The following is a 57671-nucleotide window of genomic DNA, read 5'->3' as shown; positions in this document are numbered from 1 at the left end:
GCCGGTACTCAGCCACGTCGACCGCTCTCGGTGGGAGTCATGACCCACCCGTCGCATACAGAACTCACGAGGGACAGGATACCGATCATCGCTGGTCGAGTCGGCCGACCGACCCGCTGTTTCGGGCCCCCGCACGTCGGGTACCGCGGTCGGCAAGCCGGTTCCACCCCATGCGAGCGGTCCGGCCCAGGCGCCTGGTTGAGTACCCAGCCGGGCGCCGTCCTGGGTATCACCCTTCCTGTTGCGCCTGCGACCGAACTCTGACAACATACGTTCTCAGTTTGATCGGAGGGATCAGTGGGCCATCGACGTCAGAGCACGACGGTTGTCGTCGCTGCCGGCGGAGTGCCTGACATGCAGCCCCCCTGTACCTCGAATCCGGACGCGTGGTTCCCGGAACAGGGCGCCGCCACTCGTAGCCTTGCCAACCGTCACGCTCTCGACGGTTGCGTCCGCTGTCCGATCCGTTCCAGCTGCGCGCGACTCGCGCTCGACGATCCGACTCACCTCACCGGGATCTGGGCGGGTGTCTACGTCCCGTTGCCCGGGAAACAGCACCAGGCCCGCACGCATGCGCTGAACCGCCTGCGGTCCATCGGCTTTCCCCACGCGAAACCGCACGAGGAGCGCCGTACGACGGCGTGAACTCGACGCGCGGTTGCCTCCTGCGGCTCACGACTACCTGAGAGGTAGTGGCTTCCACGATCTCCGACACTCAGTCTGGAATCGGTGACGATTCCCGGAGGAGGTGTCCGATGACCGCCCAACCGATCATTGCGAGCGCGAGGCCCGCTGCGCTCACCGCGCCCACGGACTCGAGTCCACGCTGGCTGACGGCGGTGATGCGGTGCGACCGCGCCCTGTCGTCCTGGTTCATCGGGGCCGGCTTGTTCTTCGCGCCGATCCTGCTGATCCTCGACCCGTGGCCGGTCGCCGTCGTGATCGCCTGGGTGGCGATCTCGGTGTCCGGTCTCTGGCTCGGCCTGCTCGGCGTGTTCATGGCCGCCGGTCTCGCACAGGTGCTGCGCGCCGGTGAGGAGATCCCCGACGAGTTCTGGTCCGGCCTGCTGGAGTACCGGACCCGGTGACCGGCCCGGCACCCAGAGGGGTCCGGCGCTAGGCCGGCACGGGTGCGTCGGCCTTCGGCGCACCGGTCCGGCCACGAACGAGTGCGGCCGCCCCGACGAGCACGAGCGACAGGCAGGCCGCGACGACGAACGCGAGGTGGATGCCATCGGCGCCCGCCTGCATCGGATTCACCCCGTCGTCGATGGCCGATTGCGTACCCCGGGACATCAGCGTGATGAACAGCGCGGTGCCCGCCGCGCCGGCGACCTGCTGAATCGTGCTGACCGTCGCGCTCCCGTGCGAGTAAAGCTCGGGACTCAGCGATCCCAGCGCCGAGGTCATCAGCGGAGTCAGACCGAAAGCTATACCGGCACTGAGGATCACATGCGCCGCGATCACCATGCCCAACGACGACCCGGCGTCGAGCGTGGTGAGCAGCCACGTACCGGCACTGACGGCCACCGTGCCGGGCAGGACGAGCGGTCGCGCGCCGACCTTGTCGAACAGTGCCCCCACGAACGGCGCCAGCAAACCCATCACCAGACCGCCGGGCAGCAGCACCAGTCCAGTGGTCAGGACCTCCTTGCCCATCACGTTCTGCAGATAGAGCGGCAACAGGATCAGAGCGCCGAAGAGGGTCAGCATGAAGCCCGCCATCAACACGACAGCAAGGCGGAACGGTGCGATGGCGAAGGTCCGCAGATCGAGCAGCGCCAGGCCGCGGCCGGCGAGCTTGAGCTGCCGCAGGACGAACAGGGCGAGCGCGACGACACCGATCACCAGTGGCACCCACGGCGGGATCGGTGCGTGCCCGCCCGCGGACTCCCCGATGCTGCTCAGGCCGTACACGACTCCGCCGAAACCCAACGCCGACAGGGGGACCGAGATGATGTCGAGCTGCGCAGGTCGCTGCTCGGTGACATTGCGGACGAACACCCCGCCGAGGATCAGTGCGCCGATCGCGATGGGCAGCACGATCCAGAACATGGCTCGCCAGCTGAGCGACTGCAGGATCAGACCCGACACCGTCGGTCCGACAGCCGGTGCGACAGCGATGACGATCGAGACCAGGCCCATCGTCCGGCCCCGATTCTGCTCGGGGACGACGTTGAGGATCGTGGTCATCAGCAACGGGACCATGAGGGCGGTGCCCGAGGCCTGCACCACGCGCGCCACGAGCAGGAGCTCGAAGCCCGGCGCGAGAGCGGCGACCAGCGTGCCGACGGTGAACAGGGTCATCGCGGCGATGTAGATCGACCGTAGGGTGAATCGCTGCATCAGAAAGCCGGTGGTCGGGATGACCACCGCCATGGTCAGCAGGAACCCACTGGTCAACCACTGCGCAGTGGCGGCGGTGATCTCGAGGTCGGTCATCAGCGTTGGCAGGGCGACGCTGAGGATCGTCTCGTTCAAGATCATCACGAAGGCCGCGACGAGCAGCACGCCGATGAGCAGCACCGCGCTGCGCTCGGTGCGGTTGTCGTCTCGGTTGTCGGTACCCGCGAGGGCGGCGTTCTCTGTCACTGTCGTTCTTCCATCAGGTCGGTCGTCCGGTCGATCACACGGCGACGCTACCGCAAACTGACAGTCACTGCCACTGTGGCAGTAGATGCCACATCTGACGGCACCGGCGCTAGTCTCGACGCATGTCAGATTCTTCCGAGGCCGGTGGGTTGCGGGCCCGCCGGCGGGATGCGACGCGCATGGAGATCCACGAAGCTGCAGTGGATCTGTTCGAGCGCAATGGATTCGACGAGACGACGGTCGACGAGATCGCCGTCGCCGCCGGGGTCTCGCCACGAACCTTCTTCCGGTACTTCCCGACCAAGGAAGAGTGCGTGCTCTTCGATCGGTTCGGCTTCGACCAGGCGCTCGACGAGCATCTTGCCGCCATCGATCCGGACACCCTGGCGCTCGCCGACATCGAGAGCGTCTACCGGGCCCTCCTGGACGGGTTCGGCGACCGCAGCGACGACGTGTCCGCACACTTCATGCGCGTGCAGAAACTGGTGCTCGCGACGCCCACCCTGAGCCGAGCCGCTCTCGGGCGGTACGCCGACAAGTCACGCCGGCGACCCGAAGCTCTCGGCGACCGCAGCTCGGCACGAACCCGGGGCCAGATCCGGATGATCCTGGAGATCGCCAACCTGGAGGTCCAATGCGCGTTCGAGGAGTGGGTGGAGATCAACGAAGCCGCCGGCGGGTCAGCGCGGACCCGGTCGCTGGTCGAGGTCTACGACGACGTGTGCCGTCGGATGCGGGAGCTGTAGTCAGTCCAGCCAATCCAGCACGGACGCCGCGGTCCAGCTCTGCTGCATACTGCCCAGCGGCTCACCGGTGAACGGCTCGTAGTACTCGGCGAAGGCGCCGTCGGTGGCTTGCCGGAGCCCTTCCGCGCGCAGGCGTGCCGACCGCTCGGTCCAGCCGCGTCGGGCGAAAGCCCAACTGAAGAGCCAGGTCATGACCGGCCAGACCGGCCCACGCCAGTATTCGCGGGGGCGGAAATCTGCCGAGATCGGCGACGTCGACGGCGGGACCGCGTAGCGCAGGTCCGGGTGGCCGCAGTACCGCGGACCGTCGAAGAGACGCAGCAGGGCGCGTTCCCGGTCCCTCGAGAGTCCGCCGCACAGCAGCGGCGCGAACACCGCGATCGTCTCGGTGTTGATCCACGAGTTGGCTCGGAGATCGAAATCCCTTGCCGCACCGTTGCGATCGTTGGCCGCCGACACCACCCCGGCCCGGAAGCGATCAGCCCAGGCGCGCAGGTCGCGCACATCCGATCGTGGCTTGGAATAGTCCTCGCCGATCGTCGCGAGCACGTCGCAGGCGACGGCGAAGATGGCGCTGACGAAGACGTCCTCGACCGCGAAGCTCATCGCCTTCGGAAGCACATCGTCGTCGTAGTTGGCGCGTTTCATCTGCTCGACGAGCCAGATGTACCGGTCGTACTCGAGGTCGGTGGGACGCATCGAGAAATCGTCGACGTGGTCGAGGTCAGCTCGTTGGTACGGCGGGAGGTCGACCCCGGGAATCACGTTGGCGTATGCGGAATCCCAGCGCGGTGAATTGTCCATCCCCGATTCCCAGCCGTGGAAGATCGTGATCCGGCCGCGCCCGTTCGGATCCCGCGCATGCGCCAGCCAGCGGTGCCAGCGGACGAGCGAACTCCAGCGCCGGTCGATGAACTCGTTGGCGACGGCGCGCGTGGTACGACCGTGGCGCCGGGAATGATCGAGGATGCGCTGCACCGCGATCGCATGGACCGGCGGCTGGGTGATGCCCGAGGTGTCGGGGAAATCCGGCGCGCATTCGGCCAGGCGGGCGCACTCCCAGCGAGACGGTCCGGGGAAATAGCCGTCGCGACCGTTCGCGAAGACGATGTGCGGGATCATGCCGTTGCGCCACTGCGCCGACAGCAGGGTGTCCATCTCGATGACGGCGCGCTCCACCGACAACGGCGCGAGACCGACCGTGACGAACGCCGCATCCCAACTCCACATGTGGGGGTACAACTTCGGCGCAGCACTTGTCATCGTGCCCAGGTCGTTGCCGCGGAGCAGGTACGCGGCACGTGCCGACAGCTGCGTTGGGGTGAATCCGTACCTGGCCACCTCGACGATTGTGCCCCGCGGCGCCACCGTCTGCTCACCGAGCCCGACGAGGCCTTCGACCGGGGATCCCCGGTTGTGGATTCCCAGTAGGGTCGAGGGGTGCCCACCGCGTTGATCACCGGGGCGAGCCGGGGCCTCGGAGCCGAGATCGCCCGCCAACTCGCGCCGACCCACGACCTCCTGCTCGGCGGACGGCCCTCCCCCGAACTGGACCGACTGGCCACCGAACTCGACGGCGCGAGCACCTTCGCCGTCGACCTCACCGACTACGACGAGGTCGAAGCCGCCGTGGAGGCGATCAGCGAACTCGACGTACTCGTCCACAACGCCGGGGTGGCCAGCAGTCTCGAACCCATCGGAGAGACCCCCGTCGAGGAATGGCACCACGTCCTCGAGGTGAACCTCGTCGCCGTCGCCGAACTGACGCGGTTACTCCTCCCCGCGTTGCGGACGGCCGGAGGTCACGTCGTCTTCATCAACTCGGGGGCGGGACGCCGGGTCAACCCCGGATGGACGCCGTACGCCGCGAGCAAGTTCGGGGTGCGCGCCCTTGCCGACGGATTGCGGGTCGAGGAACCGACCCTCCGGGTCACGTCCATCTTCCCCGGCCGCATCGACACCGACATGCAGCGCGACATCGTCGCCATCGAGGGAGACGACTACGACGGATCGCGGTTCCTGCGTCCCGCGACCGTGGCCCGCGCGGTGGCGCAGGCCGTCCACACCCCCGCCGACGCCCACCCCGAGGAGATCGTGCTGCGGCCGACCGGGCGGGGGTAGCAGAGGCGGCGGTCAGAGCTGCTTGAGGTCCGACTGCTGCCAAACCGCGCGCATCGTCGCGACCTTGCCCTCGGCGTCGAAGACCATGATGTCGACGGGGGTGATCTCGAAGGCCAGTCCCGCGGTCTTGGTGACCAAGGTGAACTCGAAGACCGCGGTGTCGCCGGCGATCTTCTTCCACTTCAGGGTTGCGGTGCGCTCATCCATACCCGTGATGACCGAGTAGAACTCGACGAGCTGCTCACGGGTGTCGCGGATGTCCGCACCGATGGGATCCTCGACGGTCGCATCGCCCGCATAGAGGTCGGCGATCTGCTCGGCGGTCCCCGAGTTGAGCAGTTCGATGTAGGCATCGACAGCCGCGTCGATCTTCTCGACGAGCCCGGCTTGTTCCACGGTCATAGAATCCTCCAAAAAGTAGAACGTGTTCTAGTTCGGCACGGTAGCACGGCGTCCGTCAACCGGTGGATGATTCCGGTGCACCGTGCCGGTTGTTTGATACGTTCGCCGCACAGTTCTCCCTGCGCGGAAAGGCCGGTGCACCTTCTCGATGTCCGAGCCGCCGCACGTGTCGCCACCGCCGTCCGGCGGACCTCCGTGGCAGCCACCGGGTGTCTCCGACGAGTGGAGCCCGGTCCCGGATGCCGAGTCGGCACCTCTACCGCTCGCGCCGCCGCCGGGATGGGTGCCGCACCACCCGACTTCGATCAGCGACCTCCTGCAGAGGGTCTTCTCGACCGCCTTCGCGGCACCGCGTGTGTTCCTCGGTCTCGTGGGGCTGACCTGGATCGTGGCGGCGGTGCCTCTCACGCTCGCGGCGTTCTGGATGGTGAGCACCGACCCGGCCCTCGACGATCCGGACCCCTGGACGTCGATCTTCGTTCCCGTGGCGGCGTTCTTTGCCCTCCTGGTCGTTCAATGGGTCGTGGTGGCGGGCACTCTCACCGGTGTCGCCGCCCACCCCGTGGCGCGTCTACGCGGCGGGTCGCGCCCTACCCTCACCGACACGTGGCGACGCACTCGTTACGCACTCGGCGCGCTGCTCGGTTGGACTTCACTCTTCGGATCGGCGGTCGCCGCGGCCTTCACACCGGCCATCGTCCTGTTCGGACTCGGTGCGCGCTCCGGCGGACTCGTCCTCATGGCGGGCAGCCTGCTCCTCACCCTCGTCGCGTTCATCCCGGTGACGTGGCTCGCCGTCCGCACCGTGTTCGTCGCCCCCGCGATCGTCATGGACGGACTCTCGGTCCGGGACGCCATCGGCTACTCCGGGGCACTGTCAGCAACCCGGTTCTGGCGCACCTGTGGAATTCTGGCGGTCCTGGGAGTACTGGCCTGGGCTGTGATGGCGGCGGTGATGTACCCCTTCGATTTCCTCGGGTCGGCAGCCGGCACGTTGTCCGGCGGGTGGCACACCGGCGCCGCGACCATCGCGGCGGTCGTCGGCACCGTCGTGGCGTCGATGGTCGTGCAACCGATCTTGACGGTCGTCCCGGCGGTCCTCTACGACGACGCCCGCGCCGGTGAGCCCCACGTCGGCCGGCGCCACCCAGGATCGAGCGGCCGGTGATCCGAGTCCTCGCGGCACCACTGGACCCCGACAACGACGAAGCACGCAGGTGGGCCGAGCAAGAGCTCTCCGAGTCCGACTACCAACCGCCAGAGCCGTCGTGGCTCGATCGTTTCGGTGACCGCCTCTGGGAGTGGATCGCCGACAACGTCTTCGGCTGGTTCGGTGGCTCCGACACCCTCCGGGTCATCGTGATCGTCCTGGCGATCGCACTCGTCCTCGGGCTCGTCATCGCGGTCGTCCGTCATCTCCGCCGCAACCCGCGTATCCCCCGATCCACAGGCACCGCGCCCTCCGGGCAGGTGCTGTCCGGCCCGGCCCGGTCGGCGGCCGATTTCCGGTCCGACGCCGACGCCGCGTTCACCGCGGGACACTACGACTCGTGCGTGCTCGCCGCCGTACGTGCCCTGGCACGCGGCGGCATCGAGCGCGGATTGCTGGCCGACGAGCCGTCACTCACCGCTCATGAGGTGTCGGTCGACCTCGGCCCACGCTTTCCCGAACACGACGCCGCGTTGCGCAGCGCGACCGATCTGTTCGACGCCATCGCCTATGGCGACCGGCACGCGTCCGCCGAATCCGCGCGCGCGATCCTCGAACTCGAGCGCTCGGTGTCGTCCGCACGACCATCCGAGACCGAACCATCGCGTCCACGCCGACTGGCGGTACCCCGATGACCGGAACCGCGCAGACGACCCCGCCGCCCCGTTCCGCCCTGTCGCCGCCGCTGCGACCCGCACCGGCCAAGAACAAGACGCCGGCGTGGATCTGGGTCGTCATCGTCCTGGTCATCGTCGTCGTGGTCGCCGGCATCGGTCTGCTCGGCATCGCCGCAGTCACCGGCGTGCAGGGCACGAGAGGGCCCGGCGTCAGCTACGACCCCGACAATGCCCAACCCACCGGGTCGCGCGCACTCGCACAGATCCTCGACGATCGCGGGGCCGATCTCCGGAAGGTGCGCGGACTCGAGGAATTCACCGACGCACCACGGCCCGACCGCGGGACCACCGTGGTGGTGAGCTCGACCTCGTCCTTCAATCCCGGTACCACGCAACAGTTCCGCGATCGCGTGCAGGACGCCGACCGCGTGATCCTGATCGCCCCGGACAACACCGTGCTCACCGCGCTCGGCCTGCCCGTCACATCCGGTTACGGCGCCGGCCCGTCCGCGGTCGCCGCGGGGTGCCGAACCCGCGGGATCGACGAGACCGACGTCGCCGGCTTCACCCCGTTCGGTTACGTCCCCACCTCGCCCTCGACGACTGCGTGCTTCACCTCCGACGGGACATCGAACCTGGTGGTCGTACCACGCACCGCCGAGCGCCCCGAGGTCGTCGTCCTCAGCGGCGAGATGCTCACCAACGACCAACTGGCACAGCAGGACAACGCAGGCGTAGTCGTGCGGGTCTTCGCGAGCTCCGACGAGATCCTCTGGTATGTACCGTTCATCACAGACCAGGTCGCATCCGAGGATGACGAGTCCGATATCCCGGCAGCTGTCGGGCCGCTGATCCTGTTGACCGTCTTCGCGGTTCTGGCCCTGATGCTGTGGCGCGGCAGGCGTTTCGGGTCGCTGGTCGCCGAACCACTGCCTGCCGTCGTCAAGGCGGTCGAGACCACCCGCGCCCGAGGCCGGATGTATCACCGCGCCGGCGCCGACGCTCGTGCCGCGGCGGCGCTGCGCATCCACACACTGGGTTCGCTGGCGTCGTATCTGGGGCTGCCGTTCGACGCGGCGCAGGCCACCGACGCACTCGCGCGGCCCGACTGGGAGGTAGCGGTCGCACCGATTGAGACCTCGGACCCGTCGGTGACGGCGATCGTCATCGCCGTGGCCGGCGCAACACGCCGTGACCTCGGTGAGGTCCGAGCGTTGCTCGCCGGTCCGCTGCCCGCCACCGACGCCCAACTCGTCCGTTTCACCGCCGAACTGACCAACCTCGAGAAGGAAGTCCGACAGACACCATGACCGTCGACCCGTCCCGCAACCCAGGCCCCGGTCCGTTCGTCCCAGACCCATATGCCCCAGACCCATACGCCCCGAATCCGCACACCCCGGACCCGCTTGCCAAGCCGAACCGCGCACGTGATGCGCTCGGGGCCGTCCGCGTCGAGGTCGCGAAAGCCGTCGTCGGTCAGGATCCCGCGGTGGCAGGCATCCTGATCGCGCTGCTCTGCCGCGGGCACATCCTGCTCGAAGGCGTTCCGGGAGTGGCCAAGACCCTGCTCGTCCGTTCGGTGGCCGCCGCTCTCGACGTGGAGACCAAGCGAGTGCAGTTCACGCCGGACCTCATGCCTGGCGACGTGACCGGTTCGCTCGTGTTCGACTCCGCCAGCTCGGAATTCACGTTCCGGGAGGGACCGGTCTTCACCAACCTCCTGTTGGCGGACGAGATCAACCGCACCCCGCCGAAGACACAGGCCTCGCTGCTGGAGGCTATGGAGGAACGGCAGGTCACCGTCGACGGCGACCCACGCCCGCTGCCGAGTCCGTTTCTCGTCGCGGCGACGCAGAACCCCGTCGAGTACGAGGGCACCTACCCGCTGCCCGAAGCGCAGCTCGATCGCTTCCTGCTGAAGGTCACGTTGCCGCTGCCACCTCGCGACGACGAGATCACCGTGCTGACGCGGCACGCGTCCGGCTTCGATCCGCGGAACCTGTCCGCGGCGGGACTCCGGCCGGTCGCATCTGCCACCGACGTCGAGGCCGGCGCCGAGCAGGTCCGTAGGGTCACAGTCGCTCCGCAGGTCACCGCCTACATCGTCGATATCGCCCGGGCCACCCGGTTCTCGCCCTCGCTGGCACTCGGCGTCAGCCCGCGAGGTGCCACCGCACTGCTGGGCACCAGCCGCGCGTGGGCGTGGCTGAACGGTCGCGACTTCGTCACCCCCGACGACGTGCAGGCGCTCGCCCAGTCGACGCTGGCGCACCGGTTGTCGTTGCGCCCGGAAGCCGAACTCGAAGGGGTGTCGGTGGGTTCGGTGCTCGACGCCGCGATCAACTCGGTGCCCGTCCCCCGCTGATGTTCCTCACCGGCCGCTTTCTGATCCTGGTGCTGCTCGGTGCGGTACCCATCTTGGTCTGGCCGAACTACGCGGTCCCCGTCCTGTGGACGCTGTTCTGCGTAGTGCTCATGTGCCTCGACATCGCGCTGGCCGGGACCACGAAGTCGATCGCCCTGGTGCGTTCGGTGCCGGGCCCGCTCCGGCTCGGCCAGAGCACCACGTGCTCGATCGCCGTCACCAACCACGGCACTCAGACCTTCCGTGGTGTCCTGCGCGACAGCTGGCAGCCCTCGGCCGGTGCGTCGGGGAACACCCATCGGGTGACCATCACCGGTGCGGAGACACGCTCGGTGACAACGTCTCTCACTCCTACTCGTCGCGGTGACCGGCTCGCGGTCCGAGTCGCCGTCCGACGTGTCGGCCCCCTCGGCGTGGCCGGTCGCCAACGGTCGGTCCCGCTGCCGGGCCGGGTCCGCGCACTCCCGCCGTTCGACTCCCGACGGCTTCTGCCGTCCCGGCTGGCCCATCTCCGTCAGCTCGACGGCCGGTCGGCGGTGCGCGTGCGCGGTCAAGGCACCGAATTCGACTCGCTTCGTGACTATGTCGAGGGTGACGACGTCCGCAGCATCGACTGGCGCGCCACCGCCCGGCGTCGGTCGACGGTGGTCCGTACCTGGCAACCGGAGAAGGATCGGCACATCGTCATCGTCCTGGACACCTCGCGGACTTCGGCCGGGCGCGTGGGCGACACCCCTCGACTCGACGCCGCGATGGACGCCGCGCTCCTACTGGCCGCGCTCGCGTCACACGCCGGCGACCGGGTGGATCTCATCGCCGGCGACCGGCGCGTGCACCGCCGGGTGGTCGGCGTGGGTCGCACGATGCTGCTCAACAGCCTGGTGACCGCCATGGCCGACCTCGAACCCGCTCTGCTCGAGGCAGATTGGCCGCTCCTCGGTGCCGAGGTCGCCAAGATCGGGCGCCAGCGGGCTTTGCTCGTCCTGCTGACACCGCTCGAACCGGCCGCCGTCGAGGAGTCGCTGCTCCCACCGCTGTCCGTACTGGCACAGCGGTACAAGGTCGTCATCGGCTCGGTCGCCGACCCCGCCCTCGACGACCTGCTCGCCGAACGCGGCGACGCCGCCCAGATCTACGACGCCGCGGCCGCGGCCCGCACGATCACACTCCGCAACCGGACGGCCACTGCGTTGAGCCGGCTCGGCGTCGACGTGGTGGATGCCGCCCCCGACAAGCTCCCGGCCAAGCTCGCCGATCACTATCTGCTTCTGAAGTCACGAGGATTGCTCTGACCGATCCGGTCCGTGCGCGCTGTCGGCGCGCCGGCGAATTGCCGATGATCCATCGTGAGGTCCCACGGCTGATCGGATGCCGCGCATAGACTTCGGCGGTGGCGACGGAACAAATGGCGCAGAGGTTTCGAACCGGTGGAGACGGCTACGTCCGGGAGTGGGACGGCCATGCGTGGCTCGGGACCCGAACCCCCGACCCAAGGGTCGGTGTTCTTCCCAGAAAGGGCGGCAAGATCCGTGGCCGCCATCGATGGATGGGTTTGGTGTTCGCCGGGATGGTCGTCGGAACTCTGCTCGTCGTTGTCGCCACCAGCGGTGACGAGGCGAACAAGTGGATGCTCGCGATCGCCGGATTCGTATCGAGCGGATCGGTCCTGATCGCCGGGGCATGGATCGCCTGGGATCGACTCGGCCTCAGTGCCATCGCCGACGTGAGGCGGGTACTCGCGCTGGGTGTGCTGTCCGGCCTCGTAGCACTGGGTGTTGCCTTCGCCGTGGAGAAGGCACAGCAACGCATCCCAGGGCCCATCGGCAGCCATGTGGGTGGTCTGTTCGGTGCCGGGCCGATCGAGGAGACCGCCAAGCTCCTGGTACCAGTCCTGTTGTACTTCTTCGTCGGTGGCGCCCTCCGAGACCCGCGTACCGGATTCTTCTTGGCGTTTGTGTCGGGCTCCGTGTTCGGTGCCGGGGAGGGCGCCGAGTACGTCGCCGGAGCGATCCACCTCGCGCACGATCATCACCTCCACGATCACATCGGTGCGATCTCGGAGGAGCGCAACGCGGCGATTGTTCTCGCATTGACCCGGCCGGCCATCGAGTTCGTACATCCGTTGACCACGGCGTCGGTGGCCGCCGTCGCTTGGCTGATCGCGTGGCGGGGCGGGAAGTTCTTCTCGCGACCCGCGATCGTGACCTTCGTGATCGCGATTCTGTATCACAGCGTGAACGACGGAGTGCTCGCCGGACTTCTCGGTGGTCACCTGAAACTTCTCGGCACCGCACTGGCGTTCGCGATGGCCCTGCTCCTGTTCCACTTCGTGTACCTTCCTCGGGCGAGGCAGCTTGCTCCGCCCGAGGTCGTGGAAACCAACCCACGACGATGGCGACCGGAATAGGCTCACCCATTCTGCGCCCTGAAAGAATCTGTCCGACAGTGATTCCCGGGTCCTCTGGATGGAGGGTCGGGATTGTCGGTGGGGTGGTTTACCTTGGTGGTCACAGGGTCGGGATGGGGACCGGTCCGTGACAGTCCGGGGTCATCGTGCGGGTGTGGACCGATCTACCGAGCGAGTTTCTCGCCGGGCTCGATCCTGCCTACGCCGACGAAGACGACATGGTCACCCTCATGAACAGCCTGGGCGCCGGCAGCCGCGGCCAGTCCTACCTCGCCTGGAGCCGCTACCAGACAATCGCGGTCCTCTACGACCGACTCGTCGCCGCCCGCGAACACGCCGACGCGTTCGTGATGGACGGTTACGCCGACTGCGCCGCACGCATCGCCCGCCAGTCTGCGATCTCCCGCCGGCGCGCCGAGATGCTGATCGATGAGGCGCTCGCGCTGCGTGATCGGTTACCCGAGGTCGCCACGACGCTACGCGACGGGATCATCAGCGAAGATCAGATCCGTCTCATCATCTCGCGTACCGAACTCATCCCCGCCGACGACCCGATCACCCCGACCATCGACGCCGAGATCGCGAAGATCATCCGAAACCGGCGCGGCTCCTGGGACCGCTCACGCCTACGGGACATGGTCGACCGTCTCGTCTTCCGCCACGACCCCGACTCGGTTCGCGAACGGCGCCGCGAAGCTCTCGAGTCCCGCGGTGTGTGGACCGACAACTTCCGCGACGGCGTCGGCGAGATCACCGCCGTCATGTCCGCCGAGAACATCCGGATCAGCGCCAAAGCAATTCGGATACTGGCTGATTCGGTGTGCGAGCACGACGGTCGCACCCGCGGTGTCCGAAGCTCCGACGCGATGTTCGCGTTGCTCACCCGAACGGTTTTCGAGTGTTCCTGCGCCCGTGACGACTGCACCGCCCACATCCCCGGTCCCGACGCGGTCATCGCCGCCGTCAGCACCGAGGTCGTCATCCACGTCGTCACCGACGCCGCCACTCTCGTCGGCGCGTCCGGGCCGGGTTTTCTGGACGGGTACGGCGTCATCTCCGACGATCACGTCCGCGACCTCGCCGCCCGGACAGACGCGACACTCAAGCCCGTCACACCGCAACGGACCCAACCGATACCCGGCCACACCGAACGACGCACAGCCAAACGCCAGGCACCGACCGAGCCATCAGGCCCCGAGGTGGTTGTCGTCTACCCGGGCGCGCAACCAGCCGACCCCTACCGCCCCACGTCAGCGTGTGCGGACTTTGTGCGTGTCCGGGACGGCTACTGCACCGAACCAGGCTGTGAGCGTTCGGCTTTCGACTGTGACCTCGACCATGTCACCGAGTACGACCACGAAAGCCCAGCGGAAGGTGGCGCGACGTCGAGCGACAACCTCAACGCGAAGTGCCGGGCAGGCCATCTCCTCAAGACGCACGGTGACTGGATCGACGAGCAGTACCGCGACGAGGACGGACGGCTGGTCACCGAGTACGTGACGCCTGAGGGGGTGACGATCCACGGCGACGCCGAAACCCTCGAGGATCTGTTTCCGAATCTGCGCCGTTTGCGGTTCGAACAGGCCGCGCAGGCACCACCCTCACCCCGCACGATCGCGTCGGAGGAGAACCCTCCGCGCACCACCAATCGACTCGCCGCCAAACTGGCGCGTCGGCGAGCCGAACGTGCCCGCAATCGGAAGCTGCGCGAAGCCGAAGAGGAAGCCGAACGTCGAGACTTCCTCGACAACCCGCCGCCGTTCTGATCCGAGGGTCTCCGCCGCGCCGTCAGTCGAGGATCGCAGTGGCCTCCACCTCGACGAGGACGTCGGGTTCGAAGAGGTAATCGACGCCGATCAAGGAGGCGGGGGGCATCGGAGACGGCAGGCCGATGTCCTCGGCAACTCGCTCGACACCGGCCATGAAATCGGCGATCTTCTCGGGCGCCCAGTCGGTCACGTAGAACGTCAACCGCAGGACGTCGCCGAAAGTGGCTCCCGCCCCTGCCAAGCCGGTCGCGGTGTTTCGCAGCGCCTGAGCGACCTGGCCTGCGAGGTCCCCCGGTGCCACAGGCGTTCCGTCGGCCGTTCGAGCGATCTGGCCACTGACGTGGACATGACGCGTCCCCGTGCCCACAGCAACGTGGTGGTACGGCGTCGGCTGGGTCATGCCCAGCGGGGTCGAGTAGTCAACGGTCATGATGTTCTCCTTCGAGCGGTGTTCCCATTAGGTATAGCTTTGATACCTGGTGGTTGCAGGACACTTCAAGGAGACGTGGTTTCATGACCGATACCGGTGAACAGTCCGTCGAACTGGCGATCAGCGCGCCGCATCGCGAGCTGCTGGATCAGGTGCTCGACAAGTGGTCGTTGGCGGTCCTGAACGAACTCTGCGAGCAGCCCTGCCGCTTCAACGGTTTGCGGCGCGCCATACCAACGGTCACGCAGAAGTCGCTCACCGCGACATTGCGCAAGCTCGAGCGGAACGGCATCGTCGAACGGGTCCTGCTGAGCTCGCGTCCGGTCGCGGTCGAGTACCGAATCACCCCGCTGGGCAAGACGCTTCGTCCACCGATCGACGTGATCCTCGAATGGGCGACGGCACACATGCCCGACATCGAACGTGCCCGGGATGCCTTCGACAAGGCCGAGGACGACTCGACGGCGCAGCGCTTTTCCACCCAGTGATCACACTCCGCGCCCGGACGGCCACCGCATGACGCCTGGCTGGTCATCGCGCCAGCTGCTCGTCGAGAATGCTGGGGATGACTCCGCCGCGTCGGAGAAGTCGGCGATCCAGGTCGGTTTCCGCGGCGACCCGGGCGTCGAAACGCACTTCGGTCCCGTCGACCCGATCGACCACGATCGCCACCGTCCCGCGCTCGACGGCATCGGTGGTGCCGACGATGTGCAGCCGGTCTCCTGACCGCAGGTCCTGCAGGCCGCCGTCAACGTCAGCGGGGATGAGCAACGGCAGGACGCCGACCCCGATCAGGTTGGACCGGTGGATACGTTCGAAACTGCGCGCGAGCACTGCCCGCACCCCGAGTAGACGCACCAGCTTCGCCGCCCAGTCGCGTGAGCTGCCCATGCCGTACCGCTCACCGGCCACGATCACCACCGAGTCGCCGTCGTCTGCGTACCTCCGGGCGGCCTCCGCGAGGGGCACAACCTCCCTGGTGGGTGCGTGAACGGTGTGCGCGGGAACCGCGTCCGGAGCGAGTGCGTTTCGTACGTTCTTGTTCTGGAATCCGCCCCGCAGCATGGCTTCCCAATTTCCGCGTCGGGACGCGTAGACGTTGAGGTCGCCCGGCTTCTCACCCCGCTCCACGAGATACTGCCCGGTCGGACTGTCGGCGTGGATGGCCCCGGCCGGGGATATGTGGTCGGTGGTGATGTCATCGGCGAGGACGAGTAGTGGGTGGGCGTCGTAGTCGCCCAGCATGCTGTGCGCGAAGTCGTCATCGGCGAAGGGCGGACGCCGCAGTGCCGTCGACGACGGGTCCCAGGGAAAGAGAGGTTCATTCGGCACGTCGAGTGCGTCCCATGCCGGATTGCGGGACGCCGAGACGAAGTCATCGACGACATCGCTCGGACGCCGCGCCGAATCCGTGACGGCGTCGATCTCCTCAGGGGCGGGCCACAGGTCGGCGAGCATCACACTCCGTCCGTCGGCGTCGACACCGACCGGTTCGGACGTGGGGTCGATGGCCGCATCACCCGCGAGCGCGAAGGCGATCACCATCGGCGGCGACATCAGCAGGCCCAGTTCGAGGTCCGGATGGACGCGCCCGGGGAAGTTGCGGTTGCCGCTGAGGACCGCCACCGGCTTCCGCGTACGCGCCTCGGCGACCGTTGCGATCTCCGCCGGCAGCGGGCCCGAGTTGCCGATGCAGGTGGCACAACCGAATCCGACGATGTCGAAGCCGACGGCGGACAGGTCGTCGACGAGCCCGGCTCTCTCGAGCACACTGGCAGCAGAGGGCGAACCCGGCGCGAGAGAGGTCTTCACATACGGTGGCACCCGCATCCCTCGTTCCCGCGCACGGCGCGCCACCAGACCCGCGGCGACCAGAAGGCGCGGATCGGAGGTGTTGGTACAGCTCGTGATCGACGCGATGGCGATGGGGAAGGCGGGCATCTCGGTGTCGTCGTCACACCGGGAAGGTCCCTCGGCGCGGAAGGTCGCCGGCAGTTCGGTCACCGGCACGAGATCCTGCGGACGACGCGGTCCGGCCACCGACGGGACCACGGCGTCCAGGTCGATCTCGATCGTGCGGGTGAAACGCGGCACGGCAGCGGGGTCGAACCACAGACCGAGACGTCGTGTCACCGACTCGACGAGATCGCAGTGTTGTCTCGTTCGTCCGGTGTCGGCCAGGTAGTCGACGGTCCGTGCGTCGACGGGGAAGAACCCGGTGGTGGCACCGTATTCCGGGGCCATGTTGGCGATCACCGCCCGCTGACCCACCGTCAGTGCCGATACGCCCGGACCGAAGAACTCGACGAACTCACCAGTGACCCCCATCTCGCGCAGACGGTGGGTGACCACCAGAGCCAGGTCCGTGGCCAGCACACCAGCCGACAGCGTCCCGGTCAGACGCACTCCGACCACCTCGGGGATCCGTAAGGTGGTCGGCATGCCGAACATGACCGTCTCGGCTTCCAAACCACCTATGCCCCATCCCAACACACCGAGTCCGTTGATCATGAGCGTGTGGCTGTCGGTGCCGAGCATCATGTCGGGTACCGCGTGATCGATGCCATCGACCGTCTCCACCGTCACCACAGTGGCGAGCTGCTCGAGATTGATCGTGTGCATGATCCCGGTGCCCGGCGGGTTGATGTGCACGGTGTCCATCGTCTTCGACGCCCAGGACAGAAAGCGATACCGTTCCGCGTTACGGCGCATGTCGTGTGCCAGATTCACGACCGCGGAGTCGCGACGACCAAACGACTCGACCGCTAGCGAGTGGTCCACCGAGACCTCGACCGGCAGTCGTGGACTCAGGGCCGTCGGATCCCCACCCCGCGCCGCGACCGCGTCACGCATCGCGGCAATGTCGACCAGGGCAGGTGTGCTGGTGGTGTCATGCATCAGCAATCGTCCCGGCACATAAGGGATCTCGGCATCGCTGGTGCCGGCACGAAGCCACTGCGCCATGTCTTCCAGTGCTTTGTCGCGCGTCGCGGCGTCGGAATTACGACTCACGTTCTCCGCGAGGAGACGGATGACCGTGGGCCATTGCCGGTACACGTCGGGTCCGACGCGCCGCTCGACGTCGACCACCGGCAGGTCCCACGCGTCGGGCAGTGCCGGCGGTCTACATCCACTCACGCACTACATCATAGGTTATAACCTATAACTTGCACCACCGATGCTACTATCTCCGGGTCCGGAAGGGTCCGGACCTATCCAGGAGAGCCGATCGCCCGGGAGGCCCGCCATGACGACATCCGGCGGGATGTTCACGAAGAACGACTACGCGTACGCCGAGCTCCAGCGGCGAATCCTGACCGGCGTCCTTCCGGCCGGGGCGGTAATTCCCCAGGCCAGACTCGCCGCTGAGATCGGCGTCAGCACCACACCTCTCCGCGAGGCGATCCGCCGACTGTCCGCAGAGGGCATGGTCGAACTCGAGGCCCACCGGGACGCGCGGGTGACGCCCGTGTCGGCCGACGAGGCGCGTCACCTCTATCAGGTTCGCGAGAATCTCGATCCGCTCGCCGCGGCACTCGCCGCGCGAACGCGGACAGCCGCCGACATCGCGGCCATCGGCGACGCCTTCGATCGCCTGTCGCCCATCGCCAGCGCATCCGATCTCGACGCCCTTGTCCGACACCGGGAGTTCCATCGCACGGTGTACCGCGCGTCGGGCAACCCCGTCCTCATCGACATCCTCGAGCGCCTCTGGGACAAGGCGGACCGCTACCGCGTCATCGGCCTCACTCACCGCGGCGACTCCCCCGCCGACCGGTCTCGGGTGACCGCCGAGCATCGGGCGATCATGGCGGCCGTCGCCGACGGCGACGCCGACCGCGCGGACGCAGTGATGCGCGAGCACATCGGCAACAGCTTGGGGCGTCGAGCGATCGATGCGCTCGACGAGGGCCCCGCCGCCGACTGACCAGCCTCAGGATCACCTCCGCTCCAACTGTGGTGTAGATCACTGCCATAGGTTATAATCTATAACGCCGTGTGGCTCGACCGGATCGAAAGCCGCATGACCGGCGCCGCGCGAAAAGCGCAAAACGATACTTATGCGCCTAACGGTGACTGTGATGCCCGTTACGCCAACACTGCTGATGTGACCACCGCTGTGGTCGTCCTCACATCCGCCTGCAGAACCGATTGAGAACGAGGACCGCATGACCGCACCACCGCCCAGTGCCGACGAGTCGGCCGCCGCGCCCCCGACACCTCGCCCGCCGAGGCGTTTCCCCCTGCTCGTCAAGGTGCTCGGCGCTCTGGTCGCCGCAGCGATCGTCGTTGTCGGGGTCGTGGATGCCGCCGGCAGTGAGGGCGGTGCCGACGCACGGGCCCAGCTCACCCTGATCGCACCCGCCGCTGCCGGCGGAGGTTGGGACGGTGCGGCGCGCGAAATGCAGCAGGCACTGCGGGCTCAGAACATCGTCAACAACTCACAGGTCGTCAACATCCCGGGCGCCGGAGGCACCATCGGACTCAGCCAGTTCGCCGGGATGTCTGGTGACCCGAGCACGATCATGATCATGGGCATCACGATGCTCGGCGCGATCAACATCAACGGCTCCGACGTGGATCTCGGAGATGTCACCCCGATCGCTCGCCTGGCCGATGACTACGACGTGGTCGTCGTACCGGCCGATTCCCCGATCACGACCGTCGAAGAGCTGATGGCCGCGTGGAAGAAGGACCCGAAAGGCTTCACATTCGGTGGCGGCTCGCTGGGCAGCGTCGATCAGATGATCATCAGTCAGATGGCCCGCGAGAACGGTGTGGACCCTGCTGCGGTCAATTACATCGCCTACTCCGGTGGAGGCGAGCTGGCCACCTCGCTCATGTCGGGGACCATCAAGGCCTCGGTCAGCGGTTACGAGGACTTCGTCGACCAGATCACCGCCGGAAACCTGCGTGCGCTGGCCATCTCGGCTCCTGCCCCGGTGCCGGCCATAGATCTGCCGACCTTGTCGGAGCTGGGTTACGACGTCACCCTCACCAACTGGCGCGGAGTGGTCGCACCACCGGGGATCACCGACGAACAGCGAACCGAACTCGAAGCGATCGTCACCGAGGTCGTCGAATCACCCGAGTGGCGAGATGCGTTGCAGCGCAACAACTGGTCCGACACATTCACGCCGGGGAACGGATTCACCGAGGTCATCGACCAGCAGTCGGAGTTCGTCCGCGGCATCTGGGCCGACCTCGGATACTGACCGGATTTCTCGCACGTCCAGCACAACCTCTCGCCCACACGACATCACGGAGACACCATGACCATCCTCGTCGCCTTCGCCCACACCCCGGAAGGTCTCGCGGCGCTCGAGCACGGCCGGCGCCTGGCAAGCAGCGAGAACTCACAACTGATCGTCTTCGACATGGACACCCCCGCTGTCGAAGACGGCGGCAGCATCACCGAGCCCGACTTCGCCCGGGTCGACAACGCGGTCAACGCCACCGAGGTCCGATGGATCGGCCATCGCCGCGAAGACTCCGACCCGGCCGCCGAACTCATCGACGTGTCCGAGGAACTCTCCGCCGAACTCATCGTCGTCGGCCTGCGCCGTCGATCCCGCGTCGGGAAACTCCTGCTCGGGTCGAACGCGCAGCGCATCCTCATCGATGCCGAGGTTCCGGTACTGGCAGTGAAGGCATCACATCATGACGACTGACAACGCGGCGGCCCAGCCGGCCGCACCGCTCGACGGCGACCGCAGACCAGAACGTGCGCGTGGCCCGCTCACCGGACGAAGCGGGCTGGTCGTCGCGGGTCTGATGCTCGCACTCGCCGTCTACCTGACCGTCGGCATCATCGGCATGGAGATCCCGGGTAGCGCCGCAACGCCCGGTCCGGCCTTCTTCCCGGTCATCCTGGCGATCTGCTCCTACGCCATCGCCGGCCTGCTGACAGTGCAGACCCTGCGTCATCCCGACGAGCCCGACCCCGACATCGTGCCACCTGAGACCGGACAGTGGCGAACGCAGAGCGACTGGCGTGCAATGGGTCTCGTCCTCGCTGGACTCATTGCCTTCACCGTGCTGCTGATCCCTCTGGGATGGATTCTGTCCGCCGCGCTACTCTTCTGGATCGTCGCCTATGCCATGGGCTCGAAGCGGCCGGGCCTCGACATCGCGGTGTCCCTCGTCGTCTCCTGCGCCGTGCAGGCGTTCTTCTCGGCCGGCCTCGGGCTGAACCTGCCCGCCGGAATTCTCGGAGGCCTGTTCTGATGGACAACATCTCGCTCTTGCTCGACGGCTTCTCCCAGGCGCTCACGCCGATGAACCTGCTCTGGGTCTTCATCGGTGCGCTGCTCGGCACCGCGGTGGGCGTGCTCCCGGGTCTCGGTTCGGCGATGGCCGTCGCGCTCCTGCTGCCGGTGACCTTCACCCTCGACCCCACCGCCGCGTTCATCATGTTCGCCGGCGTGTACTTCGGCGGTCTCTTCGGCGACTCCACCATGGGCATCCTGATGAATACACCCGGTGGGTCCACCGCCATCGCAACATCATTCGAGGGCCACCGGATGGCCAAGCGCGGCCGGGCCGCGCAGGCGCTCGCGACCGCCGCCATCGGCGCCTTCATCGGCGGCATGATCGCGACCACCATCGTCGTGTTCTTCGCACCCAAACTCGCCGAGCTCGCCATCCAGTTCGGTCCCGCCGAGTACTTCGCACTCGCCGTCTTCGCCTTCATCGCGATCGCCTCGGTGGTCTCCGACTCCGTCATCAAAGGTCTGACCGGACTCCTGATCGGTCTGATCCTCGCGGTCGTCGGTATCGACGGGATCTCAGGCACCCAGCGCTTCACCATGGGCGCACCTGAACTGTTCGACGGCATCAGCATCATCGTCATCACGGTCGGCACCCTTGCCCTGGGCGAGGTCATCTACGTCGCGTCTCGCATCCATCGCACGCGTGCCCCCGACGCCGACGCCGTCATCGGACGTCCCTTCCTCAAGCGCGCCGAGTTCCGTGAAGCCCTCCCAGCATGGTTGCGCGGCACCGGTTTCGGTGTTCCGTTCGGCGTCATCCCGGTCGGCGGCGCGGAGGTGCCCACATTCCTCGCCTACGGCGCCGAGCGGCGTCTGGACCGTAAGCGACCCGACCCCCAGTTCGGGCAAGGCGCCATCCGCGGCGTGGCCGGACCCGAGGCCGCGGGCAACGCGACGTCGGGCACCGCGATGGGTGCGCTTCTCGCCATGGGCTTGCCGACGTCCGCGACCGCGGCGATCATGCTGGCCGCGTTCCAGCAGTACGGCCTGCAGCCCGGTCCGCTGCTCTTCGAGCGCAATGCCGACCTCGTCTGGACACTCATCGCCAGCCTGTTCATCGGACTGGTCATGCTGCTGATCCTCAACATGCCGTTCGCCGCGATCTGGGCCAAACTGCTGCTGATCCCCAGGCACTACCTCTATGCAGGCATCGCGGTGTTCTGCGTCCTCGGTGTCTACGCGACCTCGGCCGCGATCACCGACCTCATCCTGGTCATCGCGATCGCCTTTGTCGGATATCTGCTGCGCCGCTACGGTTTCCCGCTCGCACCCGTCATGATCGGCGTCGTCCTCGGCCCCCTGGCCGAGACCAGCCTGCGCAACGCGATGATGTCGAGCGGCGGAGATCCGAGCGTGCTGGTGGGCAGCGCGATCACCTGGGTCCTCTACGGCGTCCTGGCCGTCGTCGTCCTGTTCACTGCGTTCCGCCGCGTGCGGATGCGCACACGCCAGGACACATGAGGCGCCTCGCACGCGAGAGCGGATGAGTGCGCGGACGACGGTGTCATCGTCAACCCCGCCGCGATCCGCAATGGCATGACCCTCGACGACGCGATGGCGGAGTTCGGACGGATCTGATTCCGTGCGGGCCGATTCGATCTCGAACGAACGGCTTACCCCGCCTCTGAGGAGCGAGCTTGCGAGCATCACGAGGGGTCCTGGTGAGATCCGTCGCGAGACCCTTCGAGGCTCGTCGCTATCGCTCCTCGCACCTCAGGGAGCGGAGGGGAGCGTCGCTATCGCTCCTCGCACCTCAGGGAGCGGAGGGGGGGCGTCGCTATCGCTCCTCGCACCTCAGGGAGCGGAGGGGGCGTCGCCACTGGCGTCACTTCTTCGCGAGCACAGCCCGGTAGCCGAGGAACCCTACGTACCCGGTGAGCCCCGCCAGACCCAGTCGTCGGGTGCGGGGCGACACCAGCGCAAGACCGATGGCGGTCTCGCAGGCACCGTTGCGGTAGGTCCACGTGGTGGTGTCGTCGGGGAACACCGGCGTGGTGATCGAGGCGAACGCCTGCGGCGCCACGAAGTGCGCCACTCCGGTAGCGGCCAGTCCGCCGCCCAGCAGCGAGACAGCGTCCAGTGATCCCTTACGAGTGGCCATCAGAGTGTTCCCCTTCGTCGTCGTCGACTCTCCCGGTGATCGTAGGCGTCGACCCATCGTGGCCGAACCCCGACAGGCGTTATCGCACCGTCGGCACGGTCAGCCCGCGGTCGGCCTCGTCGAGATCACCGGTGTCGCCGTAGTCGTGAGCGCGACGTCCGGCGACGAAGACGTACGCCATGAACAGCGACCACGCCGTCACACCGATGCCGATCCGGGCCCACGTCGGCAGCGAGGACGGGGTGACGAACGCTTCGATGACCCCGCACAGCAACAGCACGACCACCAGACCGAGTGCGACCCCGACCGCTGCCCGGCCCTCCTCCCCGAGGGCCGTTGTACGCGTTCGGTCTCCCGGGGACACCCACGCCCAGAAGATGCGCAGACCCACGCCCGCGGCGACGAACAGGCAGGTGAGTTCGAGCATCCCGTGCGGCAGGATCAGTCCGAAGAACAGGTCACCACGGCCGTGACGGATCATGATCGACGCGACGACCACCAGGTTCAGGATGTTCGTGTAGAGCATCCAGATGACCGGGAAGCCGAAGACGCCCAACGCGATACACAGTGCGGCGAGCCAGAAGTTGTTGGTCCACACGCGCGCGGCGAACGACGTCGCCTCGAATTCGCTGTAGTAGTTCTCGAAGTCGTTGGTGACGAGTCGTTCGATCTCTCCGGGTGATGCGAAAGAACTCTCGATACGCGGGTGCTCGAGCACCCACCACGTCATGACTGCAGCCGCACCCAGCGACCCACCCATCACCGAGAGCCACCACCAGCGCATTCGGTACAGGGCAGCCGGGAACGACCGGGTGAAGAACTCGATCACCATCACCGGCGTACTGACGCGGGTCCCGGTCGCGCGACCGCGGGCACGCGCCAGCAGAGCCGACAGGTACGCCACGAGCGACGCATCGGGCGCGGTCGAGCGGATGACCGACAGGTGGGTGGCCACCCGCTGGTAGGTGTCGATCATCTCGTCGGCCTCGGCACCGGTGAGTCGGCGGCGGCGGGAGAGCACGTCGAGCCGTTCCCACGTCGCGCGGTGCGCGGACACATAGGCGTCGAGATCCACTCGGCCAGCGTATCCGGCGTTCTCGCAACCGCGGCAGGTGTCATTCAGCGGACGTCGCGGCTGTGTGTTCCCACCGTCGCGGCGCGGCGGCGCGTCGTAGGGTGAGGCGTGCCGACTCACCCTGTGCCGCCTCGACCCCCCGCGGGCCCCGGTGCACCCGTCGCCGGTCGCCCCGGTCCGACGGCCTGGGGTGCCGGCGCCACGACCACGGTCGGCGTCGGACGAAACGACCTGGTCTCCGGCGAGGCCGTCGCCCTCGCACTCCCGCCGGCGAGCCTCGGCTACCGGATCCTCTCCGGCATCATCGACGTCCTGCTGGGCTTCGGGCTGTGGTTGTTCCTGTGGTGGCTGTCGTTCAAGGTCGCCGGCGAGGCGAGCGACGCCTGGCGGGGCACCATCAACACACTGATCCCGATTCTCGCCGTCGTCGCGCTGCCGACGCTGCTGGAGACGGTCACCCCGGGCAAGTCCGTCGGCCACCTGATCCTCGGCCTGCGAACGGTCCGAGATGATGCCGGCCCGACCGGCTTCCGGCACTCGCTGACCCGCGCCCTCATCGGCTTCGTCGAGCTCTACGCCTGCCTCGGACTCCCGGCGCTGATCTCGGCGGCCATCTCGCGCCGGAACAAGCGTCTGGGTGACCTCCTTGCCGGCACCTACGTGATCCGAGACCGCCACAAGCTCGTCGACCAGGCACCCATCGAGATGCCGCCGGGCCTCGTGTCGTGGGCCGTCTCGGCCGACATGGCCGCACTCCCCGACCCGCTCGCGGTGGTCGTCCGCCAGTTCCTCGACGGCCGGCACGGCATGAAACCCGAACCGCGGGCGCATGCCGCCCGTCGGATCGTGTTCGACGTCGCGCCGTTCGTCGCGCCCCCTCCCCCGCCCGGTGCCCCATTCGAGGACGTGTTGTCGGCGATCATGGCCGAGCGCCGGCGCCGCGACACCGAACGGCTGGCACGCGAAGCCGAACTGCGGGAACGTCTGCTGCGATGATCCGTGCCGCGGCCGTTTGACCTCGGCGCGCGACGCATTCATCGCGGCTACGCTGCTCGAGTGACGGTTCCGACCCTTCTTGCGACGGACACGAGACCAGGCGGTGGTCGACGGCTGTTCCGCGGCTTGCTCACCGCCGGGGTGGTGTGCGCCGCAGTTCTGACGGGTGCCGTCCCGTCGTGGGCCGCGCCGGCCGGCGGGTCGTCGACCGTCGAACGCGTGGTGCCTCGCATCGTCGACACCGAGGTGGTGACAGAACGGACTGTTGCTCTCCCCCATGCTGATTCGACGCTTCGCGTGCGGTACACCTCGACGTCGATCCGGGGAGTGCCCACGGTGATGTCGGGTACCGTCCTGACACCGCAGACACCGCCGCCCGCCGGGGGCTGGCCGCTGGCCGTCTGGAACCACATGACGGTCGGTGCCGCCGACGACTGCGCCCCCTCGACCGCGCACTCCGACCACACCGAGCTACCCCGGATGACCTCCGGTGACGCCATCGTCTCGCGTCTGCTCGACGCCGGATTCGCCGTGGCCCGGCCGGACTTCGAGGGCATCGGCGAGCCGGGTCCACACCCCTACCTCATCCGGGATTCGCTCGCGCGGTCGACGATCGACATGGCGCTCGCCGCGGCCGGGCACGATCCGCGGATCGGTCGTGACGTCGTCGTGGCCGGTCACTCCGAGGGTGCTGTCGCCGCTTTGTCGGCCGCTGCCCGGCCGTCGTCGGAGTGGGGAGATCTACGTCTGCGCGCGGTGTCGGCGCTGGCACCGCCGACGCAGATCGCCGCTCTTCTCGACGGCGCATCGAATGTCCCGATCGCCGGACCGGCCATCAACGAACTCATGGGGCTGGCCGCGTTGATCGGAAGCGGCGCGGCCGCAGCAGATCCCGCCTTCGACAAGCTGATGGACAACGGCGGTCTCAGTGTCGAAGCCCAGCAGCTCCGACCGCAGGTGGAGACCCGCTGCTACGCCGATCTGACCGCACCGGACTCGTTCGGCGGCCTCGCTCCCGCGCAGCTCCTCGGACCACGCGGCGCCGAGATGAAGGAGGCGCTGCTGACGATCCTCCGCGCCAACGACGTTGCCGCACTCCGCTTCCCGCGCGGAGTTCCGGTACGAATCGACTCGGGCACCGTGGACACAGTGTCCCCGGCACCCCTGGTGTCGGGACTGGTCGACACGTATCGACGCGCGGGCGTACCGGTGTCGTATGCCGACCGGTTCACCGGACACGCGGGAGTGGCAACCGATCGACAGAACGCCCACATCATCGCCGAGTGGCTGATCGCTCGGGTGTGAACGTCGGTCAGATACCTGGACCGAGCCACGTACGCGCGGCATGCACCAGCGCGCGAACCCCGATCGGCAAGGTCGGGTCGATGACCGGCGCGTAGTGCGGTGAATGGTTGGACGGCACCGTCAGCAGTGCCGGGTCGGTCATGTCACCGGTGGTGAACAACGACGGGTCCGCACCCCCGAGCAACCAATACGACAGTGGTGCACCGCAACTCGTTGCAAGGATGCCGACATCCTCACTGCCCGCACCGGCCCCGGGGTCGAGAATGTTGCCCTCCCCGAGCCACCCGGCGAATGTCTCGAGGGTCTTGCCCAGTGCGTCAGCGTCGTTCGTGACCACGGGGAACCGTTCGATCTCGGTGACCGTCGGTTCGTCGGGCGCTCCCGAGGCAGCGGCCTCCCCCCGGACGATGCGTTCGACACCGTCGAGAATCTTGCGGCGGACGCCCTCGTCGTAACTGCGGATGTTCAGCTGGATCTCGGCCGCACCGGGGATCACGTTCGCCGCGTCGCCGGCATGGATCGAGCCGACCGTCAGCACAGCGGTCGCGGTGCTCGGGATCTCCCTGGAGACAATGGTCTGCAGCCGCAGTACCGTAGACGCCGCCAGGACGATCGGGTCGACGGAGGCCTCGGGCATGGATCCGTGCGCTCCACGGCCGACGAGACGGACCCGCAACGAATCCGAGCCCGCATACGAGGCACCTGGGTGGCCCGCGATCTTGCCCGCGGGCAGCGGGGCCACGTGCTGGCCCATTACCACGTCGGGTCGCGCGAATCGGTCCCACAGGCCGTCGTCGACCATCGCCTGCGCGCCGGCACCGAGCTCTTCCGCAGGCTGGAAGACCAGGATCAGCGTGCCAGACCACCCTCGGGTGTTCGCAGCCAGGACCGCCGCAGCCCCGAGCAGGCACGTGGTGTGGAGGTCGTGGCCGCATGCATGCCCCACCGGGACCGACTTGCCGGCGTCGTCGGTGGCGGTCACCGTGCTGGCGTAGTCGAGACCGGTGTCCTCACGGACCGGGAGTGCGTCGATGTCGGCGCGCAGCGCGATCGTCGGTCCGTCCCCGTTTTGCAGGACGCCCACGACCCCGGTCTTCCCCACCCCCGTTGTGACCTCGACACCGGCGGCCTCCAGGCGATCGGCCACGATCGAAGCGGTCCGATGTTCTCGGAAACCGAGCTCGGGATGCCGGTGGAGATCCTTGTACACGTCCACGAGCGACGGATCGATCGTGATATTGGCGGGTGCGGTCATCCCACACCACCTCCGATGGATGGAGTCCTCGGTCAGGGCGCCGGTCTTGGCCCTCTTCCTCCCCCATCGTCACACTTGGGCATCCGAGATTTGTCGGGTCACCGCATTAGGTTTCGCGGATCCAGAACCACTACTTCAAATCCGCCGACGTCTTACCCAACACACGCCGCGCGATGATCAGCTGCTGGATCTGCTGCGTGCCTTCGAAGATGTCGAGGATCTTCGAGTCGCGCGCCCACTTCTCCACCAGCGAGGTCTCGGAATAGCTTGCGGTGGCGCCGATTTCGACCGTCTTGTTGGTGATGTCGGTGACGGTCCGGCCGGCCTTCGCCTTGGACATCGAGGCCTCGGTCGAGTTCGGCTGCTTGTTGTCCGCCATCCACGCCGCCCGCACCGTGTGCAACCACGATGCCTCCCAGTCGGATTCGAGTCGGATGAACTCGGCGACGGTCGCGTGCTGCGACGCGGCGGGACGGTCGTAGTCGATATCGTGGCCCGCCTCCTCCAGCATTCGACGCAGCTCCTCCAGGGAAGCGCGACCGAGTCCGATGGCCATAGCCGCGACGACCGGCCGCGTGTTGTCGAAGGTCTGCATGACCCCGCCGAAGGCCTTCTTGGTGTCGATCTCCGGCGAGCCCAGCAGGTTGTCGGCAGGAACCCGCGCGTTCTCGAACCGGATGACTGCCGTGTCGGAGGCCTTGATGCCCAGCTTGTGCTCGAGGCGGGCAACGGTCACGCCCTCGGTGGTCATGGGCACGACGAAGCTCTTGATGGCGGCGCGCCCGACGCTCTTGTCGATGGTCGCCCACACGACGACGTGGTCGGCGCGTGACCCAGCGGTCACGAAGATCTTCTCGCCGTTCAGGATGTAGTCGTCGCCGTCGAGGGTCGCAGTAGTGGACACCGCCGCCGAATCGGAGCCGAAGCTCGGCTCGGTGATGGCCATCGCCGCCCACACATCTCCGAACCGCTCGAGTTGCTCGGGGTTGGCCACCGCCGCGATCGCCGCGTTGCCGAGACCCTGACCCGGGATGGAGAGCAGTAGCCCGACATCGCCCCAGCTCATCTCCAGCGCGGAGAGCAGTCCACGCATGTTGGCGCCGTTCACCGACGGCGCGTCGGACGCCGACCCATCGGTATCAGCGGACTTCTCCGAGGATCGGCCCTGCTTGGCGAGCTTCGCCAGCTCGTCGAGCTCGACCGGGTACTCGTGTTCGGCCTGGTCGTACTTGCGCGAGATCGGCCGGAAGAGGTGCTCGGCAGCCATGTGGGTGCGCTCGACCGTCGAATCGAACTTCTTCGGGAGCTCCAGGTTGATCGCCATGTCAGCACCTTACTGCCCAGTAAGTTGGTTGCCAAGTCCCGGTTCGTGACCGAAGCCGAATAGCCTGGACCGGTGGCGTACGACGAGGAACTGGCCTACCGCATCCGCGCTCTGCTGGCGACCGAGTGCCGCCTCGACGAGAAGGCCATGTTCGGCGGGCTGGCCTTCCTGATCAACGGCAACATGGCCGTCGCCGCCAGCGGCAAGGGCGGGATCATGGTTCGAGTCGCACCCGAAGAGACGGCGAGCCTGCTCGAGTACCCGCACACCCGCCCGATGGTGATGTCCGAGCGCGAGCTCCGGGGATGGCTTCGCGTCGACGACGCAGGCATCGCCACCGACCGCCAACTCTCCCGCTGGATCGCCATCGGTTCCGACTACGCGCGCAAGCTCCCGCCGAAGTAGATCGGGGCGCGCCGCTGCCCGAGGAGCGAGCGCCAATCTCTTGCTCCCGGAGGAGGCCGGAGCCTGCGGGCCCGACCTCTGCTCCTGAGGAGGCCGGAGCCTGCGGAGGCCGTCTCGAAGGGTCATGGCGAGATACGTCGCCGACCTTTCGTGGCTCGCCGCTATCGCTCCTCGCACCTCAGTATCTGCGGCCTAGCGGCCGTCGTGGACCACGAAAGAACACTCGTGAGTGTTCGAAATCCATGCTCCCTGAGGTGCGAGCGAAGCGAGCCACGAAGGGTCTCGCAACGTGTCTCACCAGGCCCTTCGAGGCTCGTCGCTTGCGCTCCTCGCACCTCAGGGATCAGGGGTTATGCGGTTCTTTCGGATTAGGGAGCAGAGGTTATGCGGTTCTTTCGGATTAGGGACCAGGGGTTATGCGGTTCTTTCAGATCAGGGAGCAGGAGCGGAGGGGCGCCGTCAGGGGACGATGTTGACCATCCGGCCGGGCACCACGATGACCTTGCGGGGTTCGGCACCGTCGAGGATCGCGGCGATCTTCTCGTCGGCGAGCGCGGTGGCACGCAGGGTGTCCTCATCGGCGTCGGCGGCCACGGTGATGCGGCTGCGGACCTTGCCCTTGACCTGAACCGGGATCTCGACGGTGTCCTCGACAAGCCATGACTCGTCGGCCGCCGGGAACGGGGTCCGCACCACGAGGGTGGCGTGACCCAGTCGATGCCACAGCTCCTCGGCGATGTGCGGCGCCAGGGGAGCGAGCATGGTGACCAGCGATTCGACGGCTTCCCTCGGCGCGCCGGTCTTCTCGAAGTTCTTGGTGAGATGGTTGGTGAGCACCGTCAGCTTGGCGACCGCAGTGTTGTTGCGCAGCGCGTCGTAGTCCTCGCGGACCCCAGCGATCGTCTTGTGCAGCAACCGTTTCGTGTCGTCGTCGAGTTCGGCGTCGGCCACCCGTAGCGCACCGGACTCCTCATCGACGACGAGGCGCCAGATGCGTTGCAGGAAGCGCTGCGAGCCCACCACGTCCTTGGTTGCCCATGGCCGTGACTGGTCGAGCGGGCCCATGAACATCTCGTAGACACGCAGGGTGTCGGCACCGTAGTCGCGGCAGATGTCATCGGGGGTCACCGAGTTCTTCAGTGACTTGCCCATCTTGCCGTACTCCTGGCGGACCTTCTCACCGTTGTAGAAGAACTCGCCGTTCTCCTCGGTGACCTCTTCGGCGGGTACATAGACGCCGCGCGAATCGGTGTAGGCGTAGGCCTGGATCATGCCTTGGTTGAACAGCTTTCGGTACGGCTCCCGGCTGGTGACGTAACCCAGGTCGAACAGGACCTTGTGCCAGAAGCGCGAGTACAGCAGATGCAGGACCGCGTGCTCGACGCCACCGATGTAGAGGTCGAGGCCCCCCGGGTCGTTCTCGCCGTGCAGATCCGGACGGGGACCCATCCAGTACGCTTCGTTCTCCTTGGCGCACAGGGTTTCCGAGTTGGTCGGGTCGATGTAGCGCAACTGGTACCACGAACTGCCCGCCCACTGGGGCATGACGTTGGCGTCCCGGGTGTAGGTCTGCACGCCGTCACCCAGATCGAGTTCCACCGTCATCCACTCGGCCGCCTTGGCCAGCGGAGGCGACGGCTCACTGTCCGCGTCGTCGGGGTCGAAGGACACCGGCGCGTAATCCTCGACCTCCGGAAGCTCCACCGGCAACAACGTTTCGGGTAGCGCATGCGGCTGACCTGCCGCGTCGTAGACGATCGGGAAGGGCTCGCCCCAGTACCGCTGACGCGCGAACAGCCAGTCGCGCAGCTTGTACTGGATCCGGCCGGTACCCACACCGTCGGCCTCGAGACGCTCGACGATCGCCGCCTTCGCGTCTTCGACGTTGCGGCCGTCCAGGAATCCGGAGTTCACCAGGGGACCGTCGCCCACATAGGCCTCTGCGGTGATGTCTGTGTCGGAGCCGATCACCTCGCGGATCGGCAGTCCGAACACCGTCGCGAACTCGTGGTCACGGGCGTCGTGCGCCGGAACCGCCATGATCGCACCGGTACCGTAACCCATCAGGACGTAGTCGGCGACGAACACCGGAACCCGTTCGCCGTTCACAGGATTCACCGCGAAGCTGCCGGTGAAGACGCCCGTCTTCTCCTTGTTCTCCTGGCGCTCGAGATCGGACTTCGCAGCGATCGACGCGCGGTACTCGGCGATCGCGGTCGCAGGATCGGCCGCACCACGGGTCCAGCGGTCGTCGGTGCCCGACGGCCATTCGACTGCGGTCAGCTCGTCGACCAGGGGATGCTCTGGAGCGAGGACCATGTAGGTGGCGCCGAAGAGCGTGTCGGGACGGGTGGTGAACACCTCGATACCACCTACGCCGGGCACGTCGAAGCGCACCTGGGCGCCGCGCGAGCGCCCGATCCAGTTGCGCTGCATGGACTTGACCTTGTCGGGCCAGTCCAGCAGATCGAGATCGTCGAGCAACCGGTCGGAGTACGCGGTGATCCGCATCATCCACTGCCGCAGGTGTTTCCGGAACACGGGGAAGTTGCCGCGATCACTGCGTCCGTCGGCGGTGACCTCCTCGTTGGCCAGCACGGTGCCCAGTCCCGGGCACCAGTTGACAAGCGAATCGCTCAGGTACACCAGACGATGGTCGTCGAGGACCTCGGTGCGCTCGGCGGGGGAGAGGTCGGCCCAGTCGCGCCCCTCGTGCTTTCCGCCCAACGTTCGTGCGCCGGCTGCGAATTCGTCGACCAACTCGGAGATGCGCCGGGCCTTGCCCGGATCGGCGTCGTACCAGGAGTTGTAGATCTGCAGAAAGATCCACTGGGTCCAGCGGTAGAAGTCGACATCGGTGGTGGCCACCCGACGACGCTCGTCGTGGCCGAGGCCCAGGCGCCGGATCTGGCCGAGGTAGCGCTCGATGTTCTGATCGGTGGTGGTGCGTGGATGGGTGCCGGTCTGCACGGCGTACTGCTCGGCGGGCAGTCCGAAGGAGTCGAAGCCCATCGTGTGCAGCACGTTCTTGCCGGTCATCCGCTGGTAGCGGGCGAAGACGTCGCTGGCGATGAAGCCGAGTGGGTGTCCGACGTGCAGGCCCGCACCGGACGGGTAGGGGAACATGTCCTGCACGAAGAGCTTGTCGGCAGCGGTCGCGTCGCCGCCGCCGAACGCCGACAGGTCACCGGCCAGCGGCCCGACGGGATTCGGCGCCTCGTAGGCGTGCTCGTCGGACCAGGTCTGCTGCCAGCGCTGCTCGATCTCGCCGGCGACCGACGCCGTGTAGCGGTGTGCGGTCGTACCGGCGGTGTCGCCGCTCGTCTTCTCGGCTGAAGTCACGCGACCAGGGTAAATCCTGTCGGTCGTAGCTCCCCAACCCGGTCGCTCTCGCTGTGGTCGGCACCGCCTCGACCGATACCGATTCACCCCTGTACGACGCACGGTCGTATGCTGTGGGTCGTGAATGCCGTGTCCGTCGCCGTTGCCGTACTGCTCTTCGTGCTGGCCGGACTCTGGGCGGTGGTAGGAATCCGGGGACTCCGCGGCACCCTCCCGCGCAATCGTTGGATCGGCGTCCGCTCAGCGGAGACCATGCGATCCGACGAGGCGTTCCGCATCGCCAACCGCATCGCCGGACCGGGCACCCTCGGCGCAAGTCTTATCCTGGCGCTGGGCGGCATCGCGACCCTAGCCGTCCCGGGTGGGTGGGCACTGGCCTTCGGGCTCGTCGCGCTGGTGGTCGCGCTCGTGGTGATCGGACTGGTCAGCGGCATCGGCGTACGCGCCGCGGCAGCCGTACCCGCCGACGAGGACGGCTGTTCCTGCTGTTCGGGCGGCGACGCCCACGGTCACGCCGCCGATGAGGACTCCTCCGGCCCGGCTGATTGCGGCACCAGCAGCTGCGGTGCCTGCTCGTTGCGCGGCGTCTGCGCGAGCGACTCCGCCCAGGCCTGAGCCGGCCGGCGTCGCTTCACATCACTGATCTCGGGGCACATCCATGCGTACTCTCAAGAATCTCCTCGATCGTTCACCGATCGACGGTTTCATCCTGGCCATCATCATCGCCGTTGTCGTCGCCGCGTTCCTGCCCGTGCGCGGAGCAGCAGCGGAGGCACTCGACTGGGTGGTCATCTTCGCGATCGCCGCGCTGTTCTTCCTCTACGGCACCCGACTGCACCCGCGCGAGGCACTCGAAGGTCTCCGGCACTGGCGCCTCCACGTCACGATCCTCGCGTTCACGTTCATCGTGTTCCCGATCGTGGGGCTCGCGCTCGAGCCGGTCGTCGAGCCGCTGATCGGCGAGGATCTCTACGCCGGCCTGCTGTTCCTGTGCCTGGTCCCCTCGACGGTCCAGTCCTCCATCGCCTTCACCTCGATGGCCAGGGGCAACATCGCCGGTGCCATCGTCAGCGCGTCCACGTCGAACATCCTCGGTGTCTTCCTGACCCCGCTGCTGGTGGTCGCGCTGATGCAGAACGCCGGCGACATCAGCATCGACGCGACGTCCGTGCTCAAGATCGTCGCGCAGATCCTGGTGCCGTTCCTGCTCGGCCAGCTCGCCCGCAGATGGGTCGGCCCGTTCTTCACCCGGCACGCGAAGATCACCAAACTGGCCGACCGCGGCGCCATCGTGCTCGTGGTCTACGTCGCGTTCAGCGAGGGAGTCGTCCAAGGCATCTGGTCGACGGTCGGCGTGGGTCAGGTGATCGCCGTGACCGTCATCTCGCTACTGCTCGTCCTGGTGATGCTCGCGATCACCGGCTGGCTCCCGAAACGCCTCGGCTTCGACCGCGCCGACACGATCGCCATCCAGTTCTGCGGCACCAAGAAGAGCCTCGCCACCGGCCTGCCGATGGCGACCGTCCTCTTCGCCGGGACCACCGTCGGCCTCATCGTGCTGCCGCTGATGATCTTCCACCAGATCCAGCTCATGATCTGCTCGTGGCTGGCCACGCGGTATGGGCGCGAGGCCGACGACGCCGAAGCGGCCGGCGCGCCGACGCCGGCTCCCTGAGGAGCGAGCTTCACGAAGGGTCTTGGTGAGATGCGTGGCAGACCCTTCGTGACGCGGGGCGGTCGTCGCTTGCGCTCCTCGCACCTCAGTATCTGCGGCCTGGCGGCCGTCGTGGACCACGAAAGAACACTCTTGAGTGTCCGAAATCCATGCTCCCTGAGGTGCGAGCGAAGCGAGCCTCGAAGGGTGTAGCGACGTGTCTCACCAGGCCCTTCGAGGCTCGTCGCTTGCGCTCCTCGCACCTCAGGGAGCAGGGGTTATGCGGTGTTTTCGGATTAGGGACCAGGGGTTATGCGGTGTTTTCGGATTAGGGACCAGAGGGTGTGTGGCTCTTTCGGGCTAGGGAGCAGTGGGGACGGGCCGGCCCACCGGCGTCGACAACGGCAGGTTCACGAAGCTCGGCCGATTCGGGTCGAGTTGGATGTGCTGCGGGCGCAGGCCGGACTCGTTCAGCAGCGGACGCAGGGGCAGACCGCGCGGGAAGTTCATCGCGAACACGTCGATCCGCAAACGATGCCCCGGCTTGATGAGGGCCTCCGTCGGCAACAGACCGATGTCGACGCTGACCGGCCGGCCCGGCACCACGGGCTGCCGCGATGCCAGCGTCAGCTCGTAGAACGGGTCGATCACGTCACCGTTGGGCGCGAACTGCGATGCCGCCCTGTCGTACCCGCGCAGCGACGCCATCACCTGGCCAGAGGTGAGCACCTTCGACGTCCCGTCGGGGGCGACGTCGTTCAGGGTCGTGGTCCAGTACCCGTCCGTCGCGTCGAGCACGGTGTTCAACCGCACGTTGGCGTAACCGGACACGCTGCGCGTCGTGGTCAGCGGGGGAGTGGTGAACGACAATGCGGCGCGCTCGGAGATGCGTGCGTCGTCGGCGCAGAACGGGAAGATCGCGAGCGCACCGGCCAGCTGCTGTGCCGCGTCACGCGAACACATGGTGGCCAGTCCGGGAGCGATCGTCATGCGCGCACGGGACGTGGAGGGCGCCGGGGTCAGACTGCCGTCGCGGACCGCGTGCGCCGCCGTGCCGCTGCGGCGGTCGCCGAGGTACAACCGCTGCCGCTCCATCCCGGCACGGGGGAACTGCTTCGCGGTGATCCATGAGTCGCCGACCTGCTTGAGGTTGACGGGCCCGTAGGAGTCGACACCGTTGTCGATTCCCTTGAGCCACTTGTCGAACCACGCCTTCTGCAGGACGTCCAACCGGGGCGGGGTGTTCCGCCGGCCTTCTTGGCCGCCGCCGATCGTGAGGTGATAGCCGTCGCTCATGATCAGTTGCTTCTTGCCGGGCGGCAACGGGATCTTGTTGTACATCCGGACTTCACTGTTGGTGAACAGATCGAACCACCCGCCGTAGATGAGCGTCGGCGTGGTGATGCGATCCGCATGGTCGAGCCACGCAGTTCTTGGTTCGGAATTGTTGTCCAGCAATGCCTTCAGGTTCGGCGGCACGGACGGGATGTCGGGGGTCAGGAGCGCCGCGAACAGCTGGGGGTAGAAGGTGAACGGGTCGGAGATCCGGTCCGCCAGCCACTTCCAGTCGAAGGTCCCGTTCAGCATCGACGCGACGTTCGGGATCATCTTGGTGGTGTTGACCAACGTCAGCCACAGCGGCAGGAATCCGATGCCGAGAGCACCGCCCGGGGCGACGATGTCGCGGATCAGGTCGCCGCCGGGTTCGACCGGGAAGATCGCCTTGAGCGCTTCCGGGTTCTTGTTGGCGGCCTGGATCTGATTGATCGCCGAATACGACACACCCGACATGCCGACCTTGCCGTTGGACCACCGCTGCTTCGACGCCCAGTCGATCACCTCGATGGTGTCGCGCTGCTCCCGCGACTGGAACACGTCCCAGACACCCTGCGAGAAGCCCGTGCCCCGGACGTCCACCACGACCTGCGTGTATCCGCTGCGGACGAGGTCGAAGTCGACGAGGAAGGTCTTCGCGCCACCGTCGCGGATGGTGTGCGCGATGTCGGTGATGCCGTCGATCGGTGTGCCGGACAGGTTGATCGATCGCGCGAGCTGCAGCAGGTAGGGCTCGAGGACCGGGTTCTGCATCACCGCGGATCCGACTGTGGTGATCAGCTTGGTGTAGGGAGTCATGTTGACGATGACCGGCGTCTTCGTCGACGTCGGACGCTCGCGGATGTCGGCCGGGCGGTACACGTTCGCACGGAGCACCGTGCCGTCGCTCATCCGGATCGGTACGTCCCAGCTGACGTTGACGCCGGCGTACGGTTGCGGGCCGTCGTGGCTCGCCGCCCATCGCGCCGCGTCGGCTCCGCCGGTGGGTCCGACCGGCGCGGCTCCCGCGACAGCGATCGGCGCGACCAGCGCGACCACGGCCAGGACCACCCCGACGAGAACCCGGACACTCTTCGACCCGCTCATGCACACCCCCGCATGTCATGCGCTGGAGAAACCACGGTTGATCCAGCGAGCTTGTGATCAAGCGTCCACAACCTAACACCTCGCGGGTGACATGGATCACCGGGTATCTCAGGGAACGCTCAGCATCACCGATCGGTTGGCCGGCTCAGTTCAGGCTGAGATCGATCGGGTGGGTCGCGAGGAGCGGTCTGGGCCAGGCCTGCCTGCGCAGTACGTCGAACCACACATCCGACGCCGGCGGGGCGAGCAGATCGCGGGGGAGTGCCGAGGCGACCATCCAGCTGAACTGGTCGAGTTCGTCATCGAGCTGCCCGATTCCCCAGCCGCTGTACCCGGCGAAGATTCGGACGCCCTCGAGGACATCGGCGAGAAACTCGGGGTCGGTGTCGAGGTCGACGAGGACGACCCGACCGTCCACCGGACGCAGGGCCGGCACGTCGTCGATGTCGGTGCCGGGTTTCACCACACCCAGGCACAGCGCAGCTTCCTGGTTCACCGGTCCACCGACGTAGAGGGCGCGCGGCGACGCCGCGATGTCGGTCCACTGCGGCAGCAGATTGTGGATGGCGGTCTGGCTCATCCGATTGAGGATGACGCCCAGACTGCCCGACTCGTTGTGCTCGATGACGTAGATGACGGTGCGCGCGAAAGTGGGTTCGACGAGGTCGGTCGACGCGATCAGCGCGGTGCCCGGACGAACCCGCGGCGTGGGGTCGGCGTCCCACGGGACCCCGGGCATGCGGGCACCACCACCGCTACCCGCCGACTGTTCTCCGGGACGGGATTCCGGTGTGGGATCGTCTGCGTCTTCACCTCCGGCCACCCGACCATCATCGCACGTCCGTGGCCGACGAGACCCGGCGTCAGCTCGGTACCCTGGATCAGTGAGCAGCACCCAGACGACCCGTGACCAACGCGGGTGGTCGGTGTTCGTCCACTCCCTCCGTTCCTCGCCGGGCCTGGGCCGGTTGTTGTCGGTCCGACTGTCGAGCCAGATCACCGACGGGATCTTCCAGGCCGCGCTGGTCGGGAGCATTCTGTTCAACCCCGAGCGCCACGCCGATCCGCTCGCCGTGGCCGGTGGTCTGGCGGTGCTCCTGCTGCCGTACTCGCTCATCGGTCCGTTCGCAGGAGCGTTGCTCGACCACTGGGATCGCCGCAACGTCCTGCTGTACGCGAACCTCTTGCGCGGGCTGATCATCGGACTCGTCGCGCTCGCGGTCGCGTCCGGCGCACCCGACGTCGTGGTGCTGATCTCCGCCCTCGCCGCCACGGGTGCGAGCCGATTCGTGGCCGCCGGGTTGTCCGCCGGATTGCCGCACGTCGCGCGGCGCGAGGTCCTCGTGGCCACCAATGCGCTGTTCACGACGCTGGGCGGCGCGATGCTCACCGTCGGTCTCGGCGTCACGCTGGGTCTCCGCGCGATCTTCGGCGACGACAACACCGGCAGTGCACTTACGATGCTCGCCGGGATCGTACTGGCCATCGTGTCCGGCGGTCTGGCGCACGGATTCCGCCCCCTGCAGCTCGGACCCGACGAACCCGACGATCCGGGCCGCTCGGCGCTGCACGCGGTCTCCGTCGGACTGTGGCACGGCGCTCGCGCCGTCGTGCACCACAAGACCGTGGCCGCCGCTCTGTCGGCGATCGGAGCCCACCGGCTGGTCTTCGGAATGAACACCTTGATGATCCTGGTGCTGACGCGCCAGATGGGTCCCGGCGACGGCCTCGACCGGGTCAGCGTCGTCATCGGGTTCACCGGCGCCGGAGCGCTCCTCGCCGCGATCGTCACCCCGATCGCGGTGGCCCGCGTGGGCCGATACGCGACGCTGCTCGTCGCGTTGGGAGTCGGGGCGGTCGCGGAACTGTCCGTGCTGAGCTTCGAGTTCGCGGTCATCTGCGGTTCGGCGTTCGTGCTCGGACTCATCGGCCAGATCGCCAAGCTCTGTGGCGACGTGGCCATGCAGGTCGACGTCGACGACGCGGTGCGCGGGCAGGTCTTCTCGGTCCAGGACGCGGTGTTCAACATCGCCTACGTGGGGGCGGTGACCGTCGCGGCCCTCGCGATACCCGTCGACGGCCGGGCCGCCGGGCTCGTCGTACTCGGGGTGGTGCTGTACCTGCTCGGGATGCTCGCGGTGCGCGTCCTGCATCCGCGCGGACACGGGTCCGACGATCCGAAGAGTGTGCAGCCCACCGTCACCGGCCCGGCCGCGTGAACCGCGGATCCCGCTTGTCGTAGGCCGCGTCAGCGATCCCGTCCCCGTTCACATCCACCAGCACCGCATCGTGGCCGCCGTCCCCGTCGGAGTCGACGTACAGCCGTTCAGCGACGATCCGGCCGCCCCGGTCGGTTCCCAGGATCTCCGCGTCGGGGTCACCGTCGTCGTCGAGGTCGACCCGGGTGACATGCGCCGCCGGGGGTCGCGGATTCCGGTCGGGGACGTCGCGCCGCGGCAGCTCTTCGCCGGCGAGGTCGGTTCGCGCCGCAGGCCGGTCCCAGAGCCCCGCCCCCGAGTCGCGGTAGAAGGCATCCGGCTCGCCGTCGTCGTCGGTGTCGAGCGCGGCCACGTCGGCGACACCGTCCGCGTCGGTGTCCCACATCGCGTCGTCGCGACGTCCGTCGCCGTCGAAGTCGAGCCGGATGGCGTCGAGGGACCCCGAATGCGGGTCCCCGAGCGTGAGATCTGCGGTGCCAGACCAGCGCGTCGTCGGACCGTCGCCGGTCCCGAAGTAGTACTCGATCGCCGGGTCCATGGGGTCTTGGACGCAGCGGGGCCCGGTGCGGTTCCCCCGGGCGAGGCCATCGCGCGCCGTGCGTCGCCGACCGCACCCGCCGGATGACCACGCACCTACCCACCCGGTAGGTTGTGGCCCATGTATGTCAGCGATCTCGGCGAGCAGTGGCACGCGGCCCGGCTCGAACCAGCCCTGGCACATCTCGACTCTGCTTCGGCCGGCCGCTCGTCGTACGCATTGATCGGCGCGATGACCGCGCACCTGTGGCGGGAGACCGAGCGCGGTTCCTACGTCGCCGCCGATGATCGCGCCGACGAAATCGCCCGTGATACAAGGAATCTCGCTGCGCTCATCGGGCACACCGGCGACGAGGTCGTGTTCCGCGAGAGTGCCCGTGCCGCACTGCGCGCTCTTCTCACCAACTGGAGCCTGCCCGTCACCTCGAACGTGTGGGTGGCCAAGAACGAATTCGGGCCCAATCTCGAGGAGTTCGAGCGCCGCGGATACGCGGTCCGGACCATGCCCGACGGTGACGTCTACGGTCACGTCGACACCGACGCGCTCGAGAACATGCTGCAGTTCGAGCAGCCCGACTTCATCCACGTCTGCCACGTCGGCTCGATGTCCGGTGTGGTGCAGCCGGTCACGCGCATCGTCGAACTCGCGCACCGGGCCGGCGTGCCCGTGGTCGTCGACATGGCACAGTCCGTGGGCCATGTCCCCACCGTCACCGGAGCCGACGTCGTCTACGGCACCAGCCGCAAGTGGCTCACCGGCCCGCGCGGCGTCGGGTTCGTCGCGGTGCGTCGAGATTCGTTGCGGCCCGTGCAGATCGACGGTTCCGAGGCCTTCATCGCGGGACGACTCGGACTCGGTGTCGCGGTTCGCGAGCTGCTCGAGATCGGCCAGCAACGCGTCTTCCGCGAACTCGCGAAGATCGGCAAGGCCACACGCGAACGGCTCCACGGCATCGCGAGTTGGGAGGTTCTCGAACCGATCGACGAGCCGTCCGCGATCGTCACCCTCGCGCCGCCGCCCGGGTGGCAGTTCGACGACGTCGCGGCCGCGCGCGACAAGTTGCTCTCACTCGGTGTCCTGGTGACCGCCGCGGACACCTGGCGGGCACCACTGGCGACCGAGCAACCGGTCCTTCGGATCAGCCCGCACCTCGATGTGCGCAGGACCGAACTCGACCGCGTCGCCGACACGTTGCGCACAATGGGTTACTGACCCCCCGGGGTCCGAGGAGCGTCCTCACCCGAGAATCTCACCGACGATCCGCTCGATCTCCGGGCGTGCGGCGTCGGCGTCGCGCTCCACGAGTCCGATCCGGGTGCGCCGGTGCAGGATGTCGTCGGCGTCGAGAGCCCCTTCATGACTGATCGCGAACTCGATCTCGGCGCGCGTCACGTCGATGCCGGGGACGATCGGCTCCAGGGGACGGTCGAGGACGGCGGCGTCGACGACGGTGGGTGCCTCCCCGCCGAACCGCTGTACGAGCGACGCCGGTAGCCCCTGCTCGCGTGGGTTGCGCAGGGCCCCCACCAGCGGAGTCGTGCTCGTGACGCAGTCCCCGGCGGACAGATCGGTGGTCGCCAGCGCGGCGTCGACGGCGTCCTGCGCCATCCTCCGGTACGTGGTGAGCTTGCCGCCGAGGACACTGACGAGGCCGTCGCCGCGGACACCGACGTGATGCTGCCGCGAGACGTCGGCGAGCGCGTCGGCGTCGCGGCCACCTCCGCCGTCCCGGGTGTCGACCAGCGGTCGCAGACCTGCGAACGTGCCCACGATGTCCGACCGATCGAGTGGCCGCCCGAGCGCCGGGTTGATCGCGTCGAGCAGGAAGTCGATCTCCGACTCGTCCGGCGTCGGGACGTCCGGGATGGGTCCGGGCGCAGCGACATCGGTGAGACCGACGTAGACCCGTCCCAGTTGGGCGGGTATCGCGAAGACGAACCGTGACACCGAGGTGCCCAGCGGGCTCATCAGCGCGGCGTCGGGAAATCCCAGCCTCGCCGCGTCGACGACTAGATGCGTTCCGCGACTGGGGTGTACACCGATCGCCCCGTCGACGCCGCCGGACCAGACACCGGTGGCGTTGACCACCATCCGAGCGCCGACGTCGAAACTGTCACCCGTCTGCCGGTCGGTGAGGGTGGCCCCGCGGCCGTCCACCCGTTCGGCCCGCACCCGGGTGCAGATCGCTGCGCCGTAGCCTGCGGCCGTCCGCGCGAGGGCGACGACCAGTCGCGCGTCGTCGATAAGCTGGCCGTCGGTGGCGGAGATCCCGCCGCGTAGCCCGTCGGGCGACACGGCCGGACAGCGGCCGAGAGTCTCCAGCGCCGAGAGCCGAGACGGTGGGGGCAACAAGAGATCGGAGGTGCCGGCGTTGCGTCGGAGCACGTCTCCCGCTCGGAGTCCCAATCGGATGATCGAGCTCTGTCGGCCGCCGCGATCGGGGATGATCTGTCGGAGGGGGGCGATCAGATGTGGAGCAATGGCGGTCATCAGGTGGTGACGCTCGATCGCGCTCTCGCGCGCGATCCGGAGATCGCCCCTGGCCAGGTAGCGAAGGCCACCGTGGACGAGCTTGCTGCTCCACCGCGAGGTGCCCGAAGCCAGATCGTCCTTCTCGACGAGAGCCACCCGCAGACCCCGGGTCGCGGCGTCGAGCGCAACGCCCACGCCGGTGACACCGCCTCCGATGACCAGGAGGTCCAGCGGCTCACCGGTAGCCAGACGGCCGAGCGCGCGGCGACGGGTGTCGGCGGACAGGGTCGCCATCAGAGTCGCACCGCCGCTAAATCGGCGCTCACGCCGTCATCCGTCGACGCCCGTGCCGACCGGCCGCAGGTAGCCGGCCAACATCTCGTGCAGTTCGACGCTCCAGCCCTCGGCGAGGATGTCCGAGACCAGCGCCCCGGACTGCAGGAACGACTGCGCGATCAGCAGCACCATCGCTGCCATGCGCTTGGCGTCGCCCGCACGCACCTGGCGCCGTTCCTGACCCTGCGACAACATGTCCGCGAGAATCGCGAGGATGCCCTGCTGGCTCGTACCGAGACGCTCGAACACGTACGGCGACATGAACTCTCGCTGCTCGCGCCACAGCGACGCGATCAGTTCGTCGTCCCGGAGCGCGCCGACGACCGCCACGACCCGGGCGACGAGCGCGTCGAGATCCGCGGGGTCGGCGGTGCCGCCGATGGTCTCCTCGACCACACCGAGAACCTCGCGGGTCAACAGACCCCGGATGATCTCGGTGATGTCGGGCCAACGGCGGTACACCGTCGGGCGACTGACGCCTGCTTGTCGGGCCACCTCGGAGACAGTCACCTTGCGTCCGCCGCTACGCAGCAGGCAGCTCCGCGCTGCATCCAGAACGAGATCCCCGATCTCCTCGTTACGGATTGCCATGATGTGTAACACTGTAACGGATCACTTGAACGGCGGGGGGCCGACTCATATGACTATCGAACACGCCACACTTGTGGCCAGTCCGTACGCGCGTCACGGGACGGGACTGCGCGTCGCCCACGATGCCGCAGAACTCCTGCGCGCCCGGGACGTGGAGGTGGAGATCATCGTCGGCGAGGACATCGCCGACGCCGCCGATCTCGCGGGCAAGGCAGCTCGGGGAGACACCGACGTCATCGTCGTGGTGGGGGGCGACGGCACGGTGCGTCTGGCGGTCGAGGCCACCATCGGTTCCGGCAAACCACTGGCCGTCATCCCGGCCGGCAGCGGGAACGACTTCGCCCGCAACCTCGGCATCCCACTCGATCCGACCGAGGCCGTCGAGGTCATCCTCGCCGGTCATCGGCAGCCCATCGACCTCGGGCGGGTCAGCTTCCCCGACGGTCAGACCGCACTGTTCAGCACGGTCGCCGCCACCGGTTTCGACGCCGCGGTCACTGCCAGGGCCATCGACATGCGCCGGCCGCGCGGACAGTCCCGCTACACGATCGCGGCGCTGCTCGAACTACTCGCGCTCCGGTCACGGCACTACCAGGTCCGCGTCGACGACCATGCCGTCGAATCCGACCTCATCTTCGCCGCGATCGGCAACACCAAGTCGTACGGCGGCGGTATGAAGATCACACCGCAGGCATCGATCACCGACGGCCAGCTCGATGTGACGCTCGCGCTCACCCCACCGCGGTTGGCGCGCTGGACGATCGCGCGGGTCTTCCCGAAGGTGTTCTCGGGCAAGCATGTCGACAGTCCGAACGTACGGACCATGCGCGGCGCAGAGGTCGAGCTGTACTGCGATCCGCCGGCCCTGGTGTCGGTCGACGGGGACCTCGTCGGGCAGCTGCCGGCCGTCTTCGAGGCGGTACCCCACGCGATCGAGGTCTTCGCACCCGCAAGCTGAGCGCGCGGGGAGGCCGGCGGCTGCGTCACTTCCCGCCGCGGGACGCCCACCATTCCCGCAGTGCGTCCTCGGCCTCGTCGCGGCTCAGCGGCCCGCGGTCGAGTCGCAGTTCTTTGAGGTGACGCCACGCCTGGCCGACGATCGGACCGGGCGGCACGCCCAGCAGCTCCATGATGGCGTTGCCGTCGAGATCGGGACGGACCTTCTCCAGGTTCTCGGCCGCCTGGAGGGCGGCGATCCGCTGCTCGAGATCGTCATAGTTCTGCTGCAGACGCCGCGCGCGCCGCTTGTTGCGGGTGGTGCAGTCGGCTCGCACCAATTTGTTCAACCGGTCGAGCAGGGGACCGGCATCGGTGACGTAACGCCGGACGGCCGAGTCGGTCCACGCGCCGTCGCCGTATCCGTGGAACCTCAGATGCAGGAAGACCAGCTGCGCGACGTCGGCCACCACCGCCTTCGGGTACTTCAGCGCCCGCATCCGTTTACGCACCATCTTCGCGCCAACCACCTCGTGATGGTGGAAGCTGACGCCGCCCCCTGGCTCGTGGCGTCGCGTCGCGGGTTTGCCGATGTCGTGCAACAGGGCGGCCCAGCGCAGCACCAGGTCCGGATCGCCGTCCTCGAGGTCGATGGCCTGCCGGAGCACGGTCAGAGAGTGCTGATAGACGTCCTTGTGCTGGTGGTGTTCGTCGATGGTGAGCTTCATCCCGGGGACCTCGGGCAGGATCCGCTCGGCCAGACCGGTCTCGACCATGGCGTCGATCGCCTCGATCGGGAATTCTCCACAGATCAGTTTGTCCAGCTCGGCCTGGATGCGCTCGACGGTGATGCGGTCGATCTCGCCGTTCATCTCGGTGATAGCCCGCCACACCCGCGGCGCGAGCCGGAATCCCAGCTGGGAGACGAACCGCACCGCGCGCAGCATCCGCAGCGGGTCGTCCCCGAACGACTGCTCGGGGGTCGCCGGGGTGTCGATGAGCCCATCCAGCAATGCGGTCATCCCGTCGAGCGGATCGCGGAAGTCCTGGGCGCCCGAGGACCCGATCTGCACAGCCATCGCGTTGACGGTGAAGTCGCGTCGGACCAGATCGTCCTCGAGCGACGTGCCGAAGGTCACCTCGGGATTGCGGCTGACCTGGTCATACGAGTCCGCACGGAACGTGGTGATCTCGATCAGGTGGTCGCCCTTGCGGACCCCGACAGTGCCGAACTCGATGCCGACCTCCCAGAACGCGTCCGCCCAGCCCCGGAGCAGCTGTGACACCGCTTCCGGCCGCGCATCGGTCGTGAAATCGAGGTCGTTGCCGAGACGACCGAGAACCGCGTCGCGCACCGAGCCGCCCACCAGGTACAACTCGTGACCCGCTGACTCGAACAGTTTCCCCAACGGCGCGAGGACGTCGTCGAGTTCACGCAACGAGATCGCAGCCGCGGCGAGCAGACGGGTACGCCGTTCTGGATCCACCGCAGCCCCCGACGAGGATGTGTCGTTCACGGCTTGTCACCCTACCGTCGTGACCCGCGGCGACGACGCCGCACAGTTCGACGCCGACCACTCATACACGTGCGGCACACTCTCGACACTCCGAATCCACAACCTACGTCCCCTGGGAGGCGTCCGGACAAACTGCAGGTGACCAGCCGCTAGCATCGTGGAGTGTCCACCGATTCCTCGACCAACCCTTCAGACGTCAGTGGCGTCTCGTCGGGTGCACACGGCGAGGGCGGCGGACAGGTCGAGCAGAACCCCTCCGGCCAGGGCCGTCGCGCCCGACGCGGCCGGCGTCGCCGGGGCCGGCGCAAGTCCGAGACCCGGAGTGCCGCGGGCGCACACACCCCGGCGTCGCCCAAGCAGAGTGGTCATCCCCAGCCCAAGAACAACCAGCCCAAGAACAAACAGTCGAACTCCACTCAGGCGGGTTCCAGGCCGGGTCACAAGCCGGGTTCGCCCAATCCGGCCTCCGAACCGGCGCCCTCGACCCACCATCCGACGCCCAATGACCTCGCCCGAGCCCGCGCGGCCGATCCCACGTGCCCGGACCCGGTCGAGGCCGAACCCGTCGACAAACTGCCCGTCGATCCCGACCGCGCGCGTCCGCGCGTCACCCCGCCGAAGCCATCGGACATGGTCGCCGTCAGCGCCAAACTGACCAAGACCGGACTGGCCCAGACCGGACCGGGGCAATCGGGCGGCAAGGCATCGAAGGGACGACGACGCTCGTCGCGATCCGATCGCGGGTCCGAGCGCCCAGCCACTGAGCGCTCCCACACCGACCGCTCGGGCAACGAGAAGCTCCGCACCGTGCGCGAGACCTCCGCGGGCGGTCTCGTCATCTCCGACCTCGACCTTCCCGTCGACCAGTTGTCGGCTGCGCTCATCGGGCGCATCGACCGCCGCGGCCGCACCATGTGGTCGTTGCCCAAGGGCCACATCGAGACCGGTGAAACCGCCGAGCAGACCGCCATCCGTGAGGTCGAGGAGGAGACCGGGATCCAGGGCACGGTGGTGGCCCCGCTCGGCAAGATCGACTACTGGTTCGTCAGCGAAGGACGTCGAATCCACAAGACCGTGCACCATTACCTCCTGCGGTGCACCGGCGGCGAGCTCTCCGACGCCGACTACGAGGTGTCCGAGGTGGCCTGGGTGCCGTTGCACGAGCTCCCGCGTCGGCTCACGTACTCTGACGAGCGACGACTCGCCCGGATGGCCCGCGGCGTGATCGCCGAACTCGCAGCCGACCCCACCCGGCTGGCCCAGTCCGAGGCCGACAGCATTCGCACCGAACCCAACGCCTATGAGAAAGCCGCCGCCGCACGCAACCAGCGCCGCAACGAGCCGCCGCCCCCGGCTCGTCCTCGTCGGCGCCGACGCCGTCCACGACGGCCCGCGGCCGGCGATGGTTGAGCCGCGCCAGTCCTCCGCCGTGCCCCGTTCGTCCCGACCTCTCGCGCCGTCGCGCGTGACGCGGTCCGGCGCGCTCGCGGCACTGGCCGCAACCGTGGTCCTGGCCGTCCTGGGCATGACCGTCCTGTCCGGCGCGACGGGGCCGGCCTCGGCAGCTCCGGAGACGAGCACCAGCGGTTCCGACGCCGGGTCCGACACCTCGGACCAGCAGTCACCGAGCAGGTTCGCCCGCATCGTGATCGACTCGATGACGCCGAACATCATCACCACCACGAGCCGGCCGGTGGTGACCGTCAGCGGACGCGTCGACAACGTCGGCGACCGGTCGATCACCGATCTCACCATCCGGCTCGAGCGCGGAGACCCGGTGGCGTCCGCCTCGGGTCTGCGCACCGACCTCGCCGACGACGACCCCGCCGTCGCGGTGGCGGGTCCGTTCGAGGCCCTCACCGACTCGCTCGCCCCCGGCGAAAGCGTCGGATTCCGGATGTCGATGGCGTTGTCGGCCAACAACGGCCCCGACGGGCAGGGCCTCGCCATCTCTCGGACCGGCGTCTACCCGATGCAGGTCAACGTCAACGGCACCCCCGAGTACGGCAACACCGCGCAGGTCGCGGGATCACGAATGCTGTTGCCGGTGCTGTCGCTGCCGCCCGACGACACCCGTGCCGCCGGCTACGTCGACCCGACCACGGAGTACTCCGACGCCGATCCGGTCGCCGGGCTGGGGCCGGACGGATCGGTGTCGGCGAACCTGTCGAGCCCGGCACGCATGACCATGGTGTGGCCGTTGGCCGCCCCGCCGCAGCTCGCACCGGGCGTGCTCGGTGGCAGCACCGAACCGGTCCGGCTGATCAACGAGAACATGGCCCGTTCCCTCGCCGACGGTGGGCGCCTCGCCGAGCTGCTCGCCTCGCTGCAGAAGGTGGTCGGCGAGCCCCCACCCGCGCAGTCGGATTCGGCGGCGTCGGACACATCCCCGTCCGAGACCGCGGAGAGTCCGGAACCCGGCGCCCTGCCGGGTTCGGAGAAGCTCGCCGACAGCATGTGCCTGGCCATCGATCCCGACCTCATCATCACCGTGCGTGCGATGTCGCTGGGGTACGAGGTGTCCGACAATCCCGCCGATCCGAGGTCGTCGACCCGCCCCGGCAGCGGCGCCGAAGCAGCCGGGCGCTGGCTCGACACCCTGCGGTGGACCGCGCAGCGGATGTGCGTCGTGGCGCTGCCGTTCGCACAGGCTGATCTGACCTCGCTGACGCGGATCGGCAACGCCGGCCTCACCGACGCGGCGTTGCGCTCACCGGCCGACATCATCGACACCGTGCTCGGCGTCCGGAGCGTGCGCGGTCTCTCGATACCGGCGCTCGGGGCCATCGACGCCGACGGCGCCGCGGCGCTCACCGCGGCTCAGGTCGCCGCAACCGCGGTGGCGTCGAACTCCGTGGCACCGACCGGTCGCCGCGACGCCGCCGGCCGCTATCGGATCGGTGACCTCGCGGCGCAGACCTACGACGCACCTGTCACGGCCTCGCTCGCCGCCATCGGTACGGCGCCGTCCACCCCCGCACTGACGCCACCCGATCAGCGCGTCGACCTGTCCGGCGAGTCCGAGGGGAGTCGGCGGCAGAGCGCGATCGGCGCCCTGGCCTATCCGGCGATCGCCGCTCCCGAACCGGACCCGACCGCATCCGGCTCCCGGCCGTCCCCGCGCGACCCGGTCGTCGGCAGATCGGCGTTCCTCCTGCCGCCGACGTACTGGTCACCGACGTCCGCGGACGCCGAAGTGCTGTTCACCACCGCACGGCTGCTGCTCGAGTCCGGTGCCGCGACCCCGACCCCGCTGTCGACGCTTGCCGCCGAACTCGGGTCCGCGCCGGAGCAGGCGCGGTTGATCGACCCGCCCGGGGTGGGTCCGGTCGGCCGCGTCGGTTCGGTGCTGACGACCGACGCGACCGCATCCATCCGGCGCAATGTCGAGGACAGTTGGCAGTTCGAGGGCGCCCTGGTGCGCTCGGCCGACGTCGCCGCGACCCCCGAGCGCTACATGTCCCCGCTGCGCGAGGATCAGCTGCGGGCCATCCGCTCACCGGATGCACAGGGGTCGGCCGTCTACACCCACCTGCGGCGGACGCAGACCGAACGCATCGAAGCGGTGTCGTCGACCCTGCACCGGATGACCCGGTCGGTCACGATCCTCGACCCCGGCGGCCGGTACACGCTTGCCTCCGAGCGAAGTCCGCTGCTGCTGGTCGTGAAGAACGACCTCGCCCTGCCGGTGCGTGCCCGCATCACCACGTCCGAACCGGCGGACATCGAGATCGGCGACCTCGGGGTGATCGAGATCCCGGCTCGCGGCACCCGACAGATCCAGCTGCCCACCCGGGGCGAGACGTCCGAGGCGATCAGCGTCGAGATCCGGCTGTCGACGGTCACCGGCGTGCCACTCGGCGACTCGATCAGTCTGTCCGTGCACACCAACGCCTATGGCAAACCGCTCTTCTACATCACGATCATCGCCGCGGCAGCGCTCATCCTGCTCACCGCCCGCCGGCTGTGGCATCGTTTCCGCGGCCAGCCCGACCCCGCCGATGCCGACCGTCCCGAACCCGACGAACTCGAGCGGATGCTCGCCGGAAGCGGGTACCAGGAACGACGTCGTACCCTGCAGAGCGAGGGTCGGATCCATGGCGAGGAACCGGGCGATGACCCGACATGACCGACATCAGACGACCCGAGGACGGCGGCAGAAGCGACGTGACCTGGAACGATGAGCCGCGTGCACCGCGGTCGGGGAGACCCGGCCCGGTGCCGCCCCAGCGTCCCGAGCGCGCCGCACCCCAGCGGATTCCGCCGACCAGGGTCCCCGGTGACCGGGTCCCACCCGCGCGGAACCAGCCCGGATCCCCCGGCCCGCGATCAGCCGACCCGCGTCCCGGCCGGCCCACACCCTCCGCCGGCCGCCCACCGGCACCCCGCCCCACCGCACCTTCGGCGCCCCCGCCGACGCCCCGCCCACCCACATCAACGACGCCGCCCCGGCCCGGGGCATCACCCGCTCAGGGCAACACGCGTGTCATGACCGTGCCCGCCCCCGGACGGCCATCGGGAGGTGCGGCGGGCTCCGCCGCGGTGTCCGACGAGAAGGCGTCGTCGACGGGCCTGGCGCGGGACTCGGACTCGAGCATCCTGCGCACCAGCGGGTCCATCGCGATCGCCACCCTGTTCAGTCGCATCACCGGCTTCCTGCGCACCGTGCTCATCCTGGCGATGCTCGGACCCGCCATCGCGTCGGCGTTCCAGGCGGCCGACGTCCTGCCGAACATGATCGCCGAGGTCGTCCTCGGTGCCGTCCTGACCGCGATCGTGATCCCGCTGCTGGCCCGCGCCGAAGCCGAGGACAAAGACGGCGGGGAGGGGTTCATCAATCGGATCTTCACCATCACCGTCGTCGTCCTCGGTACGGCGACGGTACTGGCGGTGATCGCGGCGCCGCTGCTCACCTACCTCAATCTGGGCGACGGGCAGGTCGATCGCGAGCTGTCCACCGCGCTCGCCTACCTGCTGCTGCCGGAGATCCTGTTCTACGGCCTGTCGGCACTGTTCATCGCGATCCTCAATCTGCGCGGACATTTCAAGCCCGGTGCCTGGGCACCCGTCCTGAACAACGTCGTGCAGATCACCACGCTCGTGCTCTACGCCGTGATGCCGGGCGAGATCACGGTCAACCCCGTACGGATGTCCGACCCCCAACTCCTGGTCCTGGGCATCGGCTGCACGACCGGTGTCGTCCTGCAGGCGTTGATCCTGGTGCCGTTCCTACGGAAGTCGGGGATTCGACTCCGCCTGCAATGGGGCATCGATGCACGGTTGCGCCAGTTCGGGAACATGGCGGTCGCCATCGTCGCCTACGTCGCATTGCTGCAGGTGGGTCTGATCGTGACGTACCGGATCGCGTCGTCCGCCGACGCATCGGGCGTCAGCATCTACTTCACGCACTGGCAGTTGTTGCAGCTCCCGTACGGCGTCCTGGGCGTGACCATCCTGACCGCGATCATGCCGCGACTGTCCCGCAACGCGGCCGCGGACGACACCAAGGCCGTTGTCGACGACCTCTCGCTGGCGACCCGGCTCACGATGGTCGCGCTCGTCCCGGTCGTCTCCTTCATGACGTTCTTCGGACCGGCCATCGCGATCGCGGTGTTCAACTTCGGCAAGTTCGACGCCGCATCCGCGTCGCAGCTGGGCTCGGTGTTGTCCTGGGGCGCGTTCACGCTCATCCCGTACTCGATGACCCTCGTCCAGCTGCGGGTGTTCTATGCCCGTGAGGACGCGTGGACCCCGACGTTCATCGCGCTGGGCATCACCGTGGTCAAGGTCGCGTCGTCGTACCTGGGGCCGGTGCTCTTCGACGATCCGGAACTCATCGTGCGATGGCTCGCGCTGTCCAACGGGCTCGGATATCTGGTCGGTGCGGTCGTCGGACATTTCCTGCTCCGCGGCCGACTCCGCGGGGCCCGGCTGTCGAACGTCGCCCGCACCACGCTGGTCACCTTCGCGGTCTCGATCGGCGTCTCGGCGACGGTGTGGGCCGTCGCGAAGCTGACCGGGCTGGACGACATGATCGGGTGGCTGGGCAAGGTCGGGTCCGTCCTGTATCTCGGGCTGACCGCCGCCGTGGTGCTCGCGGTGACCTATGCCGGTCTCGCCGCGGCCCGCGTGCCGGACGTCGTGGCGATCGGTCTGGCGGTACGACGCCTCCTCGGCCGGTTCATCCCGTCGCTCGCCCCGCCCGCGCAGCCCGAACGTGAACAGTCACCGGCGATCACAGTTCAGTTTCCGCGGGTCACCGGGGACGAATCGCTCCCGTACTCTGGTCAGGTACAGGTGCTGCGCCGCTTCGACAGAGGTACCGCGACGTGGCAGTCGTACTCCGTACACTCCGGTGGCGCGATCGGCGCGACCCGGGATGTGCGCCCCATCCCCGAACGCGCGCCGGTACCGCGCGACATCAGATATCGCAGGAGAGGAGTCCGTCGCGTGAGTGACAGTGAGGTCGACACCACTGCTCCCAACGGGCCGCCCGCCGAGCCCGGCGCAGGCGACACACCCACTCCATCGATCCCCACTCCGTCCACCCCGAGCCCTTCCGGTACCGATGCCGCGACGGCCGGCACCACCGACGGTCCGGACAGCTCCCGCCGACGCGGGCCGCGGCTCATCCCCGGCGCAGCGGTCGCGGGCGGCCGGTACCGGTTGCTCGAGCAACACGGCGGGACGCGCGGACTCCAGTTCTGGCGGGCGCAGGACATCAATCTCGACCGCGAGGTCGCGTTGACCTTCGTCGACGCCGACCAGCTGGCGCCACCGCCCGAACGCGGCCAGGCCGCGAAGATGTCCGACCAGGGACCACAGGCGGTGCTGTCGCGCACGCTGCGCCTGGGCCAGATCAGCTCCGACGGCGTGACACGCGTCCTCGACGTCGTGCGCGGCTCGTCGGGCGGCATCGTCGTCGCCGAGTGGGTGCCCGGGTCGTCGCTGGCCGATGTGGCGAGGTCCGAGCCGTCACCGATCGGGGCGGCTCGCGCGGTGCGTTCGCTTGCCGCGGCCGCCGAGATCGCCCACCGCTCCGGCGGTGCGCTGTCCATCGATCATCCCGACCGCATCCGCATCAGTCACGACGGCAATGCCGTGCTCGCGTTCCCGGGAACCCTCGCCGGCGACGACAAGGCGTCCGACGTTCGGGGCCTGGGCGCCGTCCTCTACGCACTCCTGCTCAACCGCTGGGCGCTCGACCCCACAGACGGCTCCCGGCTGATCACCACTGCCGACGGCACCCAACCCGTCGGCGGCATCCCGGTCGCCGCGCCCGGCGAGGACGGGCAACCGGTGGAGCCGCGGATCACCAAACCCGACATCCCGTTCGAGATCTCGGCGGTCGCCGCGCGGGCACTGGACGGGTCCCGCGGGATCCGAACGGCCGCCACCGTGCAGCACGTTCTCGATCAGGCCACCGTCGTCGATCTGAACACCGACATGTTGCCGGCGATCACCGACGCCGACGCCCCGCCGCCGGTGACGGTCGCACCTCGACTGGGTGCCGGCGGCAGTGAGAAGCCACCCCGCCGCAACCTCGCGTTGCTCATCGGCGCCGGACTCCTCGCGCTGTTCATCGTGATCGCGCTCATCGTGGGTGCCACCAACGTCTTCGGCGGCAGCAGCGGATCGAGCGACATCGACTCGATCCTCACCACCACCGAGCCGGCGCCCACGCCCGGCGCCGACCCGCCGCCTGCACCGGTGGCTCCGGCCGCGCCGCAACCCATTGCACTGCAATCGGTCTCGGTCGTCGACTTCTCCGCACAGACGCCGGACAACTCGGCAAATGTACGCAACGTGATCACCGGGGCCGCCCCGCCGTGGCAGACCGACAACTACCGCGGGCGGCCGGACTTCGGCGGGCTCAAGCCGGGACTGGGTCTCATGTTCGACCTGGGCCAACAGCGAGCCGTCCGGTCGGTGACCATCGAGAGTCCCACCCCCGGCATCGCCGTCGAGATCCGTACCGCACCCTCGGCGCGTCCGGCCTTCGCGCGGACCACGACGGTGGCATCGGGCCAGGTCGACCAGGCCTCGACCACCATCCCGATCGCGCAACCGCCGACCACCCGTTACGTGATGGTCTGGCTGACGAGCCTGCCGAGTTCGGGAAGCGGCTACCAGGCGGAGATCTCTCGCGTCACGATGGCCGGCTGACACACCGATCGCCCTGCGGCGGAGCCGGATTCAGCCGTAGCAAGCGATCACGTCAGCTCATCGCCGGGTACTCAGACGCTCGCTGAGCAGCGCCACCGCTTGCCGCTGACGTTCGTTGAGGCGCCCCTCGACGAGCTCGCCGAGAAGACGGCCGGACGACCCCAGCTCGATCGGGGGGTCGGGATCCGGGACGTCGTCGAAGGCCTGTGCCACGATGGCCGAGAACCGGTCGACCAGATCGGCGATGCCCTCGCTGGTGTCACCGGCGTCCCCTGTTCCGAGCCTGCCGAACTCCTCGATGAGAGCGACGACCGAACTGATGATCGCAGGGTCGCTGAGCCGCTCGTAGAAGGTCGCGAGTTCGGCCATCCCGTCGGCGCCGACGAGGTGAGTCAGCAGAACCGACCCGTCGCGGTCCGCCCGTGCGACGTCAGCAGGCACACCGGCATCGGCGTATGCGGCGAAGTATCGGGCAAGCTCGGGCGGGATGTCGGGGGAGGAGCGATGAGTCCGCAGATGGGCGATCGCAGCTCGCTGTTCCCGAAGTCCCGCGATCTGGTCCGCGAGTTCCCGATCCAGGTCGTCGAGAATGGAGTCGGCGACACCGGAGTGGGTGTCCCCGGATCCATCAGGACCGTCGAGAAGACCGGTCATCCGTTCCAATGGGACACCCAGCGACGACAGGCGTTTGATGCGCAGTACCCGGACCAGGTCCTCGACGTCATAGGTCCGGTAGCCATTCGCGCGCCGTGCGGGTTCGGGCAGGATGCCCACCTGGTGGTAGTGCCTCAGCGCGCGAACGCTGACGCCGGCGAGGCCCGCGAGTTCACCGCTCTGCATCGACTGTCACCGCCTCATGCACGATCGGATGCTGTCCATTGGCCTCCACGTTACGGAGTACCGGTCGTGTGAACAGAGCGACCGCGACTAGCCAGACGAGCGGGACCACCAATGCTGCGGCCTGGACGCTCCGGTACTCGGTGACCAACGCGGCGATGACGATGCCGACGGTGGGCGCGGCGGTCATAATCGCGTTCTGCGTCCCCATGATCCGGCCCCGCATGGCTTCGGGGATCCGCTCGATCATCAGCACGCCGATGAGGCTGCCGAACACACCGTTCGCGAGCCCGACCAGAAGGGCGCCGCCGAAGACCGCGGCAATCGAGGCGAGCCCGGCGATCACCGCGAAACCAGCTGTCGTACCCACGAGTCCGACCAACAGCCAGATCGCCCTCCGCCCACGGGCACCGGCCGCCGCGAAGACACCACCGCCGAGCAGCGACCCGGCAGCCAGAGCCGTGAGGACGAAACCGAGCATCCCCGGCTCATCGACCATCGTGAAGTAGACCGGCAGCACCAGGCCCTGGTAGCCGGTCAGCACGACAACCGCGGCCACACCGAGCAAGGTCGTCGCCACCAGAAAGCGACTCCGCGCGAGGACCCGCCACCCGTCGCGGAGTTCGGCCCAGGCGCCACCTGTCGGGATCCCGGACGCGGCCATGTCGCCGACGCGACGGGGGATGAGAAGGGTGCACATCGCCGCCGCCGCGGATGTGCCGGCGGTGACCCAGAGCAGCGTCGAGCCGCCGAACACGGCCATGAGCGTCCCGGCCAGCGCCGGACCCAGGAGCAGGGCCACTGCCCCGAAACTCTCTCGGAGGCCCACGAGCCGTTCGGCGGAGAGCGCCCCGGAACGCACGATCGCAGGCAGCAGTGCGTCGCGAGCGGTCATTCCGGGAACGTCCCCCAGCGAACCGAGAATCCCGAAGAGAATGAACCAGCCGAGCTCCAGCCCCGAGACCATGTCGACGACCGGAAGCGCGCCGACGCATGCGGCGGATACGAGATCGGTCAGCACCGATGAGGTGCGCTTGTTGATCCGGTCGATGACGACACCCATGAACATGCCCGCGACGATCGCGGGAACCGCCGTCGACGCGGCGACGATCCCGGCGCCCAGCGCACTTCCGGTGACGTCGAGGACGATCAGCGGGAACGCTACTGCAGCAATAGAATTACCGAGAATCGAGAGTAGGTGGGAGACGAGGTAGGCGGCCGGTGTGCGCATGACCCCAGTCGAAACCATGACGTAGGGGCGGGGTCAACCCCGGGCGCCGGGAGTGACTGTCGAAACGTCGTTCCTGTCAGTGTCCCGTCGAAGGGGACCGGCGGGCAGCATTCTCTGCGGACGCCGGAACCGACGTCGCGGGGACGACCGTGGTGGGCGTCCATCCCGGTGGTCCGAAGACGTAGCCGAGCCGCGCACGCCACGACGACGCGGCGCGGACGTCACGCGCGATCGCAGCGTACTCGTGCGTCTGCAGCCTCAGGATGTTGTAGGTGTCCACTGGTTTGGTCAGTCCGTAGCGGGGTCGCCGGACCTCCGGGGCGAACGTGCCGAACATCCGGTCCCACACGATGAAGACGCCGCCGTAGTTACGGTCGAGGTACTCGGGGTCCCGCCCGTGGTGAACGCGATGGTGTGACGGGGTGTTGAACACGAATTCCACGGGCGCCCACAGAGTTCCGATCCGCTCGGTGTGAATCCAGAACTGGTAGATCAGGTTCAGTGAGTACGCGACGAAGACCAGTGCCGGCGGGACGCCGAGCAGCGGCAGCGGGATCCACATCAGCACCGCGGCGCTGATGTTCCACTTCTGGCGGAGGGCCGTCGCGAAGTTGAAGTACTCGCTGGAGTGATGCGCCTGGTGCGTTGCCCACACCAACCGGACCCGATGCGAGACCCGATGACTCCAATAGAAGAGGAAGTCGACTCCCACGAAGGCGATCACCCACGTGTACCACTCGCCCACGGGGAGTTGCCATGGCGCGACGTAGGCGAACAGTGCGCTGTACAGCAGTAGTCCGAGAAACTTCCAGAGAGCACTGGTCACGATCGACACCAGGCCCATCGACACGCTCGAGCGCGCGTCCCGCGAGTCGTAGGCGCCCGGCGGCGCCTGTGCAGGATATTCGTCACCGGACCGCGATTCGGTTGCCCCACTCGCATTCTGCGCGTGTTCCTCGTGTTCCAGTTTGGCCGCGGCAAACCATTCGATGGCCAGCAGGGTCACGAAGAACGGAATCGCGAGCACGGTCGGCTCGCGCATCGCCTCCGGCAAGAACTCCAGCATTGGTTACCCCCTCACGGCACCATCTGACACGAAGCCATGTCAGTTCGTTCTGACAAGGTAGCGTGTCAGAAGTAATGCTGTAAAGCCCTCGAAGGGAGATCGCGTGGCGTCCGTGCCGGACCCGACCGCATCGACGTCGGAGAATCCACCCGGGCGACGCTACGGCGGGGCCGACCCGGCGCAGCGGCGGGAGCGCCGTCGCAGCGCACTGATCGCCTCCGGACTCGACGTCTTCGGCACCGATGGGTACGCGAAGGTCTCGGTGAAGAGCATCTGCGACCACGCAGGCCTGACGCAGCGCTACTTCTACGAGTCGTTCGCCGACCGCGCCGCGCTGCTCGTCGCCGTGTATGACGACTGTGTGGCCTTCGTCCGAGCTGCGACCGTCCGGGCCGCCGCCGACATCGCCGACGCCGAACTGGTGGAGTCGACGGAAGGTGTTCCCGCCGAGCGTGTCCCGGATGTCACTCGTGCCGCCCTGGGTGCCTTCATGTCCTGCCTCGCCGACGATCCCCGGCGTGCTCGGGTGATGCTCGTCGAAGTGGTCGGCGTATCCCCGGAGATCGAGCGGGTCCGCATGCGCGCCATCCACGACTGGGCCGCGCTCATCCTGTCTCTGGCTCGCGGCTCGCGGCCGCCGTCGGACCGCGAGCGCCTCGCGTCGGTCGGTCTCGTGGGAGCAGTCACCCAACTGCTCGTCGACTGGTACGTCGCGGGTGCGGAGGAAGCGGACACCGAACGCTACGCACTCGACGAGATCCTCGACGTGTGTGTGGAACTGTTCGTCGCCGCCTACGGCCGGCTCTTGACCTGACCCTTCCCCTGCTCCCTAATCCGAAAGAACCGCATAACCCCTGGTCCCTAATCCGAAGAGTTAGGTGAGGTGGCTGCTCAGGCCGCTCCGTGGGGTGTGATGGTGACGTTGTATCCGAGTTGGTGGAGCTCGTTGAGGG

At 68.0% G+C, this 57671-nt stretch carries 49 protein-coding genes (1 of these 49 running past the window's edge); 29 read left to right on the top strand and 20 right to left on the bottom strand.

Annotated elements, in window-relative coordinates; all coding sequences use genetic code 11:
* Positions 1-16: the beginning of a MerR family transcriptional regulator gene (locus ACFW3F_RS15575; protein ID WP_388058824.1), read on the bottom strand. The gene continues 797 nt to the left of window position 1, outside the view; 16 of the gene's 813 nt are visible here — the first part of the coding sequence; the start codon lies at positions 14-16; its stop codon lies off the left edge, out of view.
* A gap of 338 nt (positions 17-354) precedes the next feature.
* Here ACFW3F_RS15575 and ACFW3F_RS15570 point away from each other — a divergent pair, with 338 nt between their 5' ends.
* On the top strand, positions 355-645 hold the full coding sequence (locus ACFW3F_RS15570; RefSeq protein WP_388058822.1) for a WhiB family transcriptional regulator: 291 nt from the start codon (positions 355-357) through the stop codon (positions 643-645).
* A gap of 110 nt (positions 646-755) precedes the next feature.
* Positions 756-1088, top strand: coding sequence for a hypothetical protein (locus tag ACFW3F_RS15565; RefSeq protein WP_388058820.1), 333 nt, complete (start codon positions 756-758; stop codon positions 1086-1088).
* A 28-nt stretch (positions 1089-1116) separates the two neighbouring features.
* Here the strand turns inward: ACFW3F_RS15565 and ACFW3F_RS15560 are convergent, their stop codons facing one another.
* Positions 1117-2592, bottom strand: coding sequence for an MDR family MFS transporter (locus tag ACFW3F_RS15560; RefSeq protein WP_388058819.1), 1476 nt, complete (start codon positions 2590-2592; stop codon positions 1117-1119).
* Positions 2593-2714: 122 nt separating this feature from the next.
* On the opposite strand from ACFW3F_RS15560, the gene ACFW3F_RS15555 reads away from it, so the two are divergent.
* On the top strand, positions 2715-3338 hold the full coding sequence (locus ACFW3F_RS15555) for a TetR family transcriptional regulator (RefSeq protein WP_388058817.1): 624 nt from the start codon (positions 2715-2717) through the stop codon (positions 3336-3338).
* Here ACFW3F_RS15555 and ACFW3F_RS15550 read toward each other — a convergent pair whose 3' ends face one another.
* Complete coding sequence (locus ACFW3F_RS15550; RefSeq protein ID WP_388058815.1) at positions 3339-4679, bottom strand: amylo-alpha-1,6-glucosidase; 1341 nt, start codon at positions 4677-4679, stop codon at positions 3339-3341.
* A gap of 99 nt (positions 4680-4778) precedes the next feature.
* On the opposite strand from ACFW3F_RS15550, the gene ACFW3F_RS15545 reads away from it, so the two are divergent.
* Positions 4779-5459, top strand: coding sequence for an SDR family oxidoreductase (locus tag ACFW3F_RS15545; protein ID WP_388058813.1), 681 nt, complete (start codon positions 4779-4781; stop codon positions 5457-5459).
* Between the two features lie 12 nt (positions 5460-5471).
* Here the strand turns inward: ACFW3F_RS15545 and ACFW3F_RS15540 are convergent, their stop codons facing one another.
* A complete protein-coding gene (locus ACFW3F_RS15540) occupies positions 5472-5861 on the bottom strand; it encodes a nuclear transport factor 2 family protein (protein WP_388058811.1) in 390 nt (129 codons plus the stop codon).
* 148 nt (positions 5862-6009) lie between these two features.
* Here ACFW3F_RS15540 and ACFW3F_RS15535 point away from each other — a divergent pair, with 148 nt between their 5' ends.
* The 7 genes from ACFW3F_RS15535 (at position 6010) to ACFW3F_RS15505 (ending at position 14226) form a co-directional block, all read left to right on the top strand.
* Positions 6010-7029, top strand: a complete 1020-nt coding sequence (locus tag ACFW3F_RS15535; RefSeq protein ID WP_388058809.1) for a glycerophosphoryl diester phosphodiesterase membrane domain-containing protein — start codon at positions 6010-6012, stop codon at positions 7027-7029.
* Complete coding sequence (locus ACFW3F_RS15530; protein WP_388058807.1) at positions 7026-7706, top strand: DUF4129 domain-containing protein; 681 nt, start codon at positions 7026-7028, stop codon at positions 7704-7706. The genes ACFW3F_RS15535 and ACFW3F_RS15530 overlap by 4 nt, the downstream gene beginning before the upstream one ends.
* Positions 7703-8998 carry a DUF4350 domain-containing protein gene (locus ACFW3F_RS15525; protein WP_388058805.1) on the top strand — a complete coding sequence of 432 codons (1296 nt, stop codon included), beginning with the start codon at positions 7703-7705 and terminating at the stop codon, positions 8996-8998. The genes ACFW3F_RS15530 and ACFW3F_RS15525 overlap by 4 nt, the downstream gene beginning before the upstream one ends.
* Positions 8995-10053, top strand: a complete 1059-nt coding sequence (locus ACFW3F_RS15520) for an AAA family ATPase (RefSeq protein WP_388058804.1) — start codon at positions 8995-8997, stop codon at positions 10051-10053. The genes ACFW3F_RS15525 and ACFW3F_RS15520 overlap by 4 nt, the downstream gene beginning before the upstream one ends.
* Positions 10053-11345: a DUF58 domain-containing protein gene (locus tag ACFW3F_RS15515; RefSeq protein ID WP_388058802.1), complete on the top strand. Its 1293-nt coding sequence runs from the start codon at positions 10053-10055 to the stop codon at positions 11343-11345. The genes ACFW3F_RS15520 and ACFW3F_RS15515 overlap by 1 nt, the downstream gene beginning before the upstream one ends.
* A gap of 98 nt (positions 11346-11443) precedes the next feature.
* Positions 11444-12460 carry a PrsW family glutamic-type intramembrane protease gene (locus ACFW3F_RS15510; RefSeq protein WP_388058800.1) on the top strand — a complete coding sequence of 339 codons (1017 nt, stop codon included), beginning with the start codon at positions 11444-11446 and terminating at the stop codon, positions 12458-12460.
* 152 nt (positions 12461-12612) lie between these two features.
* Positions 12613-14226 carry a DUF222 domain-containing protein gene (locus tag ACFW3F_RS15505; RefSeq protein WP_388058858.1) on the top strand — a complete coding sequence of 538 codons (1614 nt, stop codon included), beginning with the start codon at positions 12613-12615 and terminating at the stop codon, positions 14224-14226.
* A gap of 22 nt (positions 14227-14248) precedes the next feature.
* Here the strand turns inward: ACFW3F_RS15505 and ACFW3F_RS15500 are convergent, their stop codons facing one another.
* Positions 14249-14659 (bottom strand): RidA family protein, encoded by a 411-nt coding sequence (locus ACFW3F_RS15500; RefSeq protein WP_388058798.1) that lies wholly within the window; start codon positions 14657-14659, stop codon positions 14249-14251.
* Positions 14660-14742: 83 nt separating this feature from the next.
* Here ACFW3F_RS15500 and ACFW3F_RS15495 point away from each other — a divergent pair, with 83 nt between their 5' ends.
* The gene (locus ACFW3F_RS15495; protein WP_388058797.1) at positions 14743-15147 is read left to right on the top strand and encodes a winged helix-turn-helix transcriptional regulator; all 405 of its coding nucleotides are present in this window, start codon (positions 14743-14745) and stop codon (positions 15145-15147) included.
* 43 nt (positions 15148-15190) lie between these two features.
* On the opposite strand, the gene acnA is transcribed toward ACFW3F_RS15495, so the two are convergent.
* Entirely contained in the window at positions 15191-17797 is a 2607-nt protein-coding gene (gene acnA / locus ACFW3F_RS15490) for an aconitate hydratase AcnA (protein WP_388058795.1), read from the bottom strand.
* A gap of 109 nt (positions 17798-17906) precedes the next feature.
* Here acnA and ACFW3F_RS15485 point away from each other — a divergent pair, with 109 nt between their 5' ends.
* From ACFW3F_RS15485 to ACFW3F_RS15465, 5 genes are all read left to right on the top strand, one after another.
* On the top strand, positions 17907-18587 hold the full coding sequence (locus tag ACFW3F_RS15485; protein ID WP_388058794.1) for a GntR family transcriptional regulator: 681 nt from the start codon (positions 17907-17909) through the stop codon (positions 18585-18587).
* Between the two features lie 241 nt (positions 18588-18828).
* Positions 18829-19875: a Bug family tripartite tricarboxylate transporter substrate binding protein gene (locus tag ACFW3F_RS15480; RefSeq protein ID WP_388058792.1), complete on the top strand. Its 1047-nt coding sequence runs from the start codon at positions 18829-18831 to the stop codon at positions 19873-19875.
* A 57-nt stretch (positions 19876-19932) separates the two neighbouring features.
* Positions 19933-20331: a universal stress protein gene (locus ACFW3F_RS15475; RefSeq protein WP_388058790.1), complete on the top strand. Its 399-nt coding sequence runs from the start codon at positions 19933-19935 to the stop codon at positions 20329-20331.
* On the top strand, positions 20321-20887 hold the full coding sequence (locus tag ACFW3F_RS15470; RefSeq protein WP_388058788.1) for a tripartite tricarboxylate transporter TctB family protein: 567 nt from the start codon (positions 20321-20323) through the stop codon (positions 20885-20887). Before ACFW3F_RS15475 ends, ACFW3F_RS15470 begins: the two co-directional genes overlap by 11 nt.
* Positions 20887-22392, top strand: a complete 1506-nt coding sequence (locus ACFW3F_RS15465; RefSeq protein WP_388058786.1) for a tripartite tricarboxylate transporter permease — start codon at positions 20887-20889, stop codon at positions 22390-22392. The genes ACFW3F_RS15470 and ACFW3F_RS15465 overlap by 1 nt, the downstream gene beginning before the upstream one ends.
* 364 nt (positions 22393-22756) lie before the next feature.
* On the opposite strand, the gene ACFW3F_RS15460 is transcribed toward ACFW3F_RS15465, so the two are convergent.
* Together ACFW3F_RS15460 and ACFW3F_RS15455 are read right to left on the bottom strand one after the other, a co-directional pair.
* Positions 22757-23032, bottom strand: coding sequence for a hypothetical protein (locus ACFW3F_RS15460; RefSeq protein ID WP_388058784.1), 276 nt, complete (start codon positions 23030-23032; stop codon positions 22757-22759).
* 79 nt (positions 23033-23111) lie between these two features.
* Positions 23112-24107: a stage II sporulation protein M gene (locus ACFW3F_RS15455; protein WP_388058782.1), complete on the bottom strand. Its 996-nt coding sequence runs from the start codon at positions 24105-24107 to the stop codon at positions 23112-23114.
* A gap of 108 nt (positions 24108-24215) precedes the next feature.
* On the opposite strand from ACFW3F_RS15455, the gene ACFW3F_RS15450 reads away from it, so the two are divergent.
* Entirely contained in the window at positions 24216-25103 is an 888-nt protein-coding gene (locus ACFW3F_RS15450) for an RDD family protein (RefSeq protein WP_388058780.1), read from the top strand.
* 60 nt (positions 25104-25163) lie between these two features.
* The gene (locus tag ACFW3F_RS15445; protein ID WP_388058778.1) at positions 25164-26408 is read left to right on the top strand and encodes a lipase family protein; all 1245 of its coding nucleotides are present in this window, start codon (positions 25164-25166) and stop codon (positions 26406-26408) included.
* A 7-nt stretch (positions 26409-26415) separates the two neighbouring features.
* Here the strand turns inward: ACFW3F_RS15445 and ACFW3F_RS15440 are convergent, their stop codons facing one another.
* Both ACFW3F_RS15440 and ACFW3F_RS15435 read right to left on the bottom strand, forming a co-directional pair.
* The gene (locus ACFW3F_RS15440) at positions 26416-27663 is read right to left on the bottom strand and encodes an amidohydrolase (protein ID WP_388058776.1); all 1248 of its coding nucleotides are present in this window, start codon (positions 27661-27663) and stop codon (positions 26416-26418) included.
* A 130-nt stretch (positions 27664-27793) separates the two neighbouring features.
* A complete protein-coding gene (locus tag ACFW3F_RS15435) occupies positions 27794-28987 on the bottom strand; it encodes an acyl-CoA dehydrogenase family protein (RefSeq protein WP_388058774.1) in 1194 nt (397 codons plus the stop codon).
* 72 nt (positions 28988-29059) lie between these two features.
* On the opposite strand from ACFW3F_RS15435, the gene ACFW3F_RS15430 reads away from it, so the two are divergent.
* Entirely contained in the window at positions 29060-29392 is a 333-nt protein-coding gene (locus ACFW3F_RS15430; protein WP_388058772.1) for a TfoX/Sxy family protein, read from the top strand.
* 459 nt (positions 29393-29851) lie between these two features.
* Here the strand turns inward: ACFW3F_RS15430 and leuS are convergent, their stop codons facing one another.
* Entirely contained in the window at positions 29852-32734 is a 2883-nt protein-coding gene (gene leuS, locus ACFW3F_RS15425) for a leucine--tRNA ligase (protein ID WP_388058770.1), read from the bottom strand.
* A gap of 108 nt (positions 32735-32842) precedes the next feature.
* Between leuS and ACFW3F_RS15420 the strand changes: the two genes are divergently transcribed.
* Both ACFW3F_RS15420 and ACFW3F_RS15415 read left to right on the top strand, forming a co-directional pair.
* The gene (locus tag ACFW3F_RS15420) at positions 32843-33349 is read left to right on the top strand and encodes an SdpI family protein (protein ID WP_388058768.1); all 507 of its coding nucleotides are present in this window, start codon (positions 32843-32845) and stop codon (positions 33347-33349) included.
* 43 nt (positions 33350-33392) lie between these two features.
* On the top strand, positions 33393-34409 hold the full coding sequence (locus ACFW3F_RS15415) for a bile acid:sodium symporter family protein (protein ID WP_388058767.1): 1017 nt from the start codon (positions 33393-33395) through the stop codon (positions 34407-34409).
* A gap of 339 nt (positions 34410-34748) precedes the next feature.
* Here the strand turns inward: ACFW3F_RS15415 and ACFW3F_RS15410 are convergent, their stop codons facing one another.
* Complete coding sequence (locus ACFW3F_RS15410; RefSeq protein WP_388058765.1) at positions 34749-36809, bottom strand: CocE/NonD family hydrolase; 2061 nt, start codon at positions 36807-36809, stop codon at positions 34749-34751.
* Between the two features lie 145 nt (positions 36810-36954).
* On the bottom strand, positions 36955-37548 hold the full coding sequence (locus ACFW3F_RS15405; protein ID WP_388058856.1) for a YqgE/AlgH family protein: 594 nt from the start codon (positions 37546-37548) through the stop codon (positions 36955-36957).
* Between the two features lie 145 nt (positions 37549-37693).
* Between ACFW3F_RS15405 and ACFW3F_RS15400 the strand changes: the two genes are divergently transcribed.
* Entirely contained in the window at positions 37694-39028 is a 1335-nt protein-coding gene (locus tag ACFW3F_RS15400; RefSeq protein WP_388058763.1) for an MFS transporter, read from the top strand.
* Here ACFW3F_RS15400 and ACFW3F_RS15395 read toward each other — a convergent pair.
* Complete coding sequence (locus tag ACFW3F_RS15395) at positions 39009-39566, bottom strand: hypothetical protein (RefSeq protein ID WP_388058761.1); 558 nt, start codon at positions 39564-39566, stop codon at positions 39009-39011. The genes ACFW3F_RS15400 and ACFW3F_RS15395 overlap by 20 nt on opposite strands.
* A gap of 120 nt (positions 39567-39686) precedes the next feature.
* On the opposite strand from ACFW3F_RS15395, the gene ACFW3F_RS15390 reads away from it, so the two are divergent.
* Positions 39687-40778: an aminotransferase class V-fold PLP-dependent enzyme gene (locus ACFW3F_RS15390; RefSeq protein ID WP_388058759.1), complete on the top strand. Its 1092-nt coding sequence runs from the start codon at positions 39687-39689 to the stop codon at positions 40776-40778.
* Positions 40779-40802: 24 nt separating this feature from the next.
* Here the strand turns inward: ACFW3F_RS15390 and ACFW3F_RS15385 are convergent, their stop codons facing one another.
* Positions 40803-42332 carry a glycerol-3-phosphate dehydrogenase/oxidase gene (locus tag ACFW3F_RS15385; protein ID WP_388058757.1) on the bottom strand — a complete coding sequence of 510 codons (1530 nt, stop codon included), beginning with the start codon at positions 42330-42332 and terminating at the stop codon, positions 40803-40805.
* A 36-nt stretch (positions 42333-42368) separates the two neighbouring features.
* Complete coding sequence (locus tag ACFW3F_RS15380; RefSeq protein ID WP_388058756.1) at positions 42369-42965, bottom strand: TetR/AcrR family transcriptional regulator; 597 nt, start codon at positions 42963-42965, stop codon at positions 42369-42371.
* A 49-nt stretch (positions 42966-43014) separates the two neighbouring features.
* Between ACFW3F_RS15380 and ACFW3F_RS15375 the strand changes: the two genes are divergently transcribed.
* Positions 43015-43923 (top strand): diacylglycerol/lipid kinase family protein, encoded by a 909-nt coding sequence (locus tag ACFW3F_RS15375; RefSeq protein WP_388058754.1) that lies wholly within the window; start codon positions 43015-43017, stop codon positions 43921-43923.
* A 25-nt stretch (positions 43924-43948) separates the two neighbouring features.
* On the opposite strand, the gene ACFW3F_RS15370 is transcribed toward ACFW3F_RS15375, so the two are convergent.
* Positions 43949-45418, bottom strand: a complete 1470-nt coding sequence (locus ACFW3F_RS15370; protein WP_388058752.1) for a CCA tRNA nucleotidyltransferase — start codon at positions 45416-45418, stop codon at positions 43949-43951.
* Between the two features lie 162 nt (positions 45419-45580).
* Here ACFW3F_RS15370 and ACFW3F_RS15365 point away from each other — a divergent pair, with 162 nt between their 5' ends.
* The 3 genes from ACFW3F_RS15365 (at position 45581) to murJ (ending at position 53584) form a co-directional block, all read left to right on the top strand.
* Complete coding sequence (locus ACFW3F_RS15365) at positions 45581-46828, top strand: NUDIX domain-containing protein (protein WP_388058750.1); 1248 nt, start codon at positions 45581-45583, stop codon at positions 46826-46828.
* A 115-nt stretch (positions 46829-46943) separates the two neighbouring features.
* A complete protein-coding gene (locus ACFW3F_RS15360; protein WP_388058854.1) occupies positions 46944-49547 on the top strand; it encodes a hypothetical protein in 2604 nt (867 codons plus the stop codon).
* A gap of 359 nt (positions 49548-49906) precedes the next feature.
* Positions 49907-53584, top strand: a complete 3678-nt coding sequence (gene murJ, locus ACFW3F_RS15355) for a murein biosynthesis integral membrane protein MurJ (RefSeq protein WP_388058749.1) — start codon at positions 49907-49909, stop codon at positions 53582-53584.
* A gap of 57 nt (positions 53585-53641) precedes the next feature.
* On the opposite strand, the gene ACFW3F_RS15350 is transcribed toward murJ, so the two are convergent.
* The 3 genes from ACFW3F_RS15350 to ACFW3F_RS15340 form a co-directional block, all read right to left on the bottom strand.
* The gene (locus ACFW3F_RS15350) at positions 53642-54424 is read right to left on the bottom strand and encodes a MerR family transcriptional regulator (protein ID WP_388058747.1); all 783 of its coding nucleotides are present in this window, start codon (positions 54422-54424) and stop codon (positions 53642-53644) included.
* Positions 54411-55652 (bottom strand): MFS transporter, encoded by a 1242-nt coding sequence (locus ACFW3F_RS15345; RefSeq protein WP_388058745.1) that lies wholly within the window; start codon positions 55650-55652, stop codon positions 54411-54413. Before ACFW3F_RS15345 ends, ACFW3F_RS15350 begins: the two co-directional genes overlap by 14 nt.
* Before the next feature lie 76 nt (positions 55653-55728).
* The gene (locus ACFW3F_RS15340; RefSeq protein ID WP_388058743.1) at positions 55729-56718 is read right to left on the bottom strand and encodes a sterol desaturase family protein; all 990 of its coding nucleotides are present in this window, start codon (positions 56716-56718) and stop codon (positions 55729-55731) included.
* A gap of 103 nt (positions 56719-56821) precedes the next feature.
* Between ACFW3F_RS15340 and ACFW3F_RS15335 the strand changes: the two genes are divergently transcribed.
* Positions 56822-57532 (top strand): TetR/AcrR family transcriptional regulator, encoded by a 711-nt coding sequence (locus ACFW3F_RS15335; RefSeq protein WP_388058741.1) that lies wholly within the window; start codon positions 56822-56824, stop codon positions 57530-57532.
* The last annotated feature ends 139 nt before the right edge of the window (positions 57533-57671 follow it).

Source organism: Gordonia sp. NPDC058843 (assembly GCF_042743165.1).
In the GTDB taxonomy this organism is placed as follows: Bacteria; Actinomycetota; Actinomycetes; order Mycobacteriales; family Mycobacteriaceae; genus Gordonia.
Note: the sequence above shows the minus strand (reverse complement) of the source record. Positions and strands in the feature narration are given on the sequence as shown.

Excerpts from the sequence above, each read along its gene's own strand:
- ACFW3F_RS15565 (WP_388058820.1), top strand. The coding sequence starts at position 756 with ATGACCGCCCAACCGATCATTGCGAGCGCGAGGCCCGCTGCGCTCACC.
- ACFW3F_RS15380 (WP_388058756.1), bottom strand. The coding sequence starts at position 42,965 with ATGGCAATCCGTAACGAGGAGATCGGGGATCTCGTTCTGGATGCAGCG.
- ACFW3F_RS15460 (WP_388058784.1), bottom strand. The coding sequence starts at position 23,032 with ATGGCCACTCGTAAGGGATCACTGGACGCTGTCTCGCTGCTGGGCGGC.
- ACFW3F_RS15360 (WP_388058854.1), top strand. The coding sequence starts at position 46,944 with ATGACCGTCCTGTCCGGCGCGACGGGGCCGGCCTCGGCAGCTCCGGAG.
- ACFW3F_RS15415 (WP_388058767.1), top strand. The coding sequence starts at position 33,393 with ATGCGTACTCTCAAGAATCTCCTCGATCGTTCACCGATCGACGGTTTC.
- ACFW3F_RS15340 (WP_388058743.1), bottom strand. The coding sequence starts at position 56,718 with ATGCTGGAGTTCTTGCCGGAGGCGATGCGCGAGCCGACCGTGCTCGCG.
- ACFW3F_RS15375 (WP_388058754.1), top strand. The coding sequence starts at position 43,015 with ATGACTATCGAACACGCCACACTTGTGGCCAGTCCGTACGCGCGTCAC.
- ACFW3F_RS15470 (WP_388058788.1), top strand. The coding sequence starts at position 20,321 with ATGACGACTGACAACGCGGCGGCCCAGCCGGCCGCACCGCTCGACGGC.
- murJ (WP_388058749.1), top strand. The coding sequence starts at position 49,907 with ATGACCGTGCCCGCCCCCGGACGGCCATCGGGAGGTGCGGCGGGCTCC.
- ACFW3F_RS15485 (WP_388058794.1), top strand. The coding sequence starts at position 17,907 with ATGACGACATCCGGCGGGATGTTCACGAAGAACGACTACGCGTACGCC.
- ACFW3F_RS15385 (WP_388058757.1), bottom strand. The coding sequence starts at position 42,332 with ATGGCGACCCTGTCCGCCGACACCCGTCGCCGCGCGCTCGGCCGTCTG.
- ACFW3F_RS15395 (WP_388058761.1), bottom strand. The coding sequence starts at position 39,566 with ATGGACCCGGCGATCGAGTACTACTTCGGGACCGGCGACGGTCCGACG.
- ACFW3F_RS15475 (WP_388058790.1), top strand. The coding sequence starts at position 19,933 with ATGACCATCCTCGTCGCCTTCGCCCACACCCCGGAAGGTCTCGCGGCG.
- ACFW3F_RS15500 (WP_388058798.1), bottom strand. The coding sequence starts at position 14,659 with ATGACCGTTGACTACTCGACCCCGCTGGGCATGACCCAGCCGACGCCG.
- ACFW3F_RS15405 (WP_388058856.1), bottom strand. The coding sequence starts at position 37,548 with ATGCCCGGGGTCCCGTGGGACGCCGACCCCACGCCGCGGGTTCGTCCG.
- ACFW3F_RS15465 (WP_388058786.1), top strand. The coding sequence starts at position 20,887 with ATGGACAACATCTCGCTCTTGCTCGACGGCTTCTCCCAGGCGCTCACG.
- ACFW3F_RS15345 (WP_388058745.1), bottom strand. The coding sequence starts at position 55,652 with ATGCGCACACCGGCCGCCTACCTCGTCTCCCACCTACTCTCGATTCTC.
- ACFW3F_RS15440 (WP_388058776.1), bottom strand. The coding sequence starts at position 27,663 with ATGACCGCACCCGCCAATATCACGATCGATCCGTCGCTCGTGGACGTG.
- ACFW3F_RS15390 (WP_388058759.1), top strand. The coding sequence starts at position 39,687 with ATGTATGTCAGCGATCTCGGCGAGCAGTGGCACGCGGCCCGGCTCGAA.
- ACFW3F_RS15555 (WP_388058817.1), top strand. The coding sequence starts at position 2,715 with ATGTCAGATTCTTCCGAGGCCGGTGGGTTGCGGGCCCGCCGGCGGGAT.
- ACFW3F_RS15480 (WP_388058792.1), top strand. The coding sequence starts at position 18,829 with ATGACCGCACCACCGCCCAGTGCCGACGAGTCGGCCGCCGCGCCCCCG.
- ACFW3F_RS15535 (WP_388058809.1), top strand. The coding sequence starts at position 6,010 with ATGTCCGAGCCGCCGCACGTGTCGCCACCGCCGTCCGGCGGACCTCCG.
- ACFW3F_RS15495 (WP_388058797.1), top strand. The coding sequence starts at position 14,743 with ATGACCGATACCGGTGAACAGTCCGTCGAACTGGCGATCAGCGCGCCG.
- ACFW3F_RS15515 (WP_388058802.1), top strand. The coding sequence starts at position 10,053 with ATGTTCCTCACCGGCCGCTTTCTGATCCTGGTGCTGCTCGGTGCGGTA.
- ACFW3F_RS15570 (WP_388058822.1), top strand. The coding sequence starts at position 355 with ATGCAGCCCCCCTGTACCTCGAATCCGGACGCGTGGTTCCCGGAACAG.
- ACFW3F_RS15410 (WP_388058765.1), bottom strand. The coding sequence starts at position 36,809 with ATGAGCGGGTCGAAGAGTGTCCGGGTTCTCGTCGGGGTGGTCCTGGCC.
- ACFW3F_RS15525 (WP_388058805.1), top strand. The coding sequence starts at position 7,703 with ATGACCGGAACCGCGCAGACGACCCCGCCGCCCCGTTCCGCCCTGTCG.
- ACFW3F_RS15350 (WP_388058747.1), bottom strand. The coding sequence starts at position 54,424 with ATGCAGAGCGGTGAACTCGCGGGCCTCGCCGGCGTCAGCGTTCGCGCG.
- ACFW3F_RS15435 (WP_388058774.1), bottom strand. The coding sequence starts at position 28,987 with ATGGCGATCAACCTGGAGCTCCCGAAGAAGTTCGATTCGACGGTCGAG.
- ACFW3F_RS15420 (WP_388058768.1), top strand. The coding sequence starts at position 32,843 with ATGCTGTGGGTCGTGAATGCCGTGTCCGTCGCCGTTGCCGTACTGCTC.
- ACFW3F_RS15520 (WP_388058804.1), top strand. The coding sequence starts at position 8,995 with ATGACCGTCGACCCGTCCCGCAACCCAGGCCCCGGTCCGTTCGTCCCA.
- ACFW3F_RS15540 (WP_388058811.1), bottom strand. The coding sequence starts at position 5,861 with ATGACCGTGGAACAAGCCGGGCTCGTCGAGAAGATCGACGCGGCTGTC.